This is a genomic window from Aurantiacibacter sp. MUD61 (assembly GCF_027912455.1).
Lineage (GTDB): Bacteria > Pseudomonadota > Alphaproteobacteria > Sphingomonadales > Sphingomonadaceae > Alteraurantiacibacter.
The window spans coordinates 1,137,678-1,194,168 of sequence record NZ_CP115446.1; the positions used below are offsets into that span (position 1 = coordinate 1,137,678).

Here is a 56,491-nt window from a genome sequence, read left to right on the forward strand (position 1 = left end):
GCTCACCAGCGTCGATGCGGATTGGCGCGAGACGATGAGCGCGTTCGAAGCGGGCGAGCTGGACCTGCTCTATGTCGCGCCCGAGCGCGCCAGCCAGCAGGGTTTTCGCGATCTCCTGTCGCGCGCGCGCATCGCCCTGTTCGCGGTGGATGAAGCGCATTGCGTGTCCGAATGGGGGCATGATTTCAGGCCCGACTACCGCCAGCTGCGCCCGCTGATGGACGCTTTTCCGGATGTGCCACGCCTCGCACTCACCGCCACGGCAGATGCGCATACAAGGGCGGACATTCTCACCCAGCTGGGCATTGCCGAAGAGGGCCTGATCGTTGCCGGGTTCGATCGGCCCAATATCCGCTACGCTTTCGCCCCGCGCGATTCGCTCGCTCGGCAACTCGCCGGGCTGCTGGAGGAGCATACGGGGCCCGGCATCATTTACGCGCCCACGCGCAAGAAGGTGGAGGCTCTGGCAGAGCAATTGGCGGCGGCGGGCGGTCGGCCTGTCATGCCCTATCACGCAGGCCTCCCGCCGGAAGAGCGCGCTGCCAATCAGGCCGCATTCGTCGCCAGCGAAGACATGGTGATGGTCGCAACCATCGCGTTCGGCATGGGCATCGACAAACCCGATGTGCGCTTTGTCGCCCATGCGGGCATCCCCAAATCGATCGAGGCCTATTACCAGGAGACGGGGCGGGCGGGCCGCGATGGCGATCCGGCGCTCGCGATAACGCTATGGGGCCCCGGCGATTTTGCGCAGGCCCGCGCGCGTCTGGGCGATGTGGGTGAAGAGCGCCAGCGCGGAGAGCGCAGCCGGCTCGATGCGCTGGCCGGACTGGTGGAGACCGCTGGCTGCCGCCGCGCGGTGCTGCTCCGCCATTTTGGGGAAGACCCGCCCGAAACCTGCGGCAATTGCGACAATTGCCTCGATCCCCCAGAGCAGATCGACGTGACCGAATTGGCGCGCAAGCTGCTGTCCGCCGTCTATCGCACCGGGCAGAGCTTCGGCTTCGGCCATGTGCAGAAGGTGCTAACCGGCGCGAGCGATGAGCGCGTGATGCAGCGGGAGCACGACAAACTCTCGGTCTTCGGCATAGTCGAAGGCGATGAAGCGCGGCTGCTGCAACCCGTCGCGCGGGCGCTGCAGGTGCGCGGCAGCCTTGTCCAGAACGACTATGGCGGGTTGAAGCTGGCAGGCGATGCGCGGGCCATCCTGACGGGAGAGGCCGAGTTGACAATGACGCGTCCGCCTGCGCGCTCGACGGGCCGCAAGCGTCGGCGTGAAAGCACGCCCAATCCTGTCGGCGATCCGCTGTTCGACGCACTGCGTGAACTGCGCCGCGATCTCGCCGCGCAGGCGCAGGTGCCGCCCTATGTCGTGTTTCACGACGCGGTGCTGCGCAGCATGGCTGCCGACCGACCAACGACACTCGCCGAAATGGGTTCGATCCCCGGCGTGGGCGAAAAGAAACTCGCCGCCTATGGTGAGGCATTCCTCAAGGCCATTCGCGACAATTGATCCATCGAAATCCGGTTTTGCTTGCGCAGATCCGAGCTTTGATATAAATATGATATCATAATTATATCAACAGGAGGATTTATGACGGAGATTTCGTCTGCAATGAATGCCAGCCAGGAGCGCAAGTCCGGGGGCTATAACGGTTTTGTCATGCTGGCCGTCGCCACGGCGCTGACAGGGGCGATGATCTGGGCAATCGGCTCGGCAATTTATGCCAAGGAAACGGGGCAACCGGCCGGCATGTGGCTGGGGACCGCCGGATTTTTCCTGGTGGTCGGCTTCCTGTCATGGTGCGGTTTCTACATGATCCAGCCCAATCAGGGCGCGGTGATTACGCTGTTCGGTGAATATCGCGGAACGGACCGCACCGAGGGGCTGCGCTGGGTATGGCCGTGGATGGGGCGCAAGAAAGTGTCCGTGCGCGCGCATAACGTTCACTCCGAACGCATCAAGATCAATGACAAGCGCGGCAACCCGATCGATGTCGCCTGTAACGTCGTATGGCGCGTGCGCGATACCGCGCAGGCCGTGTTCGATGTCGATGATTACAAGGAGTTCGTGAATATCCAGATCGAGGCGGGCCTGCGCACCGTCGGCGCGCGTCACCCCTATGACGATTTCGAGGAGAACGAGACGACGCTGCGAGGGCACCCGGATGTGGTGAATTCCGAATTGCAGGCAGAGCTCAATGACAGGTTGAAAGTCGCGGGCATCGTGGTCGATGAAGCCGGCCTCACCCACCTTGCCTATGCATCCGAGATTGCCGGAGCGATGCTTCGCCGCCAGCAGGCCGATGCCGTGATTGCCGCGCGCAAGAAAGTGGTGCTGGGCGCTGTCGGCATGGTGGAAGACGCGCTGCAAAAGCTGGCGAGTGATGACATCGTCCATCTGGATGATGAGCGCCGCGCGGCCATGGTGTCCAACCTGCTCGTCGTCCTGTGCGGCGACCGGGAAACACAGCCTGTCGTGAACGCTGGATCGCTGTACCAGTAGTCTGTCATGGCCCAAAAGCCGAAACCCAAGAAGGCCTTTGCCCTGCGGCTCGATCCGGCGCTCCACGATGCGGTGGAGCGCCTTGCCGCGCGCGAACTGCGCTCGGTCAATGCCGAGATCGAAGTGCTGATCCGCGAGGCGCTGAAAAAGCGCGGCGTAGACGTGAAAATATCCGAAACACCACGCCGAGGTCGACCGCCGAAGGAGGATTGAAAGTGCTGCACAGCATTTTGAGCGATGAACCCTGGTTTGAGCCAAAGCGCCTCGGATATGGTTCTGGCTTGCCATGTGCGTGGCAAGGCTGGGCTCTGCTCGGCGTTTATCTAGCGCTTATGATTGGCTTTGGAATGATGGTCGAAGGCGACTTGCTCGCTGTCGGAGCGATCGGCATGGTGCTTTCGACAATCATCATGGTGCTGCTCGCCAAACGCCACACGCGGGGCGGCTGGCGCTGGCGCAGCTAAGCTGGGCGCAGCCAAGCCCTTAGCGGGCAATTAACCCTTTTTCGCTACAGCTTGCAGGGTGATGACCTATGCCGCGCCTACGCTCGCTCGCCCCATGGTGAAACGCCTCCCGACGAAGGCTATTCTGGCCATCTTCGGCCTCGCTGTGGCGGCCATTCCTGCCGCATCGCTTTTCGCGCAGGATCGGGTGTCTCCTTACACTGTGGTGGAGACAGGGCAGGGCTTCGAACGCCTGCAGGATGCCGTCAATGCGATCGGCAGCAATACCGGCACGATTGCCATTGCGCCGGGCCGTCACGAACAATGTGCGGTGCAGATTGAGGGGAACATTTCCTATTTCGCCAGCGAACCGGGCAGCGCCATTTTCGATGGCGTTACCTGCGAAGGCAAAGCCGCGCTTGTCCTGCGCGGCGAGAGCGCTGAAGTTTCAGGCCTCATTTTCCAGAATATGCGCGTGCCGGATTTCAACGGATCGGGCATTCGCCTTGAGACGGGCGATCTGACCGTCGCGCAAAGCTGGTTCCGCGACAGCCAGCAGGGCATACTGACCGGCAGTGACGGCTCTGCGCGCATGGTGGTGGATCGCTCCACCTTCACGCGGCTCGGCACCTGCGATGGCCCGGGCGGCTGTGCGCATTCAATCTACACCGGCGATCTCGGCCATGTCCGCATCACCAATTCGCGCTTCGAGCAGGGACGCGGCGGGCACTATGTCAAATCGCGCGCGGCGCGTGTCGACATCGCTTCCTCCAGTTTTGACGATGCCGCAGGCCGCGCAACCAATTACATGATCGACCTGCCCGGCGGCGCGTCGGGCCAGATCAGCAACAATTGGTTCGTGCAGGGCGCGGACAAGGAAAACTACTCCGCTTTCATCGCTGTTGCTGCCGAAGGCCGCCAGCGTTCCAGCTCCGCTCTGCAGGTTCTCGGCAACGATGCCCGCCTTGCACCGGGCGTAAGCCGCAACACCGTGTTCGTTGCCGACTGGTCGGGCGATATGGGCGGTATCGGCGACAATGCGCTCGGCCGCGGCCTTTCGCGCTACGAGGTGCGATAGCGTCGGAACACATGCCTGCTGCCGCCCGTTGATCGGGCAGGAGATACAATATGGCAGGCGGTTGGTCGCGCGATGGCGCGGTTCAGGATCAGATTGAAGACAGTGTAAACGATGCCGTGGCTGCGGCGCGTGCGCGCCTGCCGAAAGGCGAAAGCGCGCTCTATTGCCGCGAATGCGGGGAGGATATCCCGGAAAAGCGCCGCATTGCCGTACCCGGCGTCCAGACCTGCGTGGCCTGCCAATCGGGCAAGGATGCAAGCGTGCGCCACTCGGCCATCAATCGCCGCGGTTCCAAAGACAGCCAGTTGCGCTAAGGCCGCCTTCATGTCCAAACCCTTCATCGCTCTCCAGCGGATTGTGCCGCATCACGCCGTGTCGCGCTTCGCCGGAAAATTCGCTGGCAGCACGACGCCCTGGATCAAGGATAGCCTGATCCGCCGCTTCATCGCATCATACGATGTCGATATGAGCGAGGCGGCGCGGCCTGTCGAAGCTTACGATAGCTTCAACGACTTCTTCACCCGCGAGCTCAAACCCGGCGCGCGCCCGCTAGCCGATAGCCAGACGCATGTGCTTTCCCCCGCCGATGGCGCGGTGAGCCAGATCGGTCGCATCACCGAAGGGCGCATTTTCCAGGCCAAGGGCCGTGAATTCACCGCCGCGCAATTGCTGGGCGGCGATGCGGAAGCGGCAGAGAAATTCGCCGGCGGGCACTTCGCCACGATCTACCTCAGCCCGAAGGATTACCACCGCGTCCACATGCCGGCAGAGGGCGATCTGCGCTCGACACGCTACGTTCCGGGGGACCTGTTCAGCGTCAATCAGGTCACGGCAGAGAATGTCGATGGCCTGTTCGCGCGCAATGAACGCCTCGCCTGCCTGTTCGACTGCGCGCGCGGCAGCTTTGCCAGCGTGATGGTGGGGGCAATGATCGTCGCCGGGATCGAGACTGTGTGGGGCGGCCGCGAAGCAGCGCATAGCCCGGAGGCGCGCGAATTCGGTTTTTCGTCCGGCACGCATAAGCTTGAAGCGGGCGCGGAAATGGGGCGCTTTTTCCTCGGCTCTACCGTCGTCTTGCTGTTCGAGCCGGGCACGCTTGAATGGGATAGTGCGCTGAAAGCCGGAGACAGCGTGCGCATGGGCCAGGCCATCGGGCGCTGGCTCTGATCGCGATTAGCTTCCGGCGCGCAAATTGGCCGGATAGCCGAATTCGGTCGCGATCTGGTTGGCGCGCTCCACCGCCTTGGTCATGTCGACATCGACATTCGCGAGATTGGTGTTGAGCAGGAATTCGGCGCGCTCGCTGCCATTCACCATGGCAAGCAGCAACCATGCGACCGCTTCTTCAAGGTCCACCTCAACGCCTTCGCCGTTCACATACATGACGCCGATTTCGTTGAGTCCATGGACGTTGCCGGCGCGCGCGCCTGCCTCGAATTGCTCCCGCGCTGCGGCGTAATCGACCGGTGTTCCGCGTCCCGTCGAATGCATCACGCCCAGGCTGATAATGGCATTGCTCCAGCCCTGCGCTGCGGCCTCCTCAAACAAGGCGAACGCCTCTTCGGGTGAGCCGCATTCGCATTCGCCCGTGTCCATCATCACCCCAAGCCGCCACTGCGCATGCGGCTGGCCAAGCTCTGCCGCACGGCGATAGAGGCGCACCGCGCGCTGCGTGTTCTGCTCCACGCCGCGGCCATTGTCATAAAACCAGCCGAGATATTCGATCGAACCGGGATCGCCGTCTTCAGCGCCCTCGGAGATCATTTCGAATGCCTCTGCCTCGCGCCCTTCTTCCATCAGCACCCGGGCCTGATCGGCAATGGAGGCATCCTGCACGGCGAGTGCGGCGAGAAAAGTGAGGAAGGTCAGTTTCATGCGCGGCAGTCTGCGCGGGCCATCCGCAGTTTGCAAGCGGGCTTAGCCAAAGGCGGGCGCGTAGCTCACCGTGCCGCGCGGCTCATCGCCTGCAAAGAGGAGGCGCTGGAAATATTCCTGCGGCACGCCGGGAAAAACCAGCTCCGGATCATGTGCGAAGCCGAAGCGGCCGTAGTAATCGGGGTCGCCGAGCACGACGCATCCGCCAGCCCCCTGTTCGCGCAACCGGGTGAGGCCTGCCTCGCACAGCGCGCTGCCTATGCCGCCGCGCTGACGGTCCGGGGCAACGGCGAGCGGACCGAGGCCGAACCAGCCCCTCGTTCCATCGCTGATGCTGACGGGCGAGAAGACGATAAGTCCGAGCAGCACATCGCCAGCCTCAGCGACAAGGGACAGCGTCGGCGTCCGCTCGCGCCGGAGCCGCTCGATGATCTCAGGTTCGACGCCTTCGGAATGGGCATGGCCATCGAATGCGGCGGAGACGAGCGCGCGTATTTCGGCTTCGTCTGCCTCCGTCTCTGCGCGGATCGAGACGCTCATTTGAGCAGATGTCCTGCCCGGTCACGCTTGGTTGCGAGATAGCGCGTATTGTGCGGATTGGACGGCAGCTGGTGGGGCACGCGCTCGATCACCTTGACGCCTGCATCTTCCAGCGCGGTGACCTTTTCGAGATTGTTGGTCATCAACCGCACTTCGCGCACTGCCAGCAGATCCAGCATGCGCGCGGCGAGCGGGAAATCGCGCGCTTCCTCCGGCAGGCCGAGCCGCTGGTTCGCTTCCAGCGTATCCACGCCTTCGTCCTGCAATCGATAGGCGCGCAGTTTGTTGATCAGGCCGATGCCGCGCCCCTCCTGCCGCATGTAGAGTAGCACGCCCCAGCCGCCTGCCGCCGCTTCGGCAGACATGGCCGCGAGCGCTGCATCCAGTTGGGGGCCGCAATCGCATTTCAAACTACCGAAGATGTCGCCCGTCAAACATTCGGAATGCAGCCGCACCAGCGGAGGCCTGTCCGATGTCTGCTCGCCCAGCACCAGGGCGACATGTTCGCGCATGTCATTGGCGCTGCGGAAGGCGATGATGTCGGCCTCTTCCTCGCGTGCAATGGGCAGATGCGCGCGGGTGGCGATGGAGAGATTGGCGGGCGCACTCCAGGCCGCGAGATCGGTCGGCTCCAGCCACACTGGCTCTCCGGCGGGATCCGGATCGACGAGGAAGGCGGGGAGGATGCCGGCGATCCGCGCCAGCTCCATCGCGGCCTCGGCCTCGGCGAGCCACGGGAGGTCGAGCGCCTTGAAGGGCCCTTTCAGCGGATTGGCGGTGTCGAGCGCGGGGTCTGCAATCGGCAGGGCTGCGCGCACGTCCAAAGCCTCTGCCGCGCGAATGAACACCGGATGGTGCCCGCCCGCCGCAGCGCGCTGATTGCCCAGCCGCAGCGTCTCCGCCCGCGCCGCCGAAACCAGCATCTGCGCCGATCGCGCCGCGCGCTCGGCTGCGGTTTCGATGGGTAGCAGAACAGGGCCATCGCCGATGCGCAGCGGCCAGCCATGGCGCAGCGCGTCTACCGCCTGCGCCACCCGCCGCTCGGGCGAGGGAGAGGCGGCCGGATCGCTCAGAGATCGAACTCCGTGATGAGCGGAATGTGGTCGCTCGGCTTTTCCCAGTCGCGGGCATCCTCACGCAGCCAGTGGCGGGTCGATTGCGCGGCAAGATCCGGGCTCGCCCACATGTGGTCGAGCCGCCGCCCGCGATCGTTCACTTTCCAGTCCTTGGAGCGATAGCTCCACCAGCTGTAATAGCGCTCCGGATCCCTGATGTGCTCGCGCCCGATATCGGTGAAGCCGTGGGCATCCTTGAAACGTTGCAGCGTTTCCACTTCGATCGGCGTGTGGCTAACGACCTTGAGCAGCTGTTTGTGGTTCCACACATCGCTTTCCAGCGGCGCGACATTGAAGTCGCCCACGATCAGAGTGGGCCGGTCAATCGTATCCGCCCAGCGCGTCATCCGCTCGAAAAAATCGAGCTTCTGGCCGAATTTGGGGTTCTTCTCGCGATCAGGTTCATCGCCGCCCGCGGGGATATAGACATTTTCGACAATCATCCCGTCATGATCGGGCAATTCGACACCGACGTGGCGTGCCTCGCCATTGTCCTGCCAATCATGCCGGGAGAATTCTGTGATCGGCACCCGGCTGACCGTGGCGACGCCGTGATAGCCCTTCTGGCCGTGGATCGCGAAGTGGTTGTAGCCCAGCTCCTCAAACGCCTTGAACGGGAACTGGTGCTCCTGACACTTGATCTCCTGCAGGCACAGGACGTCAGGCGCTTCCTCCTTCAGGAAACGTTCGACGATGGGCATGCGCAGGCGGACGGAATTGATGTTCCAGGTAGCGATTGAAATCATGGGGGGAGGGATAGGGAGCGTAAACCCAAACCTCAAACAAAAACCCCCACCGCGGGGGCATTGCGGTGAGGGTTCCTATTAAGCGTTCGTCACGCTTTGCAAAACGCGGCTTTGTTGAGAATCGGGCAACAGGGGGGAAACCCGCCTCAACCGCGTCTTGTTTGGGTAAATTAGAAGTTTACGCCTGTCTCGCCAATGAATTTCGGCGGCCATTTGTCGCAAATTTACAACCACTCGACCCCGAGACGATTATCCTGGACGACGACTTGAGCGGCGCGGATCGCGATAGCGGAAGGTGCTGTCGGGTACCGAAGCGCCGTAGCGATGGTTGCGCAGCCGCACTGTGGTGCGGGTATTCTGGGAATCGAGCGCCACCCAGCTGGCGAGCTCCAGTCCGCCCGGTGCGCTTGCATCTTCAACGAAGATCAGCGTCATCGAGCCGAATTCGGGCCGCTCGGGATCGCGCACATTGATGCTGATCACATTGTCGGTATCGGTGGGCTGCACGGTGCCGTAGCGGGTCATGTCCCGGTTCGGATCGAGCAGCGCGCCAAGCGGGGAATTGCGGATCGGCCAGCGTTCGACCTGCTGCACATCGTAATCGACCAGAGTCAGCGCCCGCCCGTCAGACACGACGAGCATGTTGACGCTTTCCTCATATTCGAAGCGAATACGACCGGGATTGCGCAGGGTCAGCTCGCCCGAAACGGTGTTTCCGGCGCGGTCCGTCTGCGTGAAATCCGCCTGCAGCGTCGTAATGGCGCGCAGCGCCCGCGTGGCGCGGGAAAGGTCGTTCGCCTGCGGCTGGGCCGTGGCAGTCGCCACTGGCAGCGCCAGCGATGCAGGGAGGGTAACAGCCATCGCGCCCGCCATTACGGCAGCGAGAGGCTTCTTCGAGAAGAGAGTTTTCGCGTTCATACTGCAATCCTTAGTGATGCAGCGTTGAACTGTCACTGAACTGGCGTGGTTCCCGCCGTTCATAAATCTTGTAAACACACCGCGGCAGAGCGCGCGGATTGCTTACTTGATTTTGCCTTCCTTGTACTCGACGTGCTTCTTCGCAATCGGGTCATACTTGCGGAAGGTGAACTTTTCCGTGTGGTTACGCGGGTTCTTCTTGGTCACGTAGAAGTGGCCAGTGTCCGCGGTCGAATTCAAGCGGATCTTGATGGTTGCGGGCTTCGCCATGGTCTTGCTTCCAAAATTGCTTTGAGGGGCTGGCCGAATCGCGTCCGGGGCGCCCGAAAAAATACAGGCGGCGCACCGGTGCACCGCCGTTCCGGCGCGCCCAATGGGTGAGAATCGGGGAAAAGTCAAGCGTGGAACGGCATGAGCGACGCTGTCGCTATAGGTCGATCTTTCCGCGCAGCGCCTTCTTTTCGCCGTGCGCCTTCTTGTTGGCGAGGCGTTTCTTCTTGTTGAGGCGGTTGACCCGCGTCTTCGCGCGCCTCTTGGGCTCTTTCAGCGCCTCTTCGATCAGCTCGCCGAGCCGCTCGCGCGCATCGCGGCGATTGGCTTCCTGCGTCCGGTGGCTGCGCGCATCGATCAGGATTTCGCCCGCCATGTTGAGCTTGCTTCCGGCGAGCTTCTTCAGCCGATGGAAGACCCGCGGCGTCAGGCCGAGCTCGTAGATATTCACCCGCAGCTGCACGGCTGTCGCCACCTTGTTGACGTTCTGGCCACCGGGGCCGGACGCGGCGATGAAATTTTCCTCGGCAATCGCATTGGCCCGGGAGAGCAGCTCTTCCAGGCGACCGCCCATTATTCCGCGCCCAGCTTGATGAAATCTGCGGGCAGGGGGGCGTGGGCGACGATTTCCGGCTTGTTCTCGCGCGGCACTACAAGAGCGCTCGCATGCAGCATGGTGCGGCCAACGCGCGCATCCTTGTTGCCGTAAACAGGGTCGCCAAGCAGGCTGCGCCCGAAAGCATGTTCGGCATGTACGCGAATCTGGTGGGTGCGGCCGGTTTCGGGGCGGAATTCGACCAGCGTGATGTCGCCTTCCAGCTCCTTGCGCTTCGTCCAATGCGTGACCGAAGGCTTGCCCTTCTTCGCCACGATCATGCGCCAGCCTTTCGCCTCGCTGCTGATCTTGCTGAGCGCGAGATCAATCGTGCCTTCATCTTCAGCCACCGGCCCGGCCACGATGCCGAGATAGGTTTTCTGGACGAGCTTCTCCTGAAAGGCAGCGTTGAAGCGCTTCAGCGCCTTGGGATTGCGCGCGAGGAGCAGGCAGCCGGACGTATCGGTGTCGAGCCGGTGCACAGCCTGGGGCGCGCGCTGGAAGCCGAGCTTCAGCTGCTCGATATGGTCTGCCAGGCTCGATCCGCCCTTGCGCGGCTGTTCGATCGGCAGGCCTGCGGGCTTGTCGATGACGAGCGCTTCGCCGTCTTCGTAGATAATGGGAATGTTGATCATATCAGGGTCGCCGGAATGAGGCCGCGCAGCGCGTTGCCGAGGAGGAAGCCGTCCGCGAGGTCGTCCAGCGTCAGTTCCGCCTCGCGCGCCTTGCCCGCTTCGAGCAGGGAACGGCGCAATACGCCCGGCAAAAGGCCGAGCGAAGCGGGCGGGGTGAGGAGCGTGTCATCGCGCTCGATAAAGATATTGGTCCAGCAGCCTTCGGTCAGCTGGCCGTCATCGCGCACCAGCAGCGCTTCATGCGCGCCGGCATCGCGGGCGCACTCTAGCGCCGCTTCGTAAAAGCTGCGGTCGGTGCTCTTGTGGCGCAGGCGCCAGTCATGCGCGACGGTGGGATGGGGCAGGGCGATACATTTGGCCGGCCCGTCCAGCGCTGCAGGGAGCGGATGCGTTTCGAGCGAAACCGCGCCCGACCGGCTGAGCATCAGCCGGACTTTCGCCGCGTCCTCTAGCTCGAAACACAGCGCCTGGATGCGGTTGCGCGTTTCGTGGCGGTCGAAGGCAAAGCCCAGCTCCGCCGCGCTCGCTTTCATGCGCTCAAGGTGCAGTTCCAAGAGCGGCATGCCGTCCTGCGGATCGAAGCGCATGGTCTCGATCAGATCGTGGCCACCCGCAGCCCCGCGCACGAAAGCGCCTTTGACAAGGCATTCGCGCCATTCGCCCATCGCATCGCTGTCTGCGACGATTGCGCTGCCGACACCGAGCACGGCCTTGTGTTTCTGGTTTTCACCCGGGGTCAGGCGGATTGTGCGGATCGCGACATTGAAGGCGGCATCGCCGTCCGGTCCGATGCGACCGATCGAGCCGCAATAGGGGCCGCGCGCATCGCGCTCCACCTCGTAGATCAGTTCCATCGCGCGGATTTTCGGCGCGCCGGTGATCGATCCACAGGGGAAGATCGCACGCAGCATGTCCACCGCGCCCTTGCCATCCTGCAGCCGCGCGCGGACGGTCGAAACCATCTGGTGGACGGTGGGATAGGTCTCGACTGCGAAGGGGTCTTCCACCCGCACGCTGCCTGCCTCTGCCACGCGGGAGAGATCATTGCGCATGAGGTCGACAATCATCAGGTTCTCGGCCCGGTCCTTCACCGAGGCGGCAAGCTCTTTGCGCATTGCATTGTCTTCCGCCTGATCGGCAGCGCGCGGCCGTGTGCCTTTCATCGGCTTGACCTTGGCCTCGCCCGATCTCAGCGAAACGAACAGTTCCGGGCTGAAGGACAGCAGGTAATGCGACCCATCGAAAATTAGTCCGCCATATCCCGCTGAGGCATCGGGCCGGATCTTGGTATAAAGCGCCAGCGGATCGCCGCGCGCGGGGCCTGCCAGCGGGAAGGTGAGGTTCACCTGATACATGTCGCCCGCGCGGATCGCTTCCTGCAAGCGCTCGAACGCCGAGACGTAGCCGCCGGGGGAGACCTGCGGATCGAGGGGACCGATACTCGCTCCCTCATCGCGCGCGCGGTCGGCCAACCATGCGGGCATGTCCGTCGCCGGAATGATCTCCGGCGCATCGAACAGGCCCAGCCACACCAGCGGCCCGTCCGCACCGGCGCGGCGCTTGGCGAGCGGGGCCAGACGATCTTCAAGCGCAAGGCCAGCCTCGTAAGACACATATCCCGCCAGATGTTTGCCGGATTTTACACGCGCGGCATCGGCAGCGGCGAGCACCGCGTCCGCCTCCTCCGGCAGGCGCGCGACGAACACCTCCTCGGGCGCGGCGAAGAAATGCGCATCGCTCGCACCAGAAGCCCTTGCATCATCCAGAAGTACGAAGGGGGTCTTGCCATCCATTAGCTCTGCCCTAGTGTCACTGCCCGATCACGGCAACACACGAATAGGGGCCAAAATGGCAGACATCTTTCTCGGCAACGATCTCGAAGGCAACCGGCAGGCGCTCGATCTGGGCCGTGCCAACCGGCACGGGCTTATCGCGGGCGCGACCGGTACCGGCAAGACGGTGACTTTGCAGGGCATGGCGGAAAGCTTCTCCGCGCACGGCGTGCCGGTATTCGTGGCCGATGTGAAAGGCGATCTCTCAGGCATCGCCATGCCGGGATCGCCCACTTTCAAGCATGCCGACAAGCTGGAAGGGCGGGCCAAGGAATTGGGCATGGATGACTATGCCTATTCGGACAATCCGGTGGTCTTCTGGGACCTCTACGGCGAGCAGGGCCACCCGATCCGCACCACAGTGTCCGAAATGGGGCCCTTGCTGCTCGCCCGCCTGCTCGATCTCAACGAGACGCAGGAAGGCGTGCTGCAGATCGTGTTCCGTGCAGCGGATGAAGGCCTCGCCACCGATGGCAAGCCGACCCTGCTGCTCGATTTCGACGATCTGCGCACGATGCTCGCCTGGGCCTATGACAATGCAAAGGAGCTGTCGGGCGAATATGGCAATGTCTCGAAAGCCAGTGTTGGCGCGATCCAGCGGCAATTGCTGAGCTTCGAAAGCCAGGGCGCGGACAATTTCTTCGGTGAGCCTGCGCTGGAAATCAGCGATTTCCTGCAGACCGATGAAAACGGCAGGGGCATCGTAAACGTTCTCGCCGCCGACCAGCTGATGCGCAGCCCAAAGCTTTATGCGACTTTCCTGCTGTGGCTGCTCGCCGAGCTGTTCGAGAGCCTGCCCGAAGTGGGCGATCCCGAAAAGCCGACGCTGGTGTTCTTCTTCGATGAAGCGCATTTGCTCTTCGACGATGCGCCCAAGGCGCTGCAGGAGACCATCGAACGCGTGGTGCGCCTGATCCGCTCCAAGGGTGTTGGCGTGTTCTTTGTGACGCAGAACCCGATCGACATCCCTGAGGAAGTGGCGGGCCAGCTCGGCAACCGCGTGCAGCACGCGCTGCGCGCTTTCACACCGAAGGACCAGCGCGCCATCCGCGCAGCGGCGGAGACATTCCGCATCAATCCCGATCTCGACGTGGAAGAAGCGATCACCGAGCTGCGGGTTGGTGAAGCGCTGGTCTCCACGCTGGACGACGAGGGCGCGCCTACGGTGGTGCAGCGCACGCTCATCAAGCCGCCGCGCAGCCGACTTGGCCCGGTGACCAAGAAAGAGCGCGCGATCATCCAGTCGGTCAGCCCGCATGACGGCAAATATGACGAGCGGATAGACCGCGAAAGCGCCGAGGAAGTGCTCGCGCAAAAGGCGCTCGATGCGGTCGAAACCGCCAAAGAAGTCGACGAAAAGGGCGAGGAAGAAGTCCGCAAGCGCGAACGCAAATCGACGACGCTATGGGGTATGGATCTTGGCACAGCAGGCAAACGCGCCGCGCGCGCCGCTGCTGGATCGCTGGTGTCCATCGGAGTCGCCAAGGCGCTCGGCCGCCGATCCAGCGCCGATCCGGTGCGGACGGGCCTGAACGCCTTCGTGCGGAATATCGTTGGCGGGCTGATGCGCTAAGGTGGACCGCTCGCTCGCCGAATTCCTTGACGAAAGCGGCCTCACGCAGCCGGGCGATACGAGCGCGCTTTACGATGTGGAGCGCATTCGCGCGCTGCTGATCGAGGCCGCCAAGAGAGGCGAAGCGGTGAGCTATTCCGAAATGCTCGGCAAGCTGGGCTTCCGCTTCACACGCCCCAAAATGCGCACCTTATGCCGGACACTCGATGCCATCGATGAAACGGCCCGCGCCAATGGGCAGCCCGAACTGGCGGTGCTGGTCGTGCGTGAAAGCGACCGTCTGCCGGGGCAGGGCTGGTGGACCGGGCGTACCGATTATCGCGGCGAGTGGACGGGTCGCGAGGCGCTGCGCCATGTTGAGAAACTGCAGGAACAGGCCTTCGATTATTGGAAGCGTCGCGAGGCCTAGGCCGAACCGTCCATTGGCAAGCGGATTTCCGCAACCAGCCCCTCGACCTCGCCATCCGCACCGCGATCATTGGCAAGCGTCAGCGTGCCGCCATGTTGTTCTGCAATCGCGCGGGCGAGCGTCAGGCCTAGACCCGCGCCGCCCGTCTCGCGATTGCGCGATGCCTCGCCGCGGGTGAAGGGTTCGAGCATTTCTGCGATCTGGTTGTCGGGAATTCCCGGGCCATTATCGGCTATGCGTATCACTGCTGCGCCATCCTCTCTGGCGAGGCTGACGCGCGCCTGATCGCCATAGCGCAGCGCATTGCTGATCAGATTGCGCAAGGCACGCCGCAGCCAGGTGGCGCGCAGGGGAATGGCGATGCGCTTGCTCTCGCTCAGCACCACATCGCGGCCCCTGTCTTCATATTCCTCGACCACACCGCCGATCAGTGCGGCCAGATCGGTCCGCTCCAAGGGATCGCTCGGCCTGCCGACGCGGGCGAGCGACAGGATATCATCGAGCGAGGTCGTGATATCCTCGATGCTGGCAGCCATCCGCGCTCGCTCGGTGTCATTTTCCACGCTCTCGATCCGAACCCGCAGCGCGGCGAGCGGGGTTTTGAGATCGTGACCGATTGCGCCCAGCATCACGTCTTTCTCGTCGAGCAAAGCCGCGATGCGCGCTTCCATCGCATTGTGTGCGGTGATCAGGCGGCGCGTATCGGCGGGCCCGCTGGGAGGCAGGGGTTCACCTTTGCTCCGGCTGCCGTCGAAGTCCTCTACTCGCGATGCCAGCGCACCGAGCGGCCGGGTGATCCGGCGCAGCATCAGGTAAAGGATCGTCATGACGATCACGAAGATGACCAGCGTCTGGAAAATGATCGCGGCGACAGCCCCTTGCTGCCGTGGAGGCTCAAGAATGCGCGCGGTTTGCCAATCGCCGCCATCGTCCAATTGCACGGCGGCAATCAGCAACCGGCGCGAACGCCAGTCATCGAGCCGGTTAAATCGCGGGCGCTCCGCGGCGAAGGCATTGAGCGTGGGATCTTCGCCCGCGCGGACCACCGCAACCCGCACAGCGTTGGGATCCGCACCCTGCCGGGCGAGCAGCTCTCGCAGGAATGCCTCCCGATCGCCTTCGGATGTGTTGACAGCGAGACCCGCTGGGGGAGTTTCCGTCCGTTGGTAGCGCAGGGCAGGCGGCAAGCCGCTCTGCCCACGATCACGGGCGCGCCTGCCTTCGCGGGCGCGGCGGACGGGTCGCTCACCTGCCTCGCTACGCGCGCCATTCACCAGCTGGAAGGCGGCACCGGTCAGGGCGGCCGCCTCGCGCCGCTGCTCGCCCGCCCGAAAAAGAAGGACAGCAGAGGCCATTTGCGCGAGCAGCAGCGCGCCGGCAACGGCCAGCATGACTTGCCCCAACAGGCTTTGCGGAAACATACGGCGGAGCATTGCGGGGCTCTTGTGCCCTATTCCGCGTCCGGCACAAAGCGGCGCACGTCGCTGGCGAAGCGATAGCCGCCGCCCCACACCGTCTGGATAAACTTGGGATCGCGCGAATCTTCTTCGATCTTGCGGCGCAGACGGCTGACCTGATTGTCGACCGCGCGGTCGAACAGATGAGCCTCGCGGCCCTGCACCATGTCGAGCAGTCGATCACGGTCCAGCACTTGCCTTGGGTGTTCGAGGAAAGCGGTCAGCAGGCGAAACTCTGCCGAAGAGATAGGCACCACGGTGCCATCGGGATCGGTGAGGCGGCGCTTCAGCGGATCGAGCTGCCACCCTTCGAATTCGTAATGGGCCTCGCTTTCGCTGGCTGCGCCCTCCGCGCCGCTCTTCGCAACACGGCGCAGGACGGAGCGAATGCGGGCGACCAGTTCGCGCGGCTCGAAAGGTTTGACGACATAATCATCCGCCCCGATTTCCAGTCCGACAATGCGATCGGTCGCTTCGCCTTTCGCCGTCAGCAGGATCACCGGCAGACCCTTGGTTTCGACCAGATGGCGACACAAAGACAGCCCGTCTTCGCCCGGCATCATGATGTCGAGCAGCACCAGGTCGGGCGTCCAATCGAGAAGGGCAGAGCGCGCCTTCGCGGCGTCTTCAGCCTCTTTCACGACAAACCCCTGGCGCGAGAGATACTCGGCCAGGGGTTGCCGCAAAGCTGGCTCATCATCGACGAGCAGCAGTTTGACGGGGTCGTCAGCCATTACCGGCGGCCGCGGTTCTCGCGCATCTGGCCACGCCGTTCGGCGCGCTGGGCCCGGCGTTCTTCCACCGTCACAGTGCCATCATTGTTGGCATCGGCACGGTCGAAACGGGCGAGGGCGGCAGCGGTAAATTCCGCCTGGCTGACGGCATTGTCGCCATCGGTATCGGCATTACGCAGCATGCGCATGGCCATTCCGCGCCCGCCGCGGCGACCTGCACGCTCACCGCGCTGATCACGTCCACCGCGCTCGGCGCGCTGCCCGCGACGTTCTTCGCGCGCCTCGCGGCGCTCTTCACGTGCGGCCTGCATTTCTTCGAAAGTCAGAGCACCGTCGCCATTGGCATCGGCCTGAGCAAACCGTTCTCTCGCGCGGGCCTCACGGTCCTGCACATTGATCACGCCGTCTCCGGTCACATCCATGCGATCGAAGGCTGCGGCAGCGCGTTCGGCAACATCGGCGCGGGTCATATCGCCGCGCGGCATATCCTGCGCGGCAGCCATGCCGGTGGTGGTGAGGCCAGCGAGAGCGGCGGCTAGTATAAGAGGCTTTTTCATGGTTCTATCTCTACTCCAGTTTGTGGGTAGAGCAACGAGTCGCCGCGTTGAAGGGGGACATGGGAGGACCGGCAACCCGCTGCTCTATGACTGCAGTTCTAGGAGCCAAGTGTCGCAGCATTTTGCCGGGATCGCGGGAAATTGTCGCAAATTGTAACGAAAAAGCCCCGCCGTTCAGCGGGGCTTTATCTATTCGCACTTCCGTTCGGAAGCGGCGGTCTCAGGCAGGCACGCTGGTCATGCAGAAGGCATTGAGCTTGTTGCCGTCCCGATCGCGGAAATATCCGGCATAAAAGCCGCCTCCACGCTGGCCGGGTGCGCCCTCATCACTGCCGCCCATTTCCAGGGCGAGTGCATGGATCCGGTCGACCTGTTCGGGATCCTTCGCCTGCAGCGCGACCATCATGCCATTGCCGACCGTCGCCTTTTCTTTGTCGAACGGGCGTGTGGCAGCAAAGCCCGGTGTATTGTCCGGCCCGGTCCAGGCGATGAAGTAGCCTTCTTCCTCCATCATGCGCGAACCGCCCATCTCCTTGGCGATGGCGTCGTAGAATTCCGCCGCGCTGTCGAGATCATTTGTGCCGAGTGTTACATATCCGATCATATCTGTTCCTTCCGCAAATCGAGTTGCGACCCTCGAGTCCCGGAAGGAACATTACATGAACATACGCTAAGTTACAATGGCTGACACGCGTCCTCGAGCCAGGCGAGGTTGTCGCCTTCGAGCTGCGGCGCGAGCACTTCACGGACCTTGGTGTGGTAGTCATTCCACCAGGCGATTTCCGCTTCGCTCAGCAGGCTGCGATCGACAAGGCGCTTTTCGATGGGAACGAAAGTCAGCGTTTCAAAGCCGAGCCAGTCGCCTTCCATGCCGTCGATCTCGCGCTCTTCGACGAGCACCAGATTCTCGATCCGGATGCCGTATTCATTGGCCTTGTAATAGCCCGGCTCGTTGGAAAGGATCATTCCGGCGATCAGCGGCTGGTCGGTGCCGGCCTGCGAGCCGGAGCCCTTGGCGATGCGCTGCGGCCCTTCATGCACGGCGAGGAAGCTGCCGACGCCGTGGCCCGTGCCATGGGCATAGTCGACGCCCGCTTGCCACAGGAATTGACGCGCCAGCGCATCGAGCGCGCTGCCCGGCGTGCCGGTGGGAAATGTCTGCGTGTCGAGCGCGATATGGCCCTTCAGAACGCGGGTGAAGCGATCCTTCACTTCGGCAGGCGGTTCGCCGGGGCCGACCCACACGGTGCGGGTGATGTCCGTGGTGCCATCCTTATACTGGCCGCCTGAGTCGACGAGGTAGACGCTGTTGGGCTCAAGCGGCAGGCACGTCTCTTCGCTCACGCGGTAATGGCACAGCGCACCGTTGGAGCCTGCACCGGAAATCGTGTCGAAGCTCAGGTCAAGCAGCTCGCCCGTCGCCTCGCGAAAGCTTTGCAGCTTGGCGGCGGCGGAGAGTTCATCCACCGTGCCCTTGGGCGCTTCGCCTTCCAGCCAGTGGAGGAAGCGGCTGACAGCTGCACCATCGCGCGCCTGTGCAGCGCGGTGGCCGGCCTGTTCGGCCTCGGTCTTGATCGCTTTGGGCAGCACGGCGGGATCGGTCTCCTGCACAGCCTTCGCGCCAACGTCTTCAAGCCGGTCGAAAATCGCATAGACGCTGCGTTCCGGGTCTACCGCGACGCGCTTGCCTGCAAGCTCGGCAAAAGCCGCTTCGAAGGAGTCGCGAGGCCGGATGCGCACGGCATTGCCAAGCGCGCTCGCCACTTCGTCGGGCACCTTATCGGGCGCAATGAACCAGTCTGCCGTGCCGTCTGCCTGAACCATCAGGTAAGACAGGGCGACCGGCGTGTGATCGACATCCGCGCCGCGAATGTTGAGCACCCACGCGACCGAATCGAGCGCGCTGATAACGACGGCGTCGAGCTTTTCTTCCTTCAGCCAGTCGGCGATCTCGCCGCGCTTTTCCGCGCCCATGCGACCGGTAAACTTGTCATCCTGGATGAACACTTTGGCAGGCGAAGGCTCGGGCTGGTCGGCCCACACCGCATCGATCGGGTTGCTGTCCAGCGCCACAAGTTCGATCCCGGCCTTGGCGAGGCGCATTTCCATCGCCTTTGCCCAGCCGCGCGTGTGCAGCCACGGATCGAAACCGATCCGTGCGCCTTCTGCGCATTTCTCGGCGATCCAGTCGCCTGGCTTGTCTGCGGGCACGCTCTTGTAATCGTACAGCTTTCCATCGACCTGGTCGCGCACCTGAATGGTGTAGCGGCCATCCACGAACATGGCGGCGTGATCCTTCAGAACCACTGCGCTGCCTGCGCTGCCGCCAAAGCCGGTCAGCCAGCCGAGGCGCTGCGCGTAGGAGCCGACATATTCGGACAAATGTTCATCGCTGATCGGCACGAAAAACCCGTCAATTTCACGGCGGGCAAGCTCTTCTCGCAAGGCGGACAGGCGGGCTTCGTGGGTTTGCATCAGCATGGTAATTTTTCCGGTTTCTTGTAACGATTTTTGTCTCTACCCAGCCCACATAGTCTTTTGCCGGGCGGCTTTCCACCCGGACCCACGTTGAAGCGAGCCGGGAGCGACGGGAATTGAGTAAAATCACCATCACCATTCTGGCGGCGCTGGCCGTTACCGGCCTTGCCATTCCGGCCAACAGCCAAGAAAGCGATTCTGTGACTTCGACAGCCAATTACGACACATCGATTGAGCCGCCGCGCGCAGAGCAGCGCCCGCATGAATACACCTATCACGGCATCACCATTTCGGATCCTTACAATTGGCTGCGCGATGAAAGCTATCCGACCATCGATGATGAAGATGTGCTCGATTATGTCCGCGCCGAAAACGCCTATTTCGAAGCGCAAATGGCCCCGCAGCAGGATCTGGTCGAAGAGCTGTTCACCGAAATGCGCGGGCGCATCAAGGAAGACGATTCCACCGTGCCGCAGCGCGATGGCGACTACGAATACTGGTCCGAGTTCGAGGAAGGCGGGCAATATCGCCAATATTATCGCCGCCCTGTCGGCAGTGATGAGCGTCAGCAAATCCTCGACGGGCCGGCGCTGGCAGAGGGGCTGGAGTATTTCAGCCTCGGCTCACTCTCGGTCAGCGAAGACGGGCGCTATCTCGCCTATTCGACCGACACGACGGGCGGCGAATTCTACACCGCCTTTATCAAGGACCTCGAGACCGGAGATCTGCTGTCCGACCGGATCGAGAACGTCAATTCAGGCCTGATCTGGGCCGCTGGCGATTCCATGATCGTTTATGGCCGCGCCAATGAAAACTGGCGCGTCGATCGCATCTTTGCGCACCGCGTGGGTGAGAGCGGCGAGGACGCGCTGATTTACGCTGAAGAGCAGTTGGGCTTCACCGTATCGCCCGGTCTTTCCAGCAATCGCGAATGGCTGATCCTGTCGACCGGCGACAATGAAACGAGCGAAGTCTATTTGCTGCCCGCTTCGGACCCGATGGCGAGCCCGATGATCGTTCGCGCGCGCGAGACGGGCGTCGAATATGATGTCGATGTGCGGCCAAATGCCGATGGCGATGACACGCTGTTCATCCTCACCAATGACAACCACGTCAATTTCCGCCTCGCCACAGCGCCCATGTCCGCACCGACACAATGGACCACGCTGATCGAGGGGTCGGACGAATTCTATCTCACCGATTTCGACCTGTTCCGCGATTTCTACGTCACCGAGGGACGCCTCGCCGGTCTCGATCAGGTGCAGGTGCGCTATTACGATGATCCGGTGCGGGTGGAGACCATCAGCTTCCCCGAGGCTTCCTATTCCGCAGGGCTCGGCAACAATCCCGAATGGGCGATGGACCGGCTGCGGCTGAGCTATGAAAGTCCGATCACGCCCGACACGGTCTATGATTATCACGTCGCGAGCCGCGAGCTTGAGACGCTGAAAGTGCTGGAAATCCCGAGCGGTTTCGATCCCTCGCTCTACACGGTCGAGCGGCTGGAAATCCGCGCGCGTGACGGCACGATGATCCCGGCGACTGTCGTGTACCGTAGCGACCGCGAGATGGGCGGCCCTCTCCACATGTACGCTTATGGCGCTTACGGCTTTGCCTATCCGCCCAATTTTGCGACCACGCGTTTCTCGCTGATCGATCGCGGTGTCGCCTATGTCATCGCGCATATTCGCGGCGGCGATGATCTGGGGCGCGAGTGGTATTTGCAGGGCAAGATGGAAGAGCGGACCAATACGTTCAACGATTTCGTCGACGTCGGGCGCGGTCTGATTGAGCTCGGCTACACGTCCGAAGGCCAGATCAGCGCGAGCGGCGGCTCGGCTGGCGGCGAGCTGATGGGCGCAATCGTCAATCAGGCACCCGAGCTATACGGTGCGATCGTGGCGCATGTGCCCTTCGTCGATGTACTCAACACGATGCTCGATGAAAGCCTGCCGCTGACGCCGGGCGAATGGCCCGAATGGGGCAATCCGATCGAAAGCAAGGCGGCCTTCACCCACATCCTCAGCTACTCGCCTTACGATCAGGTGGTGGCGCAGGACTATCCGCCGATGCTGGTGACCGCCGGTCTGAACGATCCGCGCGTCACCTATTGGGAGCCGGCCAAATGGGTCGCCAAGCAGCGCGAGCTGCGCACGGATGACAACATTCTGCTGCTGAAGACCAACATGGGTGCCGGCCATGGCGGCCGCTCGGGCCGGTTCGAAGGCCTGCGCGAAACGGCGGAGGAAGTGGCGTTTATCCTGTGGCAGCTGGGTGTTGAGGAGTGAGCAATAGCTACGCGCGCACTTTCACCGCGCTGCCCGAACACATCGATGTAAACGGGCACGTCAACAACACCGTCTGGCTGCGCTGGATGGAGGATTTGTCCGGCGAGCATTGGGAGCGTCAGGCGCGCGAAGAGGATCGCGATATCTACGCGTGGTTCGTCCTGCGGCACGAAATCGATTATCGCGGCAATGTGACCGAAGGGGCCGAAGTCACCGGTCTTACCGAAATCCGCGAAGGGCCGCGCGGGCCGCGCTTCAACCGGCATTACAGCTTCACCGACAGCGACGGCAAAGAACTCGTCCGCGCCAAGACGACTTGGGCGATGATCGAAAAGGCGAGCGGGAAGCTGATGCGTGTGCCGAGCGAGGTGGCCGCGCCCTTCATGCCCGAAGGCGGGTGGGACACGGCGGCCTGACCAGGTTAGGCGGCTTTGCGTCGATCCTGTCGACGGCGGGTCTTGCTGCGTCGCGGCTCGAAAGCTTTGAGATGCTCGCTCATGGTCCGATCGCGCCCTGAAGCCTTGGCTTCGTAAAGCAGGTGATCGGCGCGATCGTACATCTGGGTAAAGCCAATGTCGGAAAGCGTTTTGCCCGGAGCCACCACAATGCCCATGCTGGCGGTGACAGCGCGCGGTAATTTCAATTCTGCGTGAATTCGTGCCGAGATTGCGAGACGCAGCCGCTCCGCTTCGATAGCTGGACTCTCACTCTCGATCAGCAGCAGGAATTCCTCACCGCCCATGCGTGCAGCGAGCACACCCTCTTCGTTATTCAGTGATGCGCCCACGATGCGCAGCACGGCATCGCCAACAGCGTGACCGAAAGTGTCATTGATCGATTTGAATTTATCGAGATCGAGGACGGCAAGCGCCGAGTAACCGCCGCGGCGCAACTCCATGAAGCGTTCTTCAACCACGCGGCGATTGTAGAGGCCGGTCAGCGGATCCCGCTCGGACAGTTTTTCCAGCAAACGAGCTTCCGTGCGTGCTTTGTCGCGCTGGTGCTTCAACACCATCATGCGGTCGGCAACGCCGAAGCTCGCCACCGCCGTGCCCATGGTGCAGCCGACATAGAACAGCGTCATCAGGTCGAAAGAGGATGCGTAAGGAATGAAGTGGTCGGTCATCGTCATGGCCACGGCGACCAGCACCATGGACCAGCCCATCAATTGCACGCGCGCTTCCCTGCTGCCACGCCGCATGGCGGCGAAGAGCATGATGATGAATATCGCCAGCACCGGGACGAAAGCGGCATTGTACAGGCTGTGATGCCACGGGCGAAGCGCGAACGGGAAAGCAGCGTGCAGCACGCTGACAACAACCATCCACGCCGCAGCTATCGGGAACGCCAGCCGCAGCCGGGTTTCGAGGCGTGCATCATCGAGGAATGTCCAACCGAACATCCCGCCCACGGCCACCGACATGCCCAGCATGAATGCATCTGCCGTTGCGAGGAAAGAGACGCCCAGCGGAAGGAAGAAAGTGATGATGCCGGAATCGACCAGAAGGGTCAGCAGGACCACTGTCGTCAGCACGCCATGCCAGATCACAAATCGCTGTTGCAGGACGCGGTAGAACGCCACGTTGAAGAACAAAGGCATGATCAGCAGGCCGCACATCGCCGCGATCAGCAGCGTTTTGGCCTGTGTTGCAGGAACCGCGATGGGATCGTTTTCCGCCAGCTGCGCACGCCTGATGTTCGCAAGCGTGGTCGGCCTGTCGATCGCGACATAGATATACCGGGCATCTTCCGCACGCTCTCCGAGCGGAAATTTGACCATGGCGCCGGCTTTCGAATGTTCGCCTTCGCCGTGCAGCCAGCGGCGGGTGTCCAATGTGCCGTCCGCAGACTCGGTCACGATGTTTACGGCTTCAAAGCGGCTGCGATCGGTAAGAAACCAGGCGATCCTTTCTCCGCCTTCGCTCTCGCTCAGGTCGTAGCGCAGAACTATGCGTTCGGGGTCAAGGGACGCGCTGTGGGCCGCAGGGTCGCAATCCCATTGCAACGTGCGGACAATCGCTTCGATATCGGCACCAAGCGGCGCGGGCGCGCGGCAGGCCTGTTTGAGCGACGCGCGCGCTGGTGGAGAGGCGTCCGTTGCCCCCTGCGCGAGCGCGTAGGAAGAGGGTATGGCGAGTAGCAATACCGCCATCCACGCGGCCACGCGCGTGAAAAGAAAACTGATCCAATTCCCCCTCATCGAGAAGGGGATAGCGGAATACGCCTAAACGTAAGTTAAGATGCGGGCGAAAATATCGCATTTTTTCGTTTTATTTCAGCGTTGGCGTCGCATCGGCGGATAGGTGCGATACCTCAGCCGATGGCTTGTTCAATCGGCAACAAATCATAGCCCAATTCGCTCGCTACGGCTGGATAGGTCACGCGGCCTGCATGGACATTGAGGCCCTGCGCGAGATGCTTGTCCTGGCGCATAGCTTCTTTCCAGCCAAGATTGGCGATGCGCAGCGCATGCGGCAGAGTGACATTGTTGAGCGCATAGGTGCTGGTGCGGCTGACCGCGCCCGGCATATTGGCAACACAATAATGCACTATGTCATCGACGACGTAGGTCGGATCGTCATGCGTGGTCGCCTTGCTCGTTTCGAAGCAGCCGCCCTGATCGATGGCCACATCCACCAGCACGGCGCCCGGCTTCATGGTCGACAGCATCGCCCGGCTCACCAGCTTGGGAGCAGCGGCTCCGGGCACGAGCACTGCGCCCACAACCATATCCGCTTCGGCGACGGCTTCTTCCACGTTCGCCTTGCTGGCAAAGCGGGTGCTGGCACGCGCTTCGAAATGCGTGCCGACTTTCTCCAGCACCACCGGATCGAGATCCATGATGACCGTGTCGGCGCCAAGCCCGGCAGACATCTGCGCCGCGTTGAAGCCGACGACACCGCCGCCGATGATGACGACCTTGCCCGGCATCACGCCCGGAACGCCGCCCAGCAGCACGCCGCGGCCGCCCTGCGCTTTCTCCAGCGCGTGGGCACCTGCCTGAATGCTCATGCGGCCAGCCACCTGGCTCATCGGCGTAAGCAGCGGGAGGCCGCCGCGCGGGCCGGTAACGGTTTCATAAGCGATGGCGGTGCAGCCGGATTCGACCAATTCGCGGGTCTGGTCGGGGTCGGGTGCGAGGTGCAGGTAGGTGTAGAGCAGCTGGCCTTCGCGCAGCATGGCGCGCTCGCTCGCCTGCGGCTCTTTCACTTTCACGATCATCTCGCATTCGGCGAAGATTTCCTCGGCGGTATCGACCACCTTCGCGCCGCGATCGCGATATTGCGCGTCATAGGCACCGATGCCTTCGCCAGCGCCCGCCTGCATCCAGACTTCGTGCCCGGCATTCACCAGTTCGCCCGCGCTTTCCGGCGTCAGGCCGACGCGATATTCGCGGTTCTTGATTTCCGTGGGACAACCGATGCGCATGGGGGGACTCCGATGGATGAGATTTGCGCGCTCGTTACAGACGAAACCGGTTTTGGGCAACGCTTATCGGATGAGCCGTTTGCGCTCAGGCCATGACCGCTTCGATGCCGGGGACGGTGATCGTCCGATCGCCGCCGAAATCCTCGTGCACGCTGATGAGGCCGGTCTTTTCCAGATGCTCCAGCAGGCGCCGGATGCGGCCCGGGCTGGCAGTGCCATAAACGCGGGCGAGCGTATCCTCATCGGGGGCGCGCTGGCCTTTGGCGGCGGCGACCACGATGGCGAGATACGGCGCGAGCACATCGTCAGCCACCTGGCTGGCCATCTCCTCGACAGCTTCGCGCGCTGCCGGATCGAGCTGGTCCACACCGGCGCTGGCAAAGGCGAACATACGGCGGAAAGCGGCCATGTCGATGTGTGCAGAGGGAATTGCGCGCTCGCGGCAACGGGTGGCGAAAGTGCGGAACAGAGTGGCGATCGGCTTGAACGTCGCGCCATCTTCCGCCGCCATTTCCCGGAGGAGACCGTCGACATCCCCCTGCGGCAAGGGAATGGCGGGCTCGTCACCTTCACTGTCCGGCAGCGGCTCGGCGCGCTTTGCCAGGCTTTGCGCAATCTCTTCTACAGGCGGCGCAGGCGGGGGCGAAGGCGGCGGGGCGCGCACTGGCTCGGCGGCTTCCTCGGCAAGGTCGGCGTGCAGCAATTCGCCCATGGCGGCTGCATCGGCCTGCGGTAGGGGGGTGAGGGCCGTCGCGGCATTCTTCCCGCCCGATTTCACATCGCCGATGTGCACCGCCACCGGGCGACGGCTGACAGCGGGGCCAAGCCCGAGAAAATGCCCGCATTGCAGATCACGGATACGCTCTGCCTGCTTGCGATCCATGCCCAGCAGATCCGCCGCGCGCTGCATATCGATATCGAGGAAGGTGCGGCCCATCAGGAAGTTGCTCGCCTCTGCCGCGACATTCTTGGCGAGTTTGGCGAGGCGCTGCGTCGCCACGATCCCGGCGAGCCCACGCTTGCGGCCCCGGCACATCAGGTTGGTCATGGCGGAAAGCGTCATGCGGCGCGTGTCTTCGGCCATCTCTCCGGCGGCAGCGGGCGCGAACATCTGCGCTTCATCGACCACCACCAGTGCGGGAAACCAGTGCTCGCGCGGAGCATCGAACAGGGCGGTGAGAAAAGCAGCGGCGCAGCGGATTTGCTGTTCCACTTCCAGATCGTCGAGCGAAAGGACGACGCTTGCGCGGTGCTGGCGGATACGGCCTGCCAACGCTTCGATCTCGCGAACCGAATAGCTGCCGCCTTCGATCACGACATGGTCGAAATGATCGGCCAGCGAGACGAAATCGCCTTCGGGATCGATAACGATCTGCTGCACCATCGCGGCGCTCTTTTCGAGCAGGCGGCGCAGCAGATGCGACTTCCCGCTGCCCGAATTGCCCTGCACCAGCAGCCGCGTGGCGAGCAGTTCCTCCACATCCACCGGCACCGGCGTGCCGTGGGCATCCTTCCCGATTTCGATGTCCGTATTCACGCTGCCGACACTAGGCGAGCCATGAGCCGGGTCCTAGCGCGGCGGCGTGTTTATCCAGCGGAAATTGGTTCGGCTCACCGCTTCCAGATTCAAGCGAGAGACCGCTTTTTGGTACGAGGCCGTGATTTATGGTAAACGGGCCATGCTAAAGGGTCGCTCCTGAGCGCGGAATTCCGCGCTTTACCGCAAGGCATTCAGTAGCCGGTCTTTTTTGCTGGGGGGCATCATGAAAATCACGCGACTCGCAATCACAACAACTCTTGCAATCGTCATCGCGGCTTCGGCGGCCACGGCGCAGAGCGGAAATGGGCGCGGCAATGGTGGCGGAAGTGGGGGTGGAGGGAATGAAGAACCGCCCTCGGCATTCGTTCCGGCAATCGCCTATTTCGACCAAGGGCGTAAGTATAAGGACATTCGCATCGCCAATGTCGCAGGTGACCAGGCGTGCCTTGTCCTGCGAACAGGCGACGGCCAGCGGAACCTGCGGGGTTTCGATTTCGATGCGGCCAATAACCGGCTTGCCTATTCCATCGACGAGACTGGAATCTTCGTCACCACCTGGGAAGACGCGGACGGACCCTGCAATGTTGCCAGCGCAGGCAATGTCACCGATCCCGCATCGCGGGTGCGCGTACTGGGCGCGGGCGATTATCCCGAGGTCCTCGATTGGTCACCGGACGGCAGGTTCCTGCTGTGGACGGAGCCCGACCAGGAATACACCGGATTGGGCAGTTCCACCCATGTGATGATCTACGACACGGTGACGGAGCAGGTCTCGCTCCTCCCGCTCGAAAGCTGGGGAGGGACAAGGCTCGCATGGGGCGTCGATGGAGATTGGGGTGTTGGCGGCATACGCTTCAGCCCGGATTTCGCGACGACCAACGAAGTGGTCTTCGTGGGCGCATCGCTGGACGGAAGCCGGGGCGAATATAACAGCCTCTTCGCCTTCGATATCGCCGGAACTTCCGCACCGCGCCTGCTCTATGACGGTGCGAGCACGACATTCGACCTGTTCATCAACGTAACCAATCCGCAAGGCGCGGCGCCTTCGCGCGTCGTGTTCGAAAATGTCGATCGCGGGGAGCTGGTCCAGCTGCCGCTTGTCAATGGTAACACCACGCGCTGGACCGGAGGCGAAGCCGAATACAGTTGCGACAATGCAAGGCTCGTCCACCAGGTGGCGGGGCGGCGTGGCCGGGCGAGTACCTATATCACGTCGGCTGACGGCAGTGGCTCGACTCTGTTCTCAAGCGACGGCTTGCGCTGGCTCGACTGGCTCTGTCCCTAGGCGATGCGAATAAGGATACTCATCGCCGCCCTCGCGCTGGTCGTTGCGCTGACCTTGTATTGGCACCCGTGGAATTCCGATCTTTCAGCAGACGCAGGAGATGCGGCAGGAACTGGTTCGCCGGAGAGCGGCGCAGCGGGTGATCTTGCGCGCGTGAATGCATCTTCGGCTGGTGTCGATCCGCAACATCCCTCTGCTATCGACCTGCCGCCCAATGACGTCGCGCCCGACCCGCAGGTGCTCGAGGGGCGTCCCGAGCTCCAGCAGGCATTCGATGAAGCGGCAGAGCCGGGCGAATTCGTGACGCCGCCTAATGTTGCGGTCGGCGACGAATAGCGGGATTGGTGTTGGGCAGTCTGCGCGGCAGCTCCCGAGGGCTTACCATCGTTTGGCGCCGTAAGCACCCTTGCCGATTTTGATATCCGAATTTTAGCAGCCGACACCAGGCGAGGCGTAACCCATGTCCTAGCGCGGCGGCGTGTTTATACAGCGGAAATTGGTTCGGCTCACCGCTTCCATAGCCAATAGAGTATCGCTGCATTGATCAACGGCGCACCGATGCCGAGGGCCGGTCCTCGTAACCCTGCCTGCTCACCGAGCAAGTTCCATGGCAAGCCAAGCGGCATCAGGAAAATGGCCGACAGCGGATCGCGCTCCTGCCCGAACCACCCATAAGTGCCGACGAGGAACAGGAAGACCGCGATCACATAAAGGATGGCAAAGACCACGAATGCCCATTTCGCCACCGGCCGGCGTGGCGCCTCCGCCGTCACGTCAGCCACCGGTGATCAGCGCATCGACGATGACATAGCTTTCCGGGCCGTACTGAATGGTCACCTGATCGCCATCGCGCGTGTAATCGAAATCCCAGCCCGCCGAGCCGTCAGCCTCTGCGCTGTCCGCCCCGACAGGCGTCGTGCCATCGAAGAAAAGGGCGCGTTTGAATCCATCGGGTTTCTGCACTTCGACGAGATGCGAGCCGTCTTCCATCCAGTTGCGCACGACACCGGCATCGCAGCTTTGGGTGGGCTCTGCGCCGTCGAAGCCGCAGTCGAGTATCGTCGTGGCATTGTATTCCGTGCCATCGACCAGAGCGTCCTCCTCGTCTTGTGTCGCATCGACTGAAGAAGCGTCCGTCGTCGTTTCCGCTTCCGCTGCCTCGTCGGCCTCAGGCTCCGCAGTTTCGTCGCCACTGCATGCGATAAGGCTTGCACAGGCGAGGCTCGCCCAGATCAATTTCCTCATGAGAATGCTTTCCTTTCCAGACCCGATGGGGCGAGCCTAAAGCGCGCCTTCATCACCGGTGAACATCACTTCACCGATCGTGCCGTCGCGATAGGCCAGGCAACGCCATGGGGCGGTTGCACCTTCCACATTGACGTAAATGCCGATCGCTGCCTCGGACTCTTCGATACGGTTGGTCCCGATGACATTGGCCCCGGTATCGGCGGCGACACGATCTGCACACCGCGATTCCAGGCTGTTAGGGCCGCGGATCGCCACTCCTGCATTGCCCCCCGGGGCATCGCGCTCAGGAGGTGGCGGGGGGCCATTTTCGCCCATCCCGACATTGGCATCGCCCATCGGGACCGAGACCAGCCGCACGCCTTCCACATTGCCGACGATGTCGCCGCCGAGCGCCTCTGCCGAGGCTTCGCTTGGACAACCGACGAGCAGCGCGCTGTCATCGAGATAGTTCGAGGTTGCTGCGCTTTCGCCAAGCTGGCGGCAGGGGTCGCCAGAGGCCGGATAGCCATCGCCGAAAGGCGCGAGGATTTCGGGAATTTCCGCGAGTTCTTCCGGCGTCTCCGGATCAAGCGTGTCGGTCTCCCCGCTACAGCCAGCAAGCGGGAAGGCGAGGGCAGCGCCCAGCAGTGCAATTCGACGCATCACGCTCTCCTCAGCGGCAGTTCGGGTTCTGGCCGATATCGCGAATATCGTAGATGTGGCCATCGGCGATGGTCATCTGCACGCATTGGCGCGTGTTCCGATTGTACTGGATCGAATAGCGCGTATTGCCGCTCGTGAAATTGTCCACCTGGCGGAAGCCGCGACTTTCCATCGTGTCCATGGCGCCGGCTGCGCGCGAGCCCTGCAGGTCGCTGATCTGCGCTGCCTGATGGTATCCGCCACGCCGGCTGTGATGGCGCAAGTTGGTGTTACGTTGATCCACCCCAGCCGAATAGCCAGCGGAGTACCCCTCCGACCGGTCGCGGTTGTGATAGGATGCGTTGTGCAGTCCGTCATTGTAGCCGCGTTCGTAGTCGCGTTCGTATGCATGATCGTCGCTGTGGCGGTTATCATCGTGATGGTTGCTGCTGTGCCCGAAGATCGCGCCAAGAACGGCTGCACCCGCCGCAACACCCAAAGCTGCCGTGGCATCAGCGTTCATGTGGTGGCCGCAGTCCTGATCGCTGGCATCGGTGATGGATTGGATGCGACCGCGGTATTCCTCGACCTGCACGCAATCATCGTCCTCTTCGTCCCACCAATAGCTGTAATTGTAGCCCTGCGAGTTCCGGTTGTGGCTCACAAAGCCGAAGCCGCGATTGCGCAGCTCGGTCTCCGCATCGGCAGCGAACATACCATTAATATCAACAAGCTGGGCTGCATCTTCGGCCTGTGCGGCGATAGGCATAGCCATCATCGAAGTGGCGGCAAGCAGGCAGGCGGTGGAACGGATTTTGCAAAACATCGGTCTCTCCCCTTTTAGGGAAGCGAGACCTGCTGAAAGCGACTCGCTTCCAAGACGGGAAGAGGCTGTTCCACCGGAGCAGCGCAGTCAAGGTGTTTAAGATTCTTCGCTGAACGCGCCGAAGGTCGCGGCGTGGTGTCCTGTTTGCCGAATGACTGTAAAGTGGATACAACTGAGTCAATTCGGTTTTTACCTTGAACAATGTTGTATTCCTCGGCCCTGGCAATCCTCGCATTTCTCTTTTCCGGCAGCACTGCCGGTGGAGAGCCTGCGCCATCAGCCACGGCAGCGCCGCTCGCACCTGCGTCGGTTCGCATTACGCCCGAAAGCGATCTGCATTTCGGGACCTTCATGGTCTTCGGCAGCGGTCGGCGCACGGTCGATGTGCGTGGAGGAGTGATCGACGAAGCGATCGTTCCGCTGGAAGGGTCGATCCCTGCACCCGCGCGCTTCACCGTCACCTATGACCGCGGCAACCAGAACCGCCAGGTGCTCGACATTGAAATAGACCTTTTCCTGTCGACGGTCGGTGCCGTCAGGATGCAGGGCGTCGAAGGGCGGCTGTCCGCCTTGCAGACGGATCTTCCCGGCGCGTCCCTGCCCGACGCGGGGCAACCCATCCGCCTGAGCATACCCAATTGTCGCACCCGCACCTGCTCGCGGACTTTCCATGTCGGGGGAACCCTGAATGTGACGCGGGGCCCCGGCGGCGGTGCGTCGCTCGTCATTCCGATCCCGATCTATGCCGACCTTGTGTCGGACGACAGGCAACGCCGTTGATTGCGCGTGCCTGCCTCGTGGCTCTGGCAGGCTTTGCCGCATTGCCCGTGCACGCTCAGGACGCTTCCGGCGATACCCACCGACAGTCCGGCTCTGCCAGCGCCAGAGTGGCGCTGCCGCTCCGCGCGACTGCAGAGCGGGACCTTTCATTCGGCGTTTTCACGGTTGCGGAAGGCCAGAACGGCGAAATTGCGGTCGGCGCCTTGCCTGGCGATGCGCAATTTTCAGGCGGTGTGCGCCCCGTGTGTGCGGGAGGCGATGCTTGCAGCCCGCATGCGGCGCTCTTTGCAATCTCGGGTGACTCGGATCGTCTATACGTCTTCCGGCTTCCGCGCGATGTCAGCCTGACAGGGATTCGCGGCGGGCAGGCGATGATCGTGACCGACCTCACCGGCAGCAGCCAGAATGCGCGGCAGACCTCAGGCGCCGGGGCATTAGACGGTGGGGGCGAGGATGTGTTTTCTGTCGGCGGGCGGCTGGATGTTCCGGGCAATGCGACGCCCGATAGCTATAGCGGCGAGTTCACCGTCACCATCGATTATTTGTGAGTTATGGTTAAGATGAGACTACCGTCAGAACACGTAACAATACGTAGCCCCGTGTAAATTTGTTAACGATTAGGGGTTAACACGTAGCCCATCGGGACTTCGCCACGGCTTGTTCCCGTTCCTGTCCGCCTTGGGGGGTGGGCATCATTTGAGACAAAATGAAGGGTACGATACGTGAAAAAATTTGCTGTTCTCGCGGCTGTTGCAGCTGCATTTACTTCGACCTCCGCTTTTGCGCAGGCTCTTGACGACAACCAGGCAGAAGGCTCGGCCACTGCTGAAGTCGTCGCTCCGATCACGCTGACCCACGTCGTGGGCGCAGAGCTTGCTTTCGGATCGTTCACCGCCGGTACGGGTGGTACGGTCGTCGTTTCGCAGGCTGGCGTCGGCTCGGTGACGGGTGACGTGGTCCACATGTCCGACTCGATCGAATCCGCAGACGAATTCGACGTTGCAGGCGACGCAGGCCGTCAGTTCTCGATCACCACCACTCCCGACGTGATCACCCACACCGATGGCACCACCACCATGTCCTTCGTCCCGAGCGCGCCGGCAACCGGCACGCTGGACGTGAATGGCGACGCCAACTTCGCGGTCGGCGGCACGCTGACGGTGGGCGCAAGCCAGCTGGCTGGTGACTACGCAGGTACCTACCTCGTAGAAGTCGCCTACAACTAAGATTCCGGTGCGGGCCGTGGAACTGTTCTGCGGCCCGCCCCTGATCGCTCTCCGCCATGTCGATGCGATACCATCTGGTCCTCTTCGCTGCGGCGAGCATTGGTCTCGCGGGCATAGCGACACCTGCCCAGGCGCAGCAAAACGACGCGCAGATGGAAGGCAACGCAGGCGGAACCGTCGTGTCCCCTTCGCGGGTCAGGCATCTGGCGGATCTTCGCTTCGGGGCATTCGCCAGCCCTGAAACAGCCAGCACGATACGGGTCGATGTTGACGGTACGGTCGTGCCGACAGGCGCTGTCGTTGCCGGTATGAACGTGGACCAGCCTCCTGAAGGCAGGGGGCCTGCGCAATTCCATATCGAGCAGGATCGAAGCCGCTTCTTCACTGCTTTCTATCCGTCGCAGATCATCATCACCAACAGTGCTTCAGCCAGCATGCTGGTGAACAATACGACCGCACGGCTCGTGCGCACGCGGCAGCGCGGGCGGAATTCGGAATGGCGGCTCGATATGGGCGGAACGCTCAATATCGTCGGCAATCAGCCGACCGGAAGCTACTCCGGCGACTTCGTGATAACGGTGGCTTACTTCTAGCACGTGCTTGCCAGCGACTAGATAGTTTCCCATAGAATCTGCCGTCTCAAATACGCGGATTGCCTTGTGAATTTTAACCAGAATCTCTTCTCGCCCATCTTCCGCGGCGCCGCCGGGCTTGCTTGCTTGTGCGCGCTGATGGCTCCTGCAAGCCTCCATGCGCAGCAGGACGCGATCTCATCTACGCAGGCGCAGGACGAGACGGTCGAGGTGGCCGATCCCTACAGGGACGATCCGCAGGTAACGCCTATTCCCGAAGGCGCAGTGGGCGGCATGGGCGACATCAACCTCTATCCACGCCGCATTATTGTCGATCGCCGACAGCGGATTGCGACCGTCGGCCTCTACAACCGTGTGCCTGCCGTCGGCGAATATGAAATCTCGGTGCGGGATCTGGTGATGACCGAAGAGGGCGGCCTTGTCGCGCTCGACGATCCCCGCGCCGCACCCACGCTGGAGCGTCTGGATGCCGCCAGCCATATGTTGCGCTGGTCACCGCGCCGCGTCCGCCTGCTCGGCAATGAAGCGCAGACTGTTCGCATTATGGCGCGCCCGGCTGCCGATCTGCCCGACGGCGAATATCGCTCGCATTTCACCGTGATATCCGTGCCGGATACGGATGAAGGCCTGTCGATCGAGGACGCCGCCGGCGGTGCTGCGGGCAACAATGGCATCGGTGTCGTGATCCGTCCGCGCTTCGCCATTTCCATCCCCGTCATCGTCCGCATCGGCGAAACCACGCTTGATGTCGGCATGGAGCCGGCAACTGTCATCGCCAGCGACGATGGATTGACGCTGCGTATCACGCTCACCCGCTCCGGCACGCGCTCTGCCTATGGCGATCTGATCGTCACCGCTCCGGGCATTTCCGAGCCGGTGGCGCTGGCGCGCGGTATCGGCATCTATCCGGAGATCGATAGCCGCACGGTAGAGCTATCCGTGGGGCCGACCTGGGAAAGCGCGCTGCGCGCTCCCGGCACGGTACTGACCGCGACTTTCGTCGATGACGATGTCAATCCGGGCGAGACCCTTGCCAGCCAGGAAATCGTGGTGCCGTGAAGCCTCGCCGACCCGGAAGGTTGCTGGGCGGCATTTCTGTCGGCACAGTCCTGCTGGGCCTGACGGTTCCGGGTCATACTGGCCCTTCCAGCAAGGCTGATAGCGGCGCAAGGCCCGGCAATGTCGAAAGCAATCCGCGCACTCCCGGCATCGAAGAGGCCAATGCGGACGCGCCGCTGACCTACAACTGGCTGGATTTCTATCCGCCACTGCCCGAGCCGCCGCATCCGACATTCGGCCCGCGCCCGAAAGACGTTGATGCTGCGCCGATAGCCCCCCCAATAGCTTCGCCGCTCGATGACCCGCCGCGCGCGCTTGCCCCCGCGAGGAGGAGTATCGGGCGCATCGGCGCTCCCGACAATGCGCCAGCCGTCGAAAATCCGGCCGAGTTGCAACCCGACGTGGCGGCCGCAAACGCGAGTCAGCCCGAAGAGCGGGAACCCCTCTTCACCCTCTCATCCGTGGAGCGCGAGGCCGTTTCCTTCGCCCCGAGAAGCGAAGTGTCGGTTCCGGTCGAGACCTCGCCAAGTCATGGAGAGGAGCAGACCGCGTTTGCCGCTTCATCGCGGACCGATCTGGACGAATTCCTTGATCTGCTTCTCGCCGAGATGGGTACTGGCGCCGAGCTGGAGATGTCGCTTGCCGAAGACACGTCGGTTGCGAACGAAGACGAAGCTGCGCCCGCGCCGATTGTCACCGCAGACGATGACGACGCTGAGCTGGAGCCTGCACCGGTCGACGAGATCAGCGTGGTGGAGGGGGCTGATGTGGTCGCGGAAGCTGACGCGACTCTCGCAGCTGAAGTTGAGCCAGTGGCAGAGCCACCGCCTGAGGCCGAAGTCGAAGTCGAACGATTGCCCGAAGCGGCAATTCTTACGGATGTCGAGCCAGCGGAAGAGGCGGAAACTCCGCGCGCGGTCGAGCTGGTGTCCGCCATTGAAGATACGACAAACGAAGAGAGTGTATCCGAGACAGGGGCACCAACAGAAATCGAGCCAGCAACCGCGCCCGAGCCTCAACCAGCTCCCGAACCGGTGCCAGCGCCCGAAACCGTTGCGCTGGCCGAAACGGAGAGCACGAGCCCGCCGGCAAATACGGCCGCTTCAGACGACAGGCCGCTCATTGACCAGGTGCTGGATGCCGTGCTCGCTCCCGGTGCGGAGCCGGGCGCAACCGGCGATGCGGCCGCGCCCGCGCAGACTGGGCAGCCCAGTACCGACATCACTCCCGGCACCCAGACATTTCCTGCAGAGCCGGGACAGGCGCTGTTCGATTATGATGACGAGCTTATCCTGCAACTGCGCGTCACCGGGACGACGGCTACGGATACGATCATCGCATACGGTACGCGCGGAGGCGTGTATCTGCCGCTGGGCGAGCTCGCCCGTCTTCTCGATCTGCCGATCCAGATCAGCGACGATGGCAATTATGCAAGCGGCTGGTTCCTGTCGGAAGAGCGCACGCTCGCCATCAATTTGCGCAGCGGCAATGTGCAAACCGCTTCCGGCGCGTTCACGCTCCCGCCCGATGCTGCGCAGGCCTTCGAAGGCGAGGTTTTCCTGCGGTCGGATATATTCACCCAGCTTTTCCCGCTCGAAATCGAAACCGACCTGCGCTCGCAGGCTGTAATCCTGACCACGCTGGAGCCGTTCCCTTTCGAAGAACGCATGCGGCGGCAGGCTGAGCGCGAACGGCTCGGGCTGCGCAACAATATGCCCGAGCAAGCCCAGTGGCCGCGCGAAGATCTGCCGTGGGATGCATTCACCGTTCCGATCGTCGACACAGAACTGCGCGCCGTGTCGGACACCGCGCGCGGCGAACGGCTGGAGACCGATCTCCGCGTTGCGGGGGATCTGGCTTTCATGACCGCGCAGGCTTTTATCAGCGCGACCACGCGTGACGGGCTGACCGCCGCAATCGTCGAATTGGGTCGCCGCGATGCCGACGGAGACCTGCTGGGTCCGCTTCAGGCCACGCAATTCCTGGTGGGAGACGTCGCTACCGATGCGATGCCGCTGGGGCTGCGCGGGGCATCGGGGCGGGGCGCCTATGTCAGCAACCAGACGCTCGATGGCATTTCCGTTTTCGATGAAATCGACTTCCGCGGAGTCCTGCCTGACGGTTACGAAGTCGAGATCTATCGCAACGATATCCTGCTTGGATCGACCCGCAGCCGCGTCAACGGCCAGTATGAATTTCTGCAAATCCCCGTCGATTTCGGCCTCAATGTCTTCCGGCTGGTTTTTTACGGGCCGCAAGGGCAGCGGCGTGAAGAGGTCCGGCGCATCAGTGTGGGTGACGGCAGGCTTGCTGCGGGCGATTTCACCTATTCGGCTGGTGTGGTCGAGCGAGGGGTCAATCTGCTCGGTGTGGAAGGCCCGGATTTCCGGCGCGATTTCCGATACGGCGACTGGCAGGCGAGTGCGGAAGCATCTTACGGTATCAGCGCCGATGTCACCGCCAATGTCAGCGCCGCCTTTTTCCAATATGACGGGCAGGACCGCTGGCTGACGACGGCAGGCTTGCGCACCGGCCTCGGCGGTCTCGCCCTTCGCGCCGATGCCGGGTTATCCGAAGGCGGAGGTGCAGCGGCCGGAATCGGTCTCGGAGGCAGGGCGCTTGGCGGCGGGTTCCGCCTGACCCATTTCGAATATTCCGGGCCCTTCATCGATGAGTTGCGCGGCGCTGGCAACTTACCGCTCGACCGCGCGACGGAATTCGATTTCAACACCTCGCTCGATCTCGGGCGTGAGCTGTATGTTCCGCTTTCCCTGCGGGCGCGCAGGTCCGAATTCCAAGACGGGAGGGTGCAGACAAGTGCTGCCGCCCGCGCGTCTGTGCGACTTCCAGGCTATATCGCGTCGTCGACGCTGAGCTATACAGGCACATCGTCACCTGACGCGCCCTCCTTTTCGCAGCTGATCGGCAATTTCGACCTGGCGACATTCAATCGCTCCTCCACGCAGCTACGGGGCTCGGTCGGCTTCAGGGCCTATCCCGATGCGGCGATCACTCAGGTCGCGGCAGAAATCAGCCACGCGGTCGATGATCGCACGGTGGTGCGCGGATCGGCCGGATATGCTTTCGAGAATGGCGGCGCTTTCCTCGGCCTGTCGGCGATCCGCGAATTCGACCAGTTCTCCCTCGCGCTCGATGGTCAGTATGATTTTGAGCGAAAGGACCACTCGGTCGCCCTGAGAGTCAATTTCAGTTTCGGCCGCGATCCGCTGAGCAACCGGTTCTTTGTCGCGCCTCCCGGAATGGCATCATCGGGTGCAGTCGCGGTGCGCGCTTTCCGCGATGTCGATGGCGACAGGGTTTACAGCGCGGCGGACGTTCCGCTTCCAGACGTTACCGTGAGCACGACCAGCGCCACAGCCACCACGGACGAACAGGGCCACGCGCGGCTGGGCGAGTTGGGCAATGGCAGCAGGGCAGTCGTGCAAGTCGATCCGTCCAGCTTGCCGGATATCTTTATGGCGCCGGTTAATCGCGGGATCGAGATCGTCCCGCGTGCAGGGCGATTCCAGACCCTTGATTTCCCCGTGATTGAGCTGAGCGAAGTCGAGGGAACGGTGGTCTTCAGCGAAGATACCGGCGCGCGTGGTGTCTCCGGCCTGCGCCTGCAGATGCTTGATGGAAGCGGCGAGCTGACCGATTTCGTGCGCACCGAGCGCGGTGGATATTTCTTCTTCGAGCGGGTGGAGCCCGGCACCTATACGCTGGTGATCGACCCCGAACAGGCCGAACGCCTGAATCTCTGCCTCGATACTCTGGCGCCCGTCACAGTCGGACAAGCGAGCGACATCATCAGCCTGGATCTGAGCGTACGTAGCTGCGACTGATCGGCTGCGATCTGCGGCCGGTCCCGGACACTAACCCTTGCCGCGGGTCTTGGTTTTTCCGTCCTTCGCATTGTCCTCGATGAACTTGATGATCGTGCCCGCGACATCCTTTCCGCTTGCCTTTTCGATCCCTTCGAGACCGGGTGAGGAGTTCACCTCCATGATCACCGGGCCATGATTGCTGCGCAGCATGTCCACCCCGCAGACATTGAGACCCATGCGCTTGGCTGCGCTAACCGCAGTCGATCGCTCGGCGGGCGTAATTTTAACCAATTCGGCACTGCCGCCACGATGAAGGTTTGAACGGAAATCATCCGCTGCACCGGTGCGCTTCATGGCGGCGACGACTTTACCGCCCACTACCAGCGCGCGGATATCGGTGCCGCCCGCTTCCTTGATGAATTCCTGCACGAGGATGTTCACATTGGCGCCGCGGAACGCCTCGATCACCGATTTGGCGCTGCTCATCGTTTCGGCAAGCACCACGCCGATGCCCTGCGTCCCTTCGAGCAGCTTGATCACGACCGGCGGTCCATTGACCGCTTTGATGATCGCTTCGGCTGCTTTGGGATCGTTGGCATAGGCTGTCAGCGGGAGGCCCAGCCCATATTTGGCGAGGATCTGCATGCTGCGCAGCTTGTCCCGGCTGCGCCCGATGGCGACGCTTTCATTGAGCGGCCAGCAGCCGCGCATTTCAAACTGGCGCAGGATGGCGAGGCCGTAATTCGTGATCGAGGCCCCGATACGCGGGATAACGGCATCATAACCGACCGCAGGCTCGCCATTGTAATACACCTCTGGCCGGTGGCTCGCGATATGCACGGTGCATCGCGTGGTGTTGAGAATATCGAGCGTATGGCCGCGCTCCTCTGCCGCCTCGACAAGGCGTTTGTGCGAATAGAGATTGGCATTGCGCGCCAGCATGGCAATTTTCACGGCTTATGACCTTTCACCGGCTCCATGCCGGGTGTTTGTAACCAGGAATGGCCTGAATCGACGACAAACCGCCGCCGCAGGCTCGACCTGCCGATGAGCATCGGGAATTTCATGTCCGAGCGATCCGCCAAGCTGATCTCGGCGCGGAAAGTGACGCTACCGATCGTCAGCGGCGTCTTGATGACATAGCGGCGTTGGGTTTCGCCATTGGAACTGGTGATGCCGCGAATATCGACATGAATTGCCTCGCAAGTGTGCCGCTCGCCCCCCCAATCGACGCAGAAGCGGACATAACGCTCGCCATCACGCTCGAAATCTTCGATCACCTCTGCATGCAGCGAGGAAGTTCGCGCGCCGGTATCGATCTTCGCGGGAATGCCGGAAAGGCCCAGCTCGGGCAGAGCGACTTTCTCCCGCCAGCCTACAGGCATTAGTTCTTTCCGTTGCACGCGCGTGTCCGTTCCTGTTCCCATGGCGTGGCGATAGACCAATAGATGACGGCCTGCCAGTGCGAATGGGCGAGCCCCTTTCGCCTGCCGGCGCTACGCGCTAGGGCTACAAACATATGGCCGGCGGCGCTGAACTTCCTGATAGACTTGTAAAATCCGTCGAGGCCGCCGGGTTCGGGGATGCGAGCTGGGCCGATGTGCTGGAGACACTTGCTCATTCCGTGGGCGGCGTGCGCGGCATTTTGCTCGGCGGCAGTGGCGCGGCCCGCTATTCCTATTCCTGTATCTTCAATCACGATCCCGACGTCGCCAAGGCGTACAACCGGCATTACAATCGCTTCGATCCGCGGGCTCAACCGTCGCTTCGCGTGGCTGTCGGCCAGACCCGGCTCGGGCAGGAGCTGATGCCCAACAGTGCAATCAGTCATACCGAATACTATGCCGCGATCAGCGAAGCAGGAGACATCGCGGATTCGGTATTCGGCGTTATTTCCAACGATCCTGAAATGGGTCGCCGGACCATCAGTCTCCAGCGCAGTTTCTCGCAGGACTTTTTCGATACGCGGGACGCATTGCTGCTGAAAGCGCTGCTTCCCTTGCTCGGCGGAGCAATGCGCAGTTCCTTGCGAGTGGGCAGGATCCTGGCGGAGGAGCGCGGTGATGAGACCATCCTTTACGGCCTTGTCGATAGCGACCTTTCGCTCACTTTCCTGCCCGGAAGCGAGCCCGATTCGCCGATGCTTACCGGGCCCCTGCGTTTCGGCCGGGATCGGCTTACCTGCGGTCTCCCTGCATTGCGAAACGCCCTGATCGCGGCGATCGCGGAAGCGCAGTCAGCGCGTTCCACCACTGTGCGCGCAGGTGCGGTTTCGCTGCGGTTCGATCCGGTGCCATCGGCGCTGCACTGGTATCGCAGCGGCAGGACGCAGGTATTTTTCACCCTCTCGCGCGATTCGGCCCGCGCTCACGACAGTTCGGGACTTTTTGCCGAAAGTTTTGGCCTGACACCGGGAGAAACAAAAGTGCTGGAAGCGCTCATGCGCGAGGGCGGGGTGCGACCGGCGGCAGGGGCGCTGGGCATGTCGGTGGAAACCGCGCGTTGGCATGCCAAGAACATTTGCGCGAAGACAGGCCATGCCGGCGTCCGAAAGCTGGTCGACGCGGCGCGCGCGAACGATCTTTCCAACCTCATTTAAAAGAGTGGTCGGTAAGGGATGGCCGCCTCGCAGAGGCAAGCCGGCCATCCCCTGTATTCCCTTGCCCCCCAAAATAGGCGCGCGACCGGGAACAGCCGCGCGCCAGGTTGGATCGAAATCGGTCTCAATTGAAACACGGGTCGCAACCGATCCGGCAACCGGGCTAGCGGCGATGGAGATGGTCTTGACCACCCAATTGGGTGGGATCACGCAATTCTCGGCTAAACCAGACTGCTTCTATCGTCGCCGCATTCTTCAGCGACACTCGACGCGGTCCGAGTTCGCGGGCTGGGTAACACAGGTGCCACCTCCTACGACTTCGACGCGTCCGCCCCGATCCCTTGTGAGCGCGATCTGCGCTTCACCCGATACATTGGCGTAGTTTGAGCCTGCGCCGGAGATTTCAATTTCTGCATCGGTCACGCGCAGACGCATCGCGTCGATCGATCCCGCTCCGCCAACAGAGTAGTCCGCCTCACGCGCCGATCCGCTCACGGTGATGCCTCCCGCGCCATGCGTGGACAATTGAACCGTTCCAACATCTAGCTCTGTAATCTCGATCGACCCTGCCGCTTGTGTTGACGCTGTGAAACTTTCGCCCCGGGGTTGCATGACCTCGGCCAGCACAGGCCCGTCGATATGAATGGCCGACAGGCTTGGTGTCCGCACAACGACGTTCAGGCCCGACCCGGGGTTCCAGCTCCAGTTTGCGCCTTCGCGGAAGCGGATGGAGAGCCTGCCCTCTTCGACGTCCACAATGGCATCTTCGATCAGCGCGCGAGGGCCGTGCAGTCGCACCCCATGTGCGTCTGCACCAGCTATGACGAATACCTGGATTGCGCCGGAGACCTGCACCTCGTCGAACTGACCGACGGGTACGTTGAGCACCGGATAGGGACTGGGATTTCTCTCGGCGGTGCTGGCGGGAACCTGCTCGGACGTGGCGGCATGGTCTTGCATGGGCGGTTCGCTATCCGAAAAGGTAAGAGCGAGTGCGGCAGAGGCGAGCAGGATCATGATTGTGGCTCCAATGAAAACCAGCGTTCGTTTTGTGCTGGATTGAACCGCTGGGTTAGCTTCCGCTGCGGGAGCGCCCACCCCCATATCGCTGTGTCCCAAATCATTTGGGGGTCCTGCCTCAGCCTGCGCAAGCATGCGCGCCGCCTCACGACTGTTTGAAACGCCCAGGTGACGGCGCGCCTCGCGCAGATGTTCGGTTACTGTGTGGACCGAAATGTCCAGCTCGCGCGCAATCGACTTGGTATCGAACCCTGCCTGCAGAAGCCGCAAAACCTCTTTTTGGCGAGGCGTAAGTTTCTGAAGATCGGCGCCAATCATCGACGCGGTTATTCCGCAAAATTCTGATCGCGGCAATATTGGGTTACCGGGCCGGTCGATACGCCTGCCCCGTTATCGCGCCGATCAAATCGGATTGCCGTCCTTGTCGCGGTAGATATCGCGGCGACCGACATGGTTTGCCGGACCGACGAGGCCTTCGCTTTCCATGCGCTCGATCCAGTTGGCGGCGGTGTTGTAGCCGACTTTCATCTGGCGCTGCAGCCAGCTGCCGGACGCCTTCTGGTTCTCGATCACCATCTGGCAGGCCTGGCGATACTTGCGCTCTTCAGGATTGTCGCTGGCGGTGAATTCGTCCTCGAAGGTGAAGCCGCCTTCTTCGGGCTCTTCGGTCACGGAATCGATATATTGCGGCGCGCCCTGCTGGCGCCAGTGCTCGGCGACTTTTTCGACTTCCTCGTCCGAAACGAAGGGGCCGTGGACGCGGGTGAGCTGGCCGGAAAGCGGCTTGTAGAGCATGTCGCCTTTGCCGAGCAGCTGTTCTGCGCCCTGTTCACCGATGATCGTGCGGCTGTCGATGCGGCTGGAGACGGCGAAGCTGATGCGGGTCGGCAGGTTGGCCTTGATAACACCGGTGATGACATCGACGCTAGGTCGCTGCGTTGCGGTGATCACGTGGATGCCTGCCGCGCGGCTCTTCTGACACAGACGCTGGAGCATGCCCTCGATCTCCTTGCCGACGACGAGCATGAGATCAGCCAGCTCGTCCACGATCACCACGATCTGCGGCAGGACTTCGTATTCGAGCAGTTCTTCTTCGATGATCGCTTCGCCGGTCTCCGGATCGAAGCCGGTCTGCACGGTGCGCTGGAGCGGCTTGCCCTTGGCAGCGGCGGCGCGGACGCGGTCATTGAAACCGGCAAGGTTACGCGCACCGACATCCGACATCTGGCGATAACGGCGCTCCATTTCCTCCACCGCCCATTTGAGCGCGCGAACGGCCTTGGGCGGCTCGGTCACCACTTCGGCGAGGAGGTGGGGGATGTGTTCGTAGCTCTTCAGCTCCAGCACCTTGGGATCGATCAGGATCATTCGGCACTCTTCGGGCGTGAAGCGGTAGAGCAGGCTCAGCAGGATGGCGTTGAGGCCGACCGACTTACCCGCACCGGTCGTACCCGCGACGAGAAGGTGCGGCATGGCGGCAAGGTCTGCGACGATCGGATCGCCCGAAATTCCCTTGCCCAGGATGATCGGCAGGCTGCCCTTGTTATTCACATAGGCTTCGCTTTCGACCAGCTCCTTGAAGCTGACCATCTGGCGGTCTGCATTGGGCAATTCGATGCCCATCACCGTCTTGCCCGGGATCGGCGCGACGCGCGCGCTGATGGCGGACATATTGCGGGCGATATCCTCGGCAAGGCCGATGACGCGACTGGCCTTGATGCCGGGAGCGGGCTCGAGCTCGTACATGGTGACGACGGGTCCGGTCTTCACCGCCGTAATCTCGCCCTTAACGTTGAAATCGTCGAGCACGTTTTCCAGTAGGCGAGCATTGCGTTCGAGTGCCAGCTTGTCGAGCGGGGCGGTGTTGCCGGAATCGGTGTCTTCGAGAAGCTCTATGCTCGGCAGATCGTATTCGGCGAACATGTCCTTTTGCGCCGCCTTGGGGGCAGGCTTGGCACGGCGCGGGGGTGCGGCGGGATCGGAAATCTCGGTGGGGCGACGCTTGGCGAGAGCGGGGATGTCGTCATCTTCGTCGGTCTCGCTATCATCGCCGTCGGCAGTGCGCATGTCCGGCTTGCGACGCTGCTTACGCTTCGCCTCTTTCTGGAATGGATTAGCCGGTTTGGTTAGCTGTGGCGGATTTTTGATCCATTCCGGGATCGAAAGGAAGCGTGACCAGTCGAGTGCAAAGATGCGTCCGGCAAGTACCGCCCCGCCAATCAGGCTCAGCGCGCCGCCCGCAAGGATGGCCCAGAAACGCCCGCTTTCGGGCAGTAGACCGGCGAGGGCACGGACCCCGCCTTCGCCGAGAAGTCCGGCGAGGCCACCAAAGCCCGCTGGCCATGAGTGATCGCGCGGATCGGTGATGAGTGAGAAAGCAGTGGAGAGCAGCGCCATCGCCAGCAGCATGATCGCCACCGTGCGCCACCAATTGCCGCCCCAGCTTTCCTCCTCATCGGCATCACGCCACAATTTGCGAGCAAAAACATAGGTGAGCGGGAGGAATAGCACCGAGACCCAACCGAATGCCGTCAGCGCCAGATCGGCGACAAATGCGCCGGGCTTGCCCATCCAATTGTCCACCACATCGCCGGCTGCGGTGGAGAGCGAGGGATCGGTCTGCGTGTAGCTGAGCAGCGCAATCGCGAGGAATAAGGTGAAGCCATACAGCACCACCGCACCCGTCAGCTGCGCGCTGCGGGCGAGCGATTTACGGAAAGCGGCTTTCCAGTCCGCGCCGTGATTGGCGGCTCTGCTGGCCATGTCTGATCCCTTTGCGAATACGTCCCGTGGGGGAGAATCCCATAGCCCGAGTCCCCGGTCAATGGTGTTGGGTGATTAACTCAAACCGTCGATGGCCGCCCAGCGTTTGGATTTGAGGACTTTCGCCTTCTCGCTCGTCATGCCGCCAAGCGCAATGACCGGCATGACTGCATGACGTGCCAGCGCATGCCAACGCATCGCGCCGAGCGTCTTCGTCCCCGGATGAGAGCGGGTGGGGAAGACGGGAGACAGCATCACGGCATCGGCCCCCACGCGGTTCGCCTGCGCTATCTCGCGCATATTGTGGGCGGTGGCCACGTGGATCAGGTCGCGGCGGCGCGGATAGAGACTAAGCGGAGCGCCGTAGATCCCGTCCGCACCCCATTCACGGGCGGTAAGCGCGCTGTCCGCAAGGATCATGTAATGTCCCTGCGCTCGAGCGATCCGGTCCAGCTCGCGAAAGCGCGCATACCGCTCGGCATCGGGAAGGTGGTAGTGACGATAGACGAAGCCAACAGGCTCACCGAAGCCTCTCAGGCGCTCCTCCAGCACATGATCGTTGCGCTCATCCGACAGGAGCCAGAGATCGGGAAGGGGCTGGAAAGCGGCCATGGCCCCGCTATAGCGCACACATGACCGAAACCGCTACCTTCCGCCTCGCAACTGTCAATGCGGAGATCGCCCGGGCCTCCCAGATTTCCCGCCGCAAGCCGGAAGGCGTGACGCTCATCGCTGTCAGCAAGACGCATCCGGCAGAGAAAATCGCCCCCGTCATCGCCGCCGGCCAGCGTGTGTTCGGCGAAAACCGGGTGCAGGAAGCGCAGGACAAATGGCCAGCCCTGCGTGAGGAAACACCGGACATCGAGCTGCACCTCGTCGGCCAGCTGCAATCGAACAAGGCGGAGGATGCCGCGGCGCTGTTCGATTGCATCCATTCGCTCGACCGGCCCAGCCTCGTCAAAGCGCTCGCCAAGGCGTTCGACAAGACCGGGCGGCAAGTGCCGTGCTTCGTGCAGCTCAATATCGGCGATGAAGACCAGAAAGGTGGCTGCGCGATAAAGGATCTGCCGGACCTGCTGGAGAAAGCACGCAAAGCCGACATTCCGCTCGCTGGCCTCATGTGCGTGCCTCCCTTCGGCCTCGAGCCCGCGCCTTATTTCGCGCTGATGGCGAAGCTGGCGGACGATCACGGCCTCGACGGTCGAAGCATGGGCATGAGCAGCGACTTCGCCACCGCCATCATGCTCGGCGCAACGCATATCCGCGTGGGCACGGCGCTGTTTGGCGAGCGTGGCTAGCGCGAACTGCGGGCGAACCAGCTTGCCCGCATCTCTTCCAGCCTCAAGGCCAGCGCCGCTAGGACGAGCGGGCTGAACACAGCGCCCGTCCAGAAATAGTCGGAGCGGAAAAGTCGTCCGCTATAGGAAATAGCGAATGTCAGCAGGACAGCGTTGATGCCGATCCAGTGGAGCCGTCGCCACCATTTCCCCATGCGTCTCTGCGCACTTTCATTCGATGTCAGCGCCATGAGAGTGATCAGAAAATAGGTGATGCCTCCCCCTGCAATCTCAGCGAAAGTACGCGGAGCGAATTGCCAGAGATTGATCGTCAGTGCCGCAAGATGCAGGAACATCAGCGCCGCGAACGCAAGACCGAGATGCCGCCGTTGCCGCGCTAAACTCCGCCAGAACGCAGATTTGAGATAACGCGAAGCGGGGCCAGCGCTGACAACAAGCAAGAACATAAGAAAGGCGGCGCGTGCGCTGTAGCGCGCGGATAGCAATGCCCATTCGGAAGGCTCGCCTGACAACGCAAGAGCGCTCGCTAGCGCCAGAAAGGCCACTACGGTCGCTAGCGCGTAAATCCTGGCTGGTGTGATGGGTTTGCTCTCCATGGTCGATGTCTAACCGATAAAGCGCAGGCGGCAATCGCTGTTGTTGACGCGATCTGGCGCGCGGCGCAAAAGGCCCGAAGCGCATTTTAGACGGACTTATTCGATGATCAGACGCCTTCCCGCACTTACTGCCACGGCTTTCATGGCCTTATTCGCTCTCCCGGCAACCGCTCAGGACAATCCCTACGCCGGTTGCGCAGCGATCAGCGACGATGCCGAGCGGCTGGCTTGCTTTGATCGCACTTACGCAGAGCAAGTGGTCGTGATCGCCGAACGCGAAGAGGCCGAAGAAGAGCGGCGCGAGGAGGTGTTTGGATTCCGCGAGGAGGATGCTGTTCTCGAACGCGAGGAAGCGGCCGAGGCAACGCTGACGGTCACCGTTCAGGAAATCCTTCAAGGCTCACGCCGCGATCAGGTGCTGTTGATGGACAATGGCCAGCTCTGGCGCGAAATCGACGGCTCGACCCTGCGCAACCGCGTGCGGGAAGGGTGGACCGGCACGGTCTCTCGTCATTGGAGCGGTGCCTATGAAATCCGCTTCGAAGGCCGCTCGGGATATCTTCGCGTAGCGCGGGTGCGGTAAGCCGCGAATTGGCTAAGCGCAAACGCCGATCATCGTGGAAACTTAAAGTTAACCGCGACGCAATATAACCCAATTTCAGACATTTCCTGTCCGGAAAAGGGTTAATGCCATGATCGATTTAGCTGACACTGCAGCCGAGGAATTTGCGGCGGGGGAAGCGGAAGAGCGCCGTGGCAAAGGACGCGCATCCGTCAATCTGGAATGCGAGATCAAAGTCGGCTCTCGCGCATGGCGCAAGACGCAGATCAGGGATCTGACTCCGGGCGGTTTCCAGGTGCAAATTCTGGATATGCCGCCGCGAGGCACGCCGATTTTTGTCCGCATGGCGAATTTGCAGATGATGCAGGCAGAAGTGTGCTGGACAGACGTTGACAAGGCGGGATGCAAATTCACTGCGCCGCTCAGCGAATATGTCTTCAATCACATCCTGGAATTCATTCGCAGCTGAGACTTGATTACGCCGCTTTGCTCGCCGCCTCCGGTTCGCCGGCGGCAATCGCATCGAGCAGAGCCTGCTCTACCTTGGCCAGCCTTTCCGGTGATTCCAGCTTCAGTCCCAGCAGATCGGTGACGTAGAATGTGTCGACTGCGCGCTCGCCATAATGGGTGATGTGCGCCGAATTGATCAGCAGGCTTTGTTCGAACATGGCGCGGGTCAGGCGGTTGAGCAAAGCTGGCCGATCGGTGGCATTCACCTCGATCACGGTGAAGCGATTGGACGCATCATTATCGAACCCGACTTGCGGAGCGATGCGGAAATTCTCCGCGCGCATTTGCTTCAGCGGTCGCTTGGCAAGGCTGGGCACCATATCGATGCGATTGGCCAGCGCATCCTCGATCGCCTTCTTCAATCGTTTAAGCTGCTGAGCTTCGCTGAAGGGTTTACCCATCGGGTCCTGCACCAGCAAATTGTCGACCGCCTTGCCTACGCGGTTCGTGTGAATGCGCGCATCGATGATATTGCCGCCTGCAAGGGTAATCGCGCCGGCGATGCGATAGAAAAGCCCCGGATGGTCGTCTCCGATCACTGTCACCAGCGTAGCGCCGAGCGAGGCGTAATATTCCGCATGGATCGAGAGCGAATGCTCCATATCGAGCGCGGCCTGATAATGCGGCAGGTTGATCGCGATCACATCTTCGGGCTCGGCAATCCAGTAACTGTCGCTGAAGGCATCCGAGAGATCCTTGACCAGATGCGCCTGTTCGCCGAGCATTTCAGCAACGCGCTCCTTCTTGGCTGCCACGCGCTCTGCCCGGCCATGGGTTTTGTGTCCAAGCCGCAGGCGCTCCTGCGCGGCCTCGAACAAATCGGCGAGAAGCTGGCGTTTCCAGCTGTTCCACACGCCCGGCCCCACGGCGCGAATATCGACGATGGTCAGGATGGTGAGCAGCCGAAGCCGCTCCAGCGAGTGAACTTCGGTGACGAAATCGGTGATCGTCTTGGGGTCCGACAGGTCGCGCTTGAAGGCAAAGGCGCTCATCCAGAGATGGTAGCGCACCAGCCAGCTGACGAGTTCTGTCTCCTTCGCATCCATGCCGAGCCGCGGGCAGAGTTTGTTCGCGACTTCTGCGCCAAGCACCGAATGATCGCCGCCGCGTCCCTTGGCGATATCGTGCAGAAGCGTGGCGACATAAAGCACCCGCCGGTTGATCAGCTTGGGCAGCAGGTCGCTCGCCAGCGGATGATCTTCCAGCAGCTTGCCGCGCTCGATTTCGCTCAGCAGGCCGATGGCGCGGATCGTGTGCTCATCCACTGTGTAATGGTGGTACATGTCGAATTGCATTTGCGCATTGACCTTGCCGAAATCGGGCACGAAACGGCCGAACACGCCCGCTTCATTCATCCAGCGCAGCACGGTTTCGGGGTCCTTGCGCCCGGCCAGAACGTCCATGAACAGGGCGTTGGCGCGTTCATCCTTGCGCGTTTCGGCAGTGATCAGCGCGGCATCGCGGCGGGCGATGCGGATTGTTTGCGGGTGGACTTCCAGCCCTTCGCGCTCGGCGATGGCAAAGACTTCGATAAGGCGCACCGGATCGGCCTGAAACCAGTCATCCTTGGGCGCTGCGATCGTGCCATCGTGGACGAGATAACCGTCCACTTTCTTGGCGCGACCTTTCCGCATCGCCGCGAGCAATTCGGAAAAGCGGCTTTTCTCGGCAGTCTGTTCCTCAAGCTGGGAGAGGAACACGCCGGTCAGGTGACCGACATGTTTCGCCTGCAGGAAATACATCTGCATGAAACGCTCGACCGCGCTTTTGCCCGGCCTGTCGGCATAATTCATGCGGCCAGCGACTTCGCGCTGCAGGTCGAAGGTCAGCCGATCCTCGCCGCGCTTGGCAATGGTGTGCAGATGCGCGCGCACGGCGAGCAGGAAACTCTCCGCCCGGCGGAAGCTGCGATATTCCTTCTGCGTGAACAGGCCCTTGTCGACGAGCTCTGCCGCGCTCTGCACGCGGTGGACATATTTGCCGATCCAGTAGAGCGTCTGGAGGTCGCGCAGGCCGCCCTTGCCGTCTTTCACATTGGGTTCGACGACGTAGCGCGAATCCCCCATGCGCTTGTGCCGGGCGTTCCGCTCTTCCAGCTTCTCCTGGACAAAAGTGCTCTGCGATCCGGGCACGACATCGCCCCAGAATTGCTCTCGTGCAGCATCGTAGACATCCTGATCGCCCCACAGGAAGCGTGCCTCCAGAAGAGCCGTACGGATGGTGAGATCGCTTTTCGCCATACGCGCGGATTCGGCGAGCGAGCGGCTGGAATGGCCAACCTGCAGGTTGAGATCCCAGAGGTAATAGAGGATCGCCTCGATCACCTGCTCACACCAGCTGGTCGGCTTGTCCGGCGTGATAAATGCGAGGTCGACATCCGAAAACGGTGCCATTTCGCCGCGTCCGTATCCGCCTACCGCCAGCAGGGCGATGCGTTCGCCGCTGGAGCGATTGCCTACCGGATAGACATCGGTGATGACGTGATCGTGGATCACCCGGATCAACTGGTCGATCAGGAAGGCCTGGCCATGCGCATGGACATGGCCGGTGCCGGGACGCTTGGACAGGCGTTTCGCCAGCTCCGCACGGCCCGCGTCCAGCGCATCGCGCAGGCGCTGGACCACTTGCTGCCGTCCTGCCTGCGCGCCTTTGTCCTCGACAATAGATGCGACATCGGCTGCCAGCGCGCGCCGGTCGATAATCTTGCGTTGCTTGGGGATCTTGGGAAGGCTCACTCATGCAAAATACGCATTGCGAGCCGCCATTGCAAAGCGATGTTTGGTGTTTGCACGTTTAGCGGGGCTTTAACCCGCGCGTGCTCTATGCCAAAGCGCAGCCCACAGGGCCGATCACGGCGCAATGCAGCCAAAGGGCGAATTACACATGCTGGACATGCTGGCGAGCGCCACAGGCGATGTCATCCATTGGAGCGAGCTGGGCCTGCGTCCCGGCATCGATCTCGGTTTTTTCGAGCTGAAATATTATTCGCTCGCTTACCTGATCGGACTGATATTCGCCTACTGGCATACTTCGAAAATGATCAAGCAGCCCGGCGCGCCCATGGCGCAGGTGCATGTCGATGATCTGTTTTTCTACTGCATGCTCGGCGTGATTGTCGGTGGCCGGCTCGGCTATGCGACATTCTACGATCAGAGCCTGTGGTACACATTCGAGCCCGACACCTTCGTCAGCTGGCGCGTACTCAGACTGTGGGATGGCGGAATGAGTTTCCACGGCGGGCTGATCGGCGTTGTGGCGGCGATTGCCTGGGTCAGCTGGCGCGGCGGACTGCCCTTCCTGCGCGTGTGCGATTACATCGCGGTCAATGTCGGCATGGGCATGATGCTTGGCCGCCTCGCCAATTTCGTCAATGGCGAGCTGTGGGGCCGCGTTGCAGGACCCGATGCGCCGATCGCGATGATTTTCCCGACCGATCCATTGGGCCTGCCTCGCCATCCCAGTCAGCTTTACCAGGCCTTCGGAGAGGGATTTGTCGTCCTCACCGTGATGCTCGCCCTGTTCTGGCTGACCAATGCGCGTTTTCGCACCGGCCTGCTGGTGGGTGTCTTTACCGTGCTCATTTCGCTCGCGCGCTTCGTGAACGAGTTTTTCCGCCAGCCCGATGTGCAGCTCACTGAATTTGCCGAGCGGACCGGTCTTTCCATGGGCCAGTGGCTCACTGTTCCGTTGATCCTGCTGGGGCTCGGCCTGATCATCTGGTCGCTTACGCGCGCGCCTGTGGGCACTGCGCGCACCAAACCCGCGCAGCCGAAAGGCGCGCCACCGGAAATCACGACGGAGCAGCCGTGAACGACCTGCGAGACGAGGATGCCAAGCGCAGTCTTGGCGATACGTTCCGGCGGCTGATCAAATCCACCGGGCCAATCAGCCTTGCCCATTACATGGCGGAATCGAACGCGCGCTATTACGCCGACAAGAAAGCCATCGGCGGGCCGAGCAGCTTTGGCGGGGGCGATTTCATCACCGCGCCGGAAGTCAGCCAGATGTTCGGTGAATTGATCGGCCTGTGGCTGGCGGACCTCTGGATCCGCGCAGGCCGGACGGAACCAGTCCACTACGTAGAGCTTGGCCCCGGCAAAGGCACGCTGGCGCGCGATGCGCAGCGGGCGATGAAGCGATACGGGCTGGAGCCGAAAATCCACCTCGTTGAAACGTCGCGGCGTATGCGCGACGCGCAATTGGCATCGGTGCCCGGCGCCATCCACCATCACGATCTGTCGCGCATTCCGACCGAAGGCCCGATCCTGCTGGTCGCGAATGAATTTCTCGATGCGCTGCCGGTGCGACAATTGGTGAAGACCGATGACGGCTGGCGCGAAGTCATGATCGGGCTGGGCGAGGATGAGCAATTCGTCGAAGTGCCCGGCCGCCAGCCGATGGACAGCGCCGTACCCGAAGCGCGCCGAAATGATCCGCCTGGAACGGTGATCGAAACCAGCCCCGCCTGTGCCTCGATCATGCTGGAAGTTGCCGGGCGGCTGGTCGATCAGAAAGGTGCCGCGCTGTTCATCGACTATGGCTATCGCCATGGCCGCAGCGGATCCACTGTGCAGGCAGTGAGCGGTCACCAGAGCGTCGGCGTGTTCGATGCTCCGGGCGATGTCGATATCTCCGCCCATGTCGATTTTGCGCAGATGGAGCAGGTGGCCAGATCGCGCGAGGCGCGCGTGCTGGGCACGGTGACACAGGGCGAGTGGCTGCGTGCGCTCGGCATTCGTGAGCGTGCCGATGCCCTGGCAGAACATTCACCGCAGCACCGCGAGGCGCTGATGCGTGCGCGTGACCGGCTGATCGATGCAGACCAGATGGGCGATCTTTTCAAGGTGATGGGACTGGTCGCGCCGCATTGGCCAGAAGGTGCGGGCTTCCCCAATTATCATGCGGACCGGCCTACTACAGGCTGAACTACTGGCTGATCGCGGCCTTTGAAATCGTCAGTTCGGCAATTAGCCCGCTTTCATGGAACTGGCGATCGATGGACCCGCCAAGCTGTCCGCTGACGCTCATCTCCAGGAGGCGCGTGCCGAAACCTTCTTTGCCGTTGTCCGAAACCTTCGGACCGCCGATCTCCGTCCACGTCAGCGCGATGTTGTCGCCTTCGTCGACGACTTCGAGCGTTACATGTCCATCATCGCTGCTCAGCGCGCCATATTTGGCTGAATTGGTGGCGAGTTCATGGAACACCAGCGCCAGAGGTGTTGCCGCCTTCTGGCTGATTTCCGCATCGCTGCCGGTGATAATGACGCGCGGCTCATCTTCGCCAAAAGCGTAGGGTGCGAAAAGGGCAGACAGCAGGCCGGTCAGGCTCTGCTGCACCACGCCGCTCTCCGGCCGTACAAACTCATGCGCACGGCTCAGCGCGCGCATGACTTCCATCAGCTCGCGCGCGAAAGGCTCATGCTCGGGCGTGCGTTTTACTTTCAGCGAGGCGAGGCCGATCACCACGGCAAAGATATTCTTGATCCGGTGCGAAAGCTCGCGCGCGAGCATGTCGCGCTCATGCAGCGCATTCTGCACTTCATCGATATCGGTAATTGTGCCGAACCATCGCATCGTGTGATCGTCAGCGTCGGTCACCGGAACGGCGAGTGCCAGCATCCAGCGCCAACTGCCATCGCTCTGCTTCATGCGGAATTCGGTGCTGTATTGCTCACCTTTTGCAAAGGCTTCGTACCAGCCGCCGAATGCCTCTTCCTGATCCTCTGTATGGATGTAGGTGCGCCATTCCTCGGCGGTAGTCGGAGGCTCGGTGCCGATGCGCTCTTCCCAGCGCGAATTGAAATAGTCGAAATTGCCGTCGCTGTCGGCAGACCAGGCAATCTGCGGCACGCCTTCGATCATCCGCCGCAGCCTTTCTTCGCGTTCGGCGATGGCGAGGGTGGCTGACAGGCTTTCCCGGCGTGCATTGAGGCGACGCATCACCGCCTGCGCGAGAACTGCCATGCCTTCGCGCTGAATTTCAGTTAGGCCCTCAGGGCGCGGTTCTTCGTCGATGACGCAAAGCGCGCCGAGCGGAGCGCCCTCTTCGGAAACAAGCGGTTGCCCGCCATAGAAGCGAATATGCGGTTTGCCAGTTACGAGAGCATTGTCGGCGAAGCGCTCATCCTGCGTGGCATCACGAACTTCCATCAGCTCGGATGTCTGCATCGCATGCTTGCAGAAGGAATGGCGTCGCGGGGTAGAGGTGACGTCCAGCCCCTCGCCTGCGAGAAAATGTTGACGGGTTTCCTCGACCAGGCTGACCTGCGCAATCGGCACATTACAAAGGCGCGCAGCGAACCGGACTATCGCCGCCAATTCCGGGTCTTCTTCCAGCGCATCAGATTGAAAACTTTCGAGAATCGGCAGGCGCGCCTGATCATCCGTAAGATCCGGATCAGGTTTGGGCATCAGCCGGTCATCGGGCGTATCGTTCAATATCAAATGTTTTTCCTGCAAGCCGGATTAGCGTGCGTTTGCGAAAAAGCAATTGCCGCGCGGATGAAGTTTCCTCTGTAACCAGTTTCCCTTTGTTACGCTGCTTGCTATGGGCTGGCGCAAAGACAAAGGAACACTGAAATGCGCGCCACACCCGACTTCGATTTCGGCCTGACAGACGAAGCCCAGATGATTCGCGAAAGCGTCGCCCGCTTCGCCGACGAGCGCATTGCGCCGATGGCTGCAGAGATCGACGCAGCTGATCGCTTCCCTGAAGAGCTGTGGCCGGAAATGGGCGAGCTTGGCCTGCACGGCATGACCGTGAGCGAGGAAGATGGCGGCACCGGCCTCGGCTATCTCGAACACACGATTGCGATCGAAGAAATCAGCCGTGCAAGTGCTTCTGTCGGCCTATCCTACGGCGCCCATTCCAACCTCTGCGTCAACCAGATCGCGCGCTGGGGCAATGCCGAGCAGAAAGCAAAATACCTGCCCGGTCTCATTTCCGGCGAGCATGTGGGCAGTCTCGCCATGAGCGAACCTGCCGCCGGGTCGGACGTGGTCAGCATGAAGCTGAAGGCAGATAGTGTGCAGGGCGGATATCTGCTCAACGGCACCAAGTTCTGGATCACCAATGGCCATTATGCCGAAACGCTGGTGGTCTATGCCAAAACCGATCCGGCAGGCGGGTCCAAAGGCATCACCGCTTTCCTGATCGAAAAAGACATGGCGGGATTCTCGGTCGGGCAGAAAATCGAAAAGCTCGGCATGAAAGGTTCGCCCACCAGCGAGCTGGTCTTCGAAGATTGCCATGTGCCCGAAGAGAACGTGCTCGGCGAAGTGGGCAAGGGCGTGCAGGTGCTGATGAGCGGCCTCGACTATGAGCGTGTGGTGCTGTCGGGCGTGCAGCTCGGCATCATGCAGGCCTGCCTCGATACGGTCATCCCCTATGTCCGCGAGCGCAACCAGTTCGGCAAGCGCATCGGCGATTTCCAGCTGATCCAGGCGAAGGTCGCGGACATGTATGTCGCGCTGCAATCGGCGCGCGCCTATACCTATGCCGTTGCCAAGGCGTGCGACAATGGCAAGACGACACGCTTCGATGCAGCGGGCACAATCCTGCTTTCGAGCGAAAACGCATTCCGCGTCGCAGGCGAGGCTATCCAGGCCTTGGGCGGCGCGGGTTATACGACCGACTGGCCGGTCGAGCGCTATCTGCGTGATGCGAAACTGCTCGATATCGGCGCGGGCACGAACGAAATCCGGCGCATGCTGATCGGTCGGGAGCTGATCGGGGCGTAGGTTTCGCGAGAGCGGTCAGGGGGAAGAGCGTGGTCGATCAGATTGGCGGTACACCAGATCCGCGCAGCGGGATTCCCGACCTGACCGGGATCGATATCGAGAGCCTGCCTGATTTCCAGGGGGATCCGCTGTCGATCTATTACGAGCCGATGGAGACCGAGTCCTGGGCGCTCACCCGCTGCCCGTTCGTGGTGGCACTCGGATATTTCAGCGGCCTCCAGCGGGTCTGGAACCTGCCTGTCCTGACCCGCGGAACCGATGTCTGGATGTCGCTCGTCCCGATGGAAGTCGAAAGCCAGTGGATCGGTATCGACAATGCCAGCGGTCACACTGTCATCTGCGGGCTGGGAATGGGCTGGTCTGCCGCGATGACCGCCTTCCACCCGCTGGTGGAGCGGGTAACGGTGGTGGAGCGCGATCCCGAAATCATCGAGCTCAATCGCCGGATCGGCCTGTTCGATCGCCTGCCAGATGGATTGGGCGACAAGATCTCTGTTGTTGAAGGCGATGCTTTCACCTGGAAACCCGACGCCCCGGTCGACCTGCTGATGCCCGACATCTGGCTGGAAGTGGTGAGCGATGGCCGCGCCGGGGAAACGCGGCGCATGCAGGAAAATGTCGGCGCGAAGGGTGTATATTTCTGGGGGCAGGAGCTTGAACTGGCGCGCCACATCGTGCGCGATGGCAAGCCGATCACGGACGCGACGCTGGCAGAGCAGGCCGAAAAATTCCAATTGCCGCTGATCGGCCTCGACACCGAAGATTATGCCGAGAATACCAAGACGGCTGTCAGGCAATGGATGAAGGGGCGCTGGCTTGAAGGGACCGAAGTGCCCGATGACCTGCGCAGTCCGGCAGACGATATGGAGCCCAGCTAATGCCAGCCTACATCATCGCCCGCTTCCGCATCCATGATCGCG

The 56,491-nt window shown here is 62.1% G+C and carries 57 protein-coding genes and 1 pseudogene (2 of these 58 only partly in view); 28 read left to right on the forward strand and 30 right to left on the reverse strand.

The window, feature by feature from the left end:
* The 7 genes from recQ to asd form a co-directional block, all read left to right on the forward strand.
* Positions 1–1,513, forward strand: the 3' portion of a protein-coding gene (gene recQ / locus O2N64_RS05425; protein WP_271079605.1) for a DNA helicase RecQ. It extends 287 nt beyond the left edge of the window; only the last 1,513 of its 1,800 coding nucleotides appear in the window; the start codon falls outside the window, past its left edge; the stop codon is at positions 1,511–1,513.
* Positions 1,514–1,594: 81 nt separating this feature from the next.
* Positions 1,595–2,506: an SPFH domain-containing protein gene (locus O2N64_RS05430; RefSeq protein WP_271079264.1), complete on the forward strand. Its 912-nt coding sequence runs from the start codon at positions 1,595–1,597 to the stop codon at positions 2,504–2,506.
* Between the two features lie 6 nt (positions 2,507–2,512).
* A complete protein-coding gene (locus tag O2N64_RS05435) occupies positions 2,513–2,719 on the forward strand; it encodes an Arc family DNA-binding protein (protein WP_271079265.1) in 207 nt (68 codons plus the stop codon).
* 17 nt (positions 2,720–2,736) lie between these two features.
* The gene (locus O2N64_RS05440) at positions 2,737–2,970 is read left to right on the forward strand and encodes a hypothetical protein (RefSeq protein ID WP_271079266.1); all 234 of its coding nucleotides are present in this window, start codon (positions 2,737–2,739) and stop codon (positions 2,968–2,970) included.
* 61 nt (positions 2,971–3,031) lie between these two features.
* A complete protein-coding gene (locus O2N64_RS05445) occupies positions 3,032–4,027 on the forward strand; it encodes a right-handed parallel beta-helix repeat-containing protein (RefSeq protein WP_271079267.1) in 996 nt (331 codons plus the stop codon).
* 50 nt (positions 4,028–4,077) lie between these two features.
* The gene (locus tag O2N64_RS05450) at positions 4,078–4,341 is read left to right on the forward strand and encodes a DksA/TraR family C4-type zinc finger protein (protein ID WP_271079268.1); all 264 of its coding nucleotides are present in this window, start codon (positions 4,078–4,080) and stop codon (positions 4,339–4,341) included.
* A gap of 10 nt (positions 4,342–4,351) precedes the next feature.
* Positions 4,352–5,194 (forward strand): archaetidylserine decarboxylase, encoded by an 843-nt coding sequence (asd, locus tag O2N64_RS05455; RefSeq protein WP_271079269.1) that lies wholly within the window; start codon positions 4,352–4,354, stop codon positions 5,192–5,194.
* Positions 5,195–5,200: 6 nt separating this feature from the next.
* Here the strand turns inward: asd and O2N64_RS05460 are convergent, their stop codons facing one another.
* The 9 genes from O2N64_RS05460 to pabB form a co-directional block, all read right to left on the reverse strand.
* Positions 5,201–5,902, reverse strand: coding sequence for a tetratricopeptide repeat protein (locus tag O2N64_RS05460; RefSeq protein WP_271079270.1), 702 nt, complete (start codon positions 5,900–5,902; stop codon positions 5,201–5,203).
* 42 nt (positions 5,903–5,944) lie between these two features.
* Complete coding sequence (locus tag O2N64_RS05465) at positions 5,945–6,442, reverse strand: GNAT family N-acetyltransferase (protein ID WP_271079271.1); 498 nt, start codon at positions 6,440–6,442, stop codon at positions 5,945–5,947.
* Positions 6,439–7,476 carry a GTP cyclohydrolase II gene (gene ribA / locus O2N64_RS05470; RefSeq protein WP_271079272.1) on the reverse strand — a complete coding sequence of 346 codons (1,038 nt, stop codon included), beginning with the start codon at positions 7,474–7,476 and terminating at the stop codon, positions 6,439–6,441. Before ribA ends, O2N64_RS05465 begins: the two co-directional genes overlap by 4 nt.
* Positions 7,477–7,511: 35 nt before the next feature.
* Positions 7,512–8,303 carry an exodeoxyribonuclease III gene (xth, locus tag O2N64_RS05475; protein WP_271079273.1) on the reverse strand — a complete coding sequence of 264 codons (792 nt, stop codon included), beginning with the start codon at positions 8,301–8,303 and terminating at the stop codon, positions 7,512–7,514.
* A gap of 249 nt (positions 8,304–8,552) precedes the next feature.
* On the reverse strand, positions 8,553–9,221 hold the full coding sequence (locus O2N64_RS05480; RefSeq protein WP_271079274.1) for a LolA family protein: 669 nt from the start codon (positions 9,219–9,221) through the stop codon (positions 8,553–8,555).
* A gap of 102 nt (positions 9,222–9,323) precedes the next feature.
* Entirely contained in the window at positions 9,324–9,491 is a 168-nt protein-coding gene (gene rpmG, locus O2N64_RS05485) for a 50S ribosomal protein L33 (RefSeq protein ID WP_047003840.1), read from the reverse strand.
* A 157-nt stretch (positions 9,492–9,648) separates the two neighbouring features.
* On the reverse strand, positions 9,649–10,065 hold the full coding sequence (gene arfB / locus O2N64_RS05490; RefSeq protein WP_271079275.1) for an alternative ribosome rescue aminoacyl-tRNA hydrolase ArfB: 417 nt from the start codon (positions 10,063–10,065) through the stop codon (positions 9,649–9,651).
* A complete protein-coding gene (locus tag O2N64_RS05495) occupies positions 10,065–10,721 on the reverse strand; it encodes an RluA family pseudouridine synthase (protein ID WP_271079276.1) in 657 nt (218 codons plus the stop codon). Before O2N64_RS05495 ends, arfB begins: the two co-directional genes overlap by 1 nt.
* Complete coding sequence (gene pabB, locus O2N64_RS05500; protein WP_271079277.1) at positions 10,718–12,514, reverse strand: aminodeoxychorismate synthase component I; 1,797 nt, start codon at positions 12,512–12,514, stop codon at positions 10,718–10,720. Before pabB ends, O2N64_RS05495 begins: the two co-directional genes overlap by 4 nt.
* 55 nt (positions 12,515–12,569) lie before the next feature.
* Here pabB and O2N64_RS05505 point away from each other — a divergent pair, with 55 nt between their 5' ends.
* Complete coding sequence (locus O2N64_RS05505; RefSeq protein ID WP_271079278.1) at positions 12,570–14,126, forward strand: helicase HerA-like domain-containing protein; 1,557 nt, start codon at positions 12,570–12,572, stop codon at positions 14,124–14,126.
* A 1-nt stretch (position 14,127) separates the two neighbouring features.
* Complete coding sequence (locus O2N64_RS05510; RefSeq protein WP_271079279.1) at positions 14,128–14,535, forward strand: ribose-phosphate pyrophosphokinase; 408 nt, start codon at positions 14,128–14,130, stop codon at positions 14,533–14,535.
* Here the strand turns inward: O2N64_RS05510 and O2N64_RS05515 are convergent.
* The 5 genes from O2N64_RS05515 to O2N64_RS05535 form a co-directional block, all read right to left on the reverse strand.
* Positions 14,532–15,968 (reverse strand): sensor histidine kinase, encoded by a 1,437-nt coding sequence (locus tag O2N64_RS05515; protein ID WP_271079280.1) that lies wholly within the window; start codon positions 15,966–15,968, stop codon positions 14,532–14,534. The two genes, O2N64_RS05510 and O2N64_RS05515, sit on opposite strands and share 4 nt — an antisense overlap.
* A 17-nt stretch (positions 15,969–15,985) precedes the next feature.
* Complete coding sequence (locus tag O2N64_RS05520) at positions 15,986–16,726, reverse strand: response regulator (RefSeq protein ID WP_271079281.1); 741 nt, start codon at positions 16,724–16,726, stop codon at positions 15,986–15,988.
* On the reverse strand, positions 16,726–17,283 hold the full coding sequence (locus O2N64_RS05525; protein ID WP_271079282.1) for an EF-hand domain-containing protein: 558 nt from the start codon (positions 17,281–17,283) through the stop codon (positions 16,726–16,728). The genes O2N64_RS05520 and O2N64_RS05525 overlap by 1 nt, the downstream gene beginning before the upstream one ends.
* A 220-nt stretch (positions 17,284–17,503) precedes the next feature.
* Positions 17,504–17,887, reverse strand: coding sequence for a VOC family protein (locus O2N64_RS05530; protein WP_271079283.1), 384 nt, complete (start codon positions 17,885–17,887; stop codon positions 17,504–17,506).
* Positions 17,888–17,958: 71 nt separating this feature from the next.
* Positions 17,959–19,764 (reverse strand): aminopeptidase P family protein, encoded by a 1,806-nt coding sequence (locus O2N64_RS05535; protein ID WP_271079284.1) that lies wholly within the window; start codon positions 19,762–19,764, stop codon positions 17,959–17,961.
* A gap of 113 nt (positions 19,765–19,877) precedes the next feature.
* Here O2N64_RS05535 and O2N64_RS05540 point away from each other — a divergent pair, with 113 nt between their 5' ends.
* Together O2N64_RS05540 and O2N64_RS05545 are read left to right on the forward strand one after the other, a co-directional pair.
* Positions 19,878–22,049 carry a S9 family peptidase gene (locus O2N64_RS05540; protein WP_442866744.1) on the forward strand — a complete coding sequence of 724 codons (2,172 nt, stop codon included), beginning with the start codon at positions 19,878–19,880 and terminating at the stop codon, positions 22,047–22,049.
* Positions 22,046–22,465 (forward strand): acyl-CoA thioesterase, encoded by a 420-nt coding sequence (locus tag O2N64_RS05545; protein ID WP_271079285.1) that lies wholly within the window; start codon positions 22,046–22,048, stop codon positions 22,463–22,465. The genes O2N64_RS05540 and O2N64_RS05545 overlap by 4 nt, the downstream gene beginning before the upstream one ends.
* A 5-nt stretch (positions 22,466–22,470) precedes the next feature.
* On the opposite strand, the gene O2N64_RS05550 is transcribed toward O2N64_RS05545, so the two are convergent.
* The 3 genes from O2N64_RS05550 to O2N64_RS05560 all read right to left on the reverse strand — a co-directional run bounded on the left by O2N64_RS05550 (position 22,471) and on the right by O2N64_RS05560 (position 27,015).
* Positions 22,471–24,249 carry a GGDEF domain-containing protein gene (locus O2N64_RS05550; RefSeq protein WP_271079286.1) on the reverse strand — a complete coding sequence of 593 codons (1,779 nt, stop codon included), beginning with the start codon at positions 24,247–24,249 and terminating at the stop codon, positions 22,471–22,473.
* 113 nt (positions 24,250–24,362) lie between these two features.
* Positions 24,363–25,478, reverse strand: a complete 1,116-nt coding sequence (gene ald / locus O2N64_RS05555) for an alanine dehydrogenase (RefSeq protein ID WP_271079287.1) — start codon at positions 25,476–25,478, stop codon at positions 24,363–24,365.
* An 85-nt stretch (positions 25,479–25,563) separates the two neighbouring features.
* On the reverse strand, positions 25,564–27,015 hold the full coding sequence (locus tag O2N64_RS05560) for a helicase HerA domain-containing protein (RefSeq protein ID WP_271079288.1): 1,452 nt from the start codon (positions 27,013–27,015) through the stop codon (positions 25,564–25,566).
* A 226-nt stretch (positions 27,016–27,241) separates the two neighbouring features.
* On the opposite strand from O2N64_RS05560, the gene O2N64_RS05565 reads away from it, so the two are divergent.
* Both O2N64_RS05565 and O2N64_RS05570 read left to right on the forward strand, forming a co-directional pair.
* Complete coding sequence (locus O2N64_RS05565) at positions 27,242–28,303, forward strand: hypothetical protein (RefSeq protein WP_271079289.1); 1,062 nt, start codon at positions 27,242–27,244, stop codon at positions 28,301–28,303.
* A gap of 3 nt (positions 28,304–28,306) precedes the next feature.
* The gene (locus tag O2N64_RS05570) at positions 28,307–28,639 is read left to right on the forward strand and encodes a hypothetical protein (protein ID WP_271079290.1); all 333 of its coding nucleotides are present in this window, start codon (positions 28,307–28,309) and stop codon (positions 28,637–28,639) included.
* Between the two features lie 170 nt (positions 28,640–28,809).
* Here O2N64_RS05570 and O2N64_RS05575 read toward each other — a convergent pair whose 3' ends face one another.
* The 4 genes from O2N64_RS05575 to O2N64_RS05590 are packed head-to-tail and all read right to left on the reverse strand — an operon-like array spanning position 28,810 to position 30,998.
* On the reverse strand, positions 28,810–29,049 hold the full coding sequence (locus O2N64_RS05575) for a hypothetical protein (RefSeq protein ID WP_271079291.1): 240 nt from the start codon (positions 29,047–29,049) through the stop codon (positions 28,810–28,812).
* A 28-nt stretch (positions 29,050–29,077) separates the two neighbouring features.
* Positions 29,078–29,548 (reverse strand): hypothetical protein, encoded by a 471-nt coding sequence (locus tag O2N64_RS05580; RefSeq protein WP_271079292.1) that lies wholly within the window; start codon positions 29,546–29,548, stop codon positions 29,078–29,080.
* A 36-nt stretch (positions 29,549–29,584) separates the two neighbouring features.
* The gene (locus O2N64_RS05585; protein ID WP_271079293.1) at positions 29,585–30,193 is read right to left on the reverse strand and encodes a hypothetical protein; all 609 of its coding nucleotides are present in this window, start codon (positions 30,191–30,193) and stop codon (positions 29,585–29,587) included.
* Between the two features lie 10 nt (positions 30,194–30,203).
* Positions 30,204–30,998, reverse strand: coding sequence for a hypothetical protein (locus O2N64_RS05590; protein WP_271079294.1), 795 nt, complete (start codon positions 30,996–30,998; stop codon positions 30,204–30,206).
* Positions 30,999–31,202: 204 nt separating this feature from the next.
* Here O2N64_RS05590 and O2N64_RS05595 point away from each other — a divergent pair, with 204 nt between their 5' ends.
* From O2N64_RS05595 to O2N64_RS05620, 6 genes are all read left to right on the forward strand, one after another.
* Positions 31,203–31,778, forward strand: a complete 576-nt coding sequence (locus O2N64_RS05595; protein WP_271079295.1) for a DUF4402 domain-containing protein — start codon at positions 31,203–31,205, stop codon at positions 31,776–31,778.
* Between the two features lie 17 nt (positions 31,779–31,795).
* The gene (locus O2N64_RS05600; protein WP_271079296.1) at positions 31,796–32,326 is read left to right on the forward strand and encodes a DUF4402 domain-containing protein; all 531 of its coding nucleotides are present in this window, start codon (positions 31,796–31,798) and stop codon (positions 32,324–32,326) included.
* Positions 32,327–32,500: 174 nt separating this feature from the next.
* On the forward strand, positions 32,501–33,004 hold the full coding sequence (locus O2N64_RS05605) for a DUF4402 domain-containing protein (RefSeq protein WP_271079297.1): 504 nt from the start codon (positions 32,501–32,503) through the stop codon (positions 33,002–33,004).
* Positions 33,005–33,066: 62 nt separating this feature from the next.
* Positions 33,067–33,597, forward strand: coding sequence for a DUF4402 domain-containing protein (locus tag O2N64_RS05610; protein ID WP_271079298.1), 531 nt, complete (start codon positions 33,067–33,069; stop codon positions 33,595–33,597).
* A gap of 138 nt (positions 33,598–33,735) precedes the next feature.
* Positions 33,736–34,656, forward strand: a complete 921-nt coding sequence (locus tag O2N64_RS05615) for a hypothetical protein (RefSeq protein ID WP_271079299.1) — start codon at positions 33,736–33,738, stop codon at positions 34,654–34,656.
* The gene (locus O2N64_RS05620; protein WP_271079300.1) at positions 34,653–38,501 is read left to right on the forward strand and encodes a hypothetical protein; all 3,849 of its coding nucleotides are present in this window, start codon (positions 34,653–34,655) and stop codon (positions 38,499–38,501) included. The genes O2N64_RS05615 and O2N64_RS05620 overlap by 4 nt, the downstream gene beginning before the upstream one ends.
* A gap of 30 nt (positions 38,502–38,531) precedes the next feature.
* On the opposite strand, the gene rimK is transcribed toward O2N64_RS05620, so the two are convergent.
* Both rimK and O2N64_RS05630 read right to left on the reverse strand, forming a co-directional pair.
* A complete protein-coding gene (gene rimK / locus O2N64_RS05625; RefSeq protein WP_271079301.1) occupies positions 38,532–39,437 on the reverse strand; it encodes a 30S ribosomal protein S6--L-glutamate ligase in 906 nt (301 codons plus the stop codon).
* On the reverse strand, positions 39,434–39,868 hold the full coding sequence (locus tag O2N64_RS05630; RefSeq protein ID WP_271079302.1) for an ATP-dependent zinc protease family protein: 435 nt from the start codon (positions 39,866–39,868) through the stop codon (positions 39,434–39,436). The genes rimK and O2N64_RS05630 overlap by 4 nt, the downstream gene beginning before the upstream one ends.
* A 134-nt stretch (positions 39,869–40,002) precedes the next feature.
* Here O2N64_RS05630 and O2N64_RS05635 point away from each other — a divergent pair, with 134 nt between their 5' ends.
* Positions 40,003–41,082 carry a helix-turn-helix transcriptional regulator gene (locus tag O2N64_RS05635; RefSeq protein ID WP_271079303.1) on the forward strand — a complete coding sequence of 360 codons (1,080 nt, stop codon included), beginning with the start codon at positions 40,003–40,005 and terminating at the stop codon, positions 41,080–41,082.
* A 255-nt stretch (positions 41,083–41,337) separates the two neighbouring features.
* On the opposite strand, the gene O2N64_RS05640 is transcribed toward O2N64_RS05635, so the two are convergent.
* From O2N64_RS05640 to O2N64_RS05655, 4 genes and pseudogenes are all read right to left on the reverse strand, one after another.
* Positions 41,338–42,099: a GIN domain-containing protein gene (locus O2N64_RS05640; RefSeq protein ID WP_271079607.1), complete on the reverse strand. Its 762-nt coding sequence runs from the start codon at positions 42,097–42,099 to the stop codon at positions 41,338–41,340.
* A gap of 195 nt (positions 42,100–42,294) precedes the next feature.
* Positions 42,295–42,420: pseudogene (locus O2N64_RS05645) on the reverse strand (LuxR C-terminal-related transcriptional regulator); the annotation flags it as partial.
* 84 nt (positions 42,421–42,504) lie between these two features.
* The gene (locus tag O2N64_RS05650) at positions 42,505–44,865 is read right to left on the reverse strand and encodes an FtsK/SpoIIIE family DNA translocase (RefSeq protein ID WP_271079304.1); all 2,361 of its coding nucleotides are present in this window, start codon (positions 44,863–44,865) and stop codon (positions 42,505–42,507) included.
* Between the two features lie 75 nt (positions 44,866–44,940).
* Positions 44,941–45,477 (reverse strand): thiamine phosphate synthase, encoded by a 537-nt coding sequence (locus O2N64_RS05655; RefSeq protein ID WP_271079305.1) that lies wholly within the window; start codon positions 45,475–45,477, stop codon positions 44,941–44,943.
* 20 nt (positions 45,478–45,497) lie between these two features.
* Here O2N64_RS05655 and O2N64_RS05660 point away from each other — a divergent pair, with 20 nt between their 5' ends.
* Positions 45,498–46,163, forward strand: a complete 666-nt coding sequence (locus tag O2N64_RS05660; RefSeq protein WP_271079306.1) for a YggS family pyridoxal phosphate-dependent enzyme — start codon at positions 45,498–45,500, stop codon at positions 46,161–46,163.
* Here O2N64_RS05660 and O2N64_RS05665 read toward each other — a convergent pair.
* Positions 46,160–46,759, reverse strand: a complete 600-nt coding sequence (locus tag O2N64_RS05665) for a ferric reductase-like transmembrane domain-containing protein (RefSeq protein WP_271079307.1) — start codon at positions 46,757–46,759, stop codon at positions 46,160–46,162. The two genes, O2N64_RS05660 and O2N64_RS05665, sit on opposite strands and share 4 nt — an antisense overlap.
* Positions 46,760–46,862: 103 nt before the next feature.
* On the opposite strand from O2N64_RS05665, the gene O2N64_RS05670 reads away from it, so the two are divergent.
* A complete protein-coding gene (locus O2N64_RS05670; protein ID WP_271079308.1) occupies positions 46,863–47,342 on the forward strand; it encodes a hypothetical protein in 480 nt (159 codons plus the stop codon).
* A 109-nt stretch (positions 47,343–47,451) separates the two neighbouring features.
* Entirely contained in the window at positions 47,452–47,790 is a 339-nt protein-coding gene (locus tag O2N64_RS05675) for a PilZ domain-containing protein (protein WP_271079309.1), read from the forward strand.
* Between the two features lie 7 nt (positions 47,791–47,797).
* Here O2N64_RS05675 and O2N64_RS05680 read toward each other — a convergent pair whose 3' ends face one another.
* A complete protein-coding gene (locus O2N64_RS05680) occupies positions 47,798–50,566 on the reverse strand; it encodes a [protein-PII] uridylyltransferase (RefSeq protein ID WP_271079310.1) in 2,769 nt (922 codons plus the stop codon).
* A gap of 148 nt (positions 50,567–50,714) precedes the next feature.
* Here O2N64_RS05680 and lgt point away from each other — a divergent pair, with 148 nt between their 5' ends.
* Complete coding sequence (gene lgt / locus O2N64_RS05685; protein WP_271079311.1) at positions 50,715–51,641, forward strand: prolipoprotein diacylglyceryl transferase; 927 nt, start codon at positions 50,715–50,717, stop codon at positions 51,639–51,641.
* Positions 51,638–52,756, forward strand: coding sequence for a class I SAM-dependent methyltransferase (locus O2N64_RS05690; protein ID WP_271079312.1), 1,119 nt, complete (start codon positions 51,638–51,640; stop codon positions 52,754–52,756). The genes lgt and O2N64_RS05690 overlap by 4 nt, the downstream gene beginning before the upstream one ends.
* Before the next feature lies 1 nt (position 52,757).
* Here the strand turns inward: O2N64_RS05690 and O2N64_RS05695 are convergent, their stop codons facing one another.
* Positions 52,758–54,269 carry a PAS domain-containing protein gene (locus O2N64_RS05695; RefSeq protein ID WP_271079313.1) on the reverse strand — a complete coding sequence of 504 codons (1,512 nt, stop codon included), beginning with the start codon at positions 54,267–54,269 and terminating at the stop codon, positions 52,758–52,760.
* A gap of 141 nt (positions 54,270–54,410) precedes the next feature.
* Between O2N64_RS05695 and O2N64_RS05700 the strand changes: the two genes are divergently transcribed.
* The 3 genes in view from O2N64_RS05700 to O2N64_RS05710 are tightly spaced (at most 29 nt apart) and all read left to right on the forward strand, a layout consistent with a single transcriptional unit that may run on beyond the window.
* The gene (locus O2N64_RS05700) at positions 54,411–55,571 is read left to right on the forward strand and encodes an isovaleryl-CoA dehydrogenase (protein WP_271079314.1); all 1,161 of its coding nucleotides are present in this window, start codon (positions 54,411–54,413) and stop codon (positions 55,569–55,571) included.
* Positions 55,572–55,600: 29 nt separating this feature from the next.
* Positions 55,601–56,449, forward strand: coding sequence for a hypothetical protein (locus tag O2N64_RS05705; RefSeq protein ID WP_271079315.1), 849 nt, complete (start codon positions 55,601–55,603; stop codon positions 56,447–56,449).
* On the forward strand, positions 56,449–56,491 hold the 5' end (the start) of the coding sequence (locus O2N64_RS05710) for a DUF1330 domain-containing protein (RefSeq protein WP_271079316.1). It continues 272 nt past the right edge of the window; only the first 43 of its 315 coding nucleotides appear in the window; its start codon is at positions 56,449–56,451; the stop codon falls past the right edge of the window. The genes O2N64_RS05705 and O2N64_RS05710 overlap by 1 nt, the downstream gene beginning before the upstream one ends.

Coding starts and splice junctions, on each gene's coding strand:
- O2N64_RS05430 (WP_271079264.1), top strand. CDS start 1,595: ATGACGGAGATTTCGTCTGCAATGAATGCCAGCCAGGAGCGCAAGTCC.
- O2N64_RS05435 (WP_271079265.1), top strand. CDS start 2,513: ATGGCCCAAAAGCCGAAACCCAAGAAGGCCTTTGCCCTGCGGCTCGAT.
- O2N64_RS05445 (WP_271079267.1), top strand. CDS start 3,032: ATGACCTATGCCGCGCCTACGCTCGCTCGCCCCATGGTGAAACGCCTC.
- O2N64_RS05450 (WP_271079268.1), top strand. CDS start 4,078: ATGGCAGGCGGTTGGTCGCGCGATGGCGCGGTTCAGGATCAGATTGAA.
- asd (WP_271079269.1), top strand. CDS start 4,352: ATGTCCAAACCCTTCATCGCTCTCCAGCGGATTGTGCCGCATCACGCC.
- O2N64_RS05460 (WP_271079270.1), bottom strand. CDS start 5,902: ATGAAACTGACCTTCCTCACTTTTCTCGCCGCACTCGCCGTGCAGGAT.
- O2N64_RS05465 (WP_271079271.1), bottom strand. CDS start 6,442: ATGAGCGTCTCGATCCGCGCAGAGACGGAGGCAGACGAAGCCGAAATA.
- xth (WP_271079273.1), bottom strand. CDS start 8,303: ATGATTTCAATCGCTACCTGGAACATCAATTCCGTCCGCCTGCGCATG.
- O2N64_RS05480 (WP_271079274.1), bottom strand. CDS start 9,221: ATGAACGCGAAAACTCTCTTCTCGAAGAAGCCTCTCGCTGCCGTAATG.
- rpmG (WP_047003840.1), bottom strand. CDS start 9,491: ATGGCGAAGCCCGCAACCATCAAGATCCGCTTGAATTCGACCGCGGAC.
- arfB (WP_271079275.1), bottom strand. CDS start 10,065: ATGGGCGGTCGCCTGGAAGAGCTGCTCTCCCGGGCCAATGCGATTGCC.
- O2N64_RS05495 (WP_271079276.1), bottom strand. CDS start 10,721: ATGATCAACATTCCCATTATCTACGAAGACGGCGAAGCGCTCGTCATC.
- pabB (WP_271079277.1), bottom strand. CDS start 12,514: ATGGATGGCAAGACCCCCTTCGTACTTCTGGATGATGCAAGGGCTTCT.
- O2N64_RS05505 (WP_271079278.1), top strand. CDS start 12,570: ATGGCAGACATCTTTCTCGGCAACGATCTCGAAGGCAACCGGCAGGCG.
- O2N64_RS05515 (WP_271079280.1), bottom strand. CDS start 15,968: ATGCTCCGCCGTATGTTTCCGCAAAGCCTGTTGGGGCAAGTCATGCTG.
- O2N64_RS05520 (WP_271079281.1), bottom strand. CDS start 16,726: ATGGCTGACGACCCCGTCAAACTGCTGCTCGTCGATGATGAGCCAGCT.
- O2N64_RS05525 (WP_271079282.1), bottom strand. CDS start 17,283: ATGAAAAAGCCTCTTATACTAGCCGCCGCTCTCGCTGGCCTCACCACC.
- O2N64_RS05530 (WP_271079283.1), bottom strand. CDS start 17,887: ATGATCGGATATGTAACACTCGGCACAAATGATCTCGACAGCGCGGCG.
- O2N64_RS05535 (WP_271079284.1), bottom strand. CDS start 19,764: ATGCTGATGCAAACCCACGAAGCCCGCCTGTCCGCCTTGCGAGAAGAG.
- O2N64_RS05550 (WP_271079286.1), bottom strand. CDS start 24,249: ATGAGGGGGAATTGGATCAGTTTTCTTTTCACGCGCGTGGCCGCGTGG.
- ald (WP_271079287.1), bottom strand. CDS start 25,478: ATGCGCATCGGTTGTCCCACGGAAATCAAGAACCGCGAATATCGCGTC.
- O2N64_RS05565 (WP_271079289.1), top strand. CDS start 27,242: ATGAAAATCACGCGACTCGCAATCACAACAACTCTTGCAATCGTCATC.
- O2N64_RS05570 (WP_271079290.1), top strand. CDS start 28,307: ATGCGAATAAGGATACTCATCGCCGCCCTCGCGCTGGTCGTTGCGCTG.
- O2N64_RS05580 (WP_271079292.1), bottom strand. CDS start 29,548: ATGAGGAAATTGATCTGGGCGAGCCTCGCCTGTGCAAGCCTTATCGCA.
- O2N64_RS05585 (WP_271079293.1), bottom strand. CDS start 30,193: ATGCGTCGAATTGCACTGCTGGGCGCTGCCCTCGCCTTCCCGCTTGCT.
- O2N64_RS05590 (WP_271079294.1), bottom strand. CDS start 30,998: ATGTTTTGCAAAATCCGTTCCACCGCCTGCCTGCTTGCCGCCACTTCG.
- O2N64_RS05610 (WP_271079298.1), top strand. CDS start 33,067: ATGCGATACCATCTGGTCCTCTTCGCTGCGGCGAGCATTGGTCTCGCG.
- O2N64_RS05615 (WP_271079299.1), top strand. CDS start 33,736: ATGGCTCCTGCAAGCCTCCATGCGCAGCAGGACGCGATCTCATCTACG.
- O2N64_RS05630 (WP_271079302.1), bottom strand. CDS start 39,868: ATGCCTGTAGGCTGGCGGGAGAAAGTCGCTCTGCCCGAGCTGGGCCTT.
- O2N64_RS05635 (WP_271079303.1), top strand. CDS start 40,003: ATGGCCGGCGGCGCTGAACTTCCTGATAGACTTGTAAAATCCGTCGAG.
- O2N64_RS05640 (WP_271079607.1), bottom strand. CDS start 42,099: ATGATCCTGCTCGCCTCTGCCGCACTCGCTCTTACCTTTTCGGATAGC.
- O2N64_RS05650 (WP_271079304.1), bottom strand. CDS start 44,865: ATGGCCAGCAGAGCCGCCAATCACGGCGCGGACTGGAAAGCCGCTTTC.
- O2N64_RS05655 (WP_271079305.1), bottom strand. CDS start 45,477: ATGGCCGCTTTCCAGCCCCTTCCCGATCTCTGGCTCCTGTCGGATGAG.
- O2N64_RS05660 (WP_271079306.1), top strand. CDS start 45,498: ATGACCGAAACCGCTACCTTCCGCCTCGCAACTGTCAATGCGGAGATC.
- O2N64_RS05665 (WP_271079307.1), bottom strand. CDS start 46,759: ATGGAGAGCAAACCCATCACACCAGCCAGGATTTACGCGCTAGCGACC.
- O2N64_RS05670 (WP_271079308.1), top strand. CDS start 46,863: ATGATCAGACGCCTTCCCGCACTTACTGCCACGGCTTTCATGGCCTTA.
- O2N64_RS05675 (WP_271079309.1), top strand. CDS start 47,452: ATGATCGATTTAGCTGACACTGCAGCCGAGGAATTTGCGGCGGGGGAA.
- lgt (WP_271079311.1), top strand. CDS start 50,715: ATGCTGGACATGCTGGCGAGCGCCACAGGCGATGTCATCCATTGGAGC.
- O2N64_RS05700 (WP_271079314.1), top strand. CDS start 54,411: ATGCGCGCCACACCCGACTTCGATTTCGGCCTGACAGACGAAGCCCAG.